The organism is Enterococcus sp. BSD2780061688st2 D3 (assembly GCF_005844145.1).
Lineage (GTDB): Bacteria > Bacillota > Bacilli > Lactobacillales > Enterococcaceae > Enterococcus_B > Enterococcus_B durans.
This window is the reverse complement of record NZ_SPHN01000002.1, coordinates 173,015-230,685: the sequence shown is the minus strand read 5'-3', so window position 1 is coordinate 230,685 and position 57,671 is coordinate 173,015. Positions and strand designations below refer to the sequence as shown.

Sequence of the window (57,671 nt, the reverse complement as noted above, 5' to 3'; positions counted from 1 at the left end):
AGCGCTGTAACAACTGAACCTCAAAAATATTCGTGATGATTTCCGCATCATCGCCTTGATCCATCCGATTCAATGCTAATTGGGTAAAATGGAATAGATGAGGATCATACTGATGATCTTCAATTGCAGCATCGACTAAATTCAGCAAATACGTGCCATAACCGCTTAAAAAGATATCTTCTTGGATATGTCGAAAAGCATGAACATCTTTGACACTTGTAATGAAAGAAAGTCCTTCATTTTTAAAGGTGCCTATATAGGTTGCTTCAGTGAAGGGCAGAAGTGCTGGAGCTAACGGCTGATTTTGCCGATGGATCCCTTTTACGTAAAACATCATTTTCCCAGCAGATTCCGTAAAGATCTTCACTAATTTATCTTTTTCTTTATAGTTTCTACTGGATAAGATGATGCCTTTTGATTCTGCAAGTTGACTCATAGTAGCACTCCTTTCACATCTGAGTTTCTTGTATATTGAACGGACAGCTATTACTAGCGATCATCATTAAGACAGTGATAAATCAAACGTGATGAAAATCGAAGTCTTACACAACAATAGAAGAAGGACTTACAGAAATAATTTCTCGATTCCTGTAAGATTTCTGCTTCTTTTCGAAGAAATCGCCGTTGATCCGTGTTTAGAGGAGAGTGGGACAAAAGTGTTTCTTACTTTTGTCCCACTCTCTTTTCTCTCCAATTTCTCAAACCTAAACGACTTTTGTCTCGACCTTCTCTTTATCCATTGATGAACGAGCCGATTTAATACTCGTCCTTACGGTACCCAAAATCTTGCAAGTAGACTTGTTTGTCACGCCAATCTTTTTGGACTTTTACCCACAATTCAAGGTATACTTTATCGCCTAAAAGATTTTCAATATCTTTTCTGGCTTTCGTGCCGATCTGTTTCAGCATCTTGCCGCCTTTACCAATAATGATCCCTTTTTGACTGTCACGTTCCACAATGATCGTTGCTTGGATCTGTACCTTGTCATTCTCATTTCGTTTCATCGAGTCGATCACAACAGCGACTGAATGTGGGACTTCATCTCTAGTTAAGACTAACACTTTTTCTCGGATCAATTCTGAAACAATAAAGTATTCTGGGTGATCTGTTACTTGGTCATCAGGGAAATACTGAGGACCTTCAGGCATTTCGTCAACCAGGACCTCCATCAAACGTTCTACGTTGTTTCCTTCAGTAGCTGAAATTGGTACCACTTGTGCAAATTCCATCTGTGTCGAATAGTCTTCGATGATGCCTAACAACTCATCTGGATGAACTTTATCGATTTTATTGATGACTAGGTACACTGGTGAATGAACATTTTTTAAACGTTCGATAATGAAGTCATCTCCGCGTCCGCGCTTCTGATCCGCACTGATCATAAATAACACAGCATCTACTTCTCTTAACGCACTGTAAGCTGCTTCTACCATGAAATCGCCTAAGCGGTGTTTTGGCTTGTGGATACCAGGTGTGTCGATAAATATCAACTGTGCCTCTGGTGTCGTATAGACTCCCTGGATTTTATTTCTGGTCGTTTGTGCTTTGTCACTCATGATCGCAATTTTTTGACCAACGATCCGATTTAATAGCGTTGATTTCCCAACATTTGGGCGCCCAACGATTGCTACGAATCCTGATTTATGTTCTGTCATAATTTTCTCCTTTAATTAAAAAACAATTGATAGATTTTAGGGACAAATAAGATAAGTCCAACGATCACGGCAAAGCAAGCTGTTACAAGAACCGCACCAGCTGCCATATCCTTGATCTTTTTCCCAATGGGATGAAAATGAAAGTCAGTGAACATATCGACAACATTTTCGAAAACTGTATTGATGATCTCAACGATCCACACTAAAAACACGGCTAGAAGTAACCATAACCATTCACTGATACTTAGCTGAAAAACGATTCCCATAAGTAACGCGAACAAACCGAATACCACATGTTTTTTCATGTTGCGCTCTTCATCAAATACTGTTTTGACGCCTTGAAGCGCAAACTCTACTGACATCAAAAAGTGTTTATTTTTTTCAACATTTTTTTCGATATTCTTATCTTTTAAGTCCATACGCATCCAATATCTCTTTCTGTAAGCCAAACATCTCTTTCTCATCTTCTGGCGTCATATGGTCATAGCCGTTGATATGCAAGAAACCATGTACCGCCAAAAATCCTAGTTCCCGATCGTACGAATGTCCGTATTCTTCTGCTTGTTCAGCTGCTCGCTCGATTGAGATCATGATATCTCCCAATACTCGTGGCATCGGATTATCCCCATCTTCAAAGATCACAGGAATTTCATCTTCCCCTTCTTCTTCCAACGCAAAACTGATGACATCTGTGGGTGCATCTTTCCCACGATATACGCGATTGATTTCTTGGATTGCGGCATTATCCATAAAAGTAACAGACATTTCTGTTTCCTCTGGCAAATTCAAGTGTGAGGCAGCAAATTGAAGCAGATCCTCGATTTCTTTGATTTTTTCTTCTGAAACTTTTTCTGTTTCATCCATAAATGTAATGTCCATTATTATCGCTTCTTTCCCTTACTAATCTTCTGTTTTTTCGACTTCTTCTTTCATTTTTTCCGCTTCTGATTTCATTTTAGGATACTTGATCCTTGAATGGAAGGTACTACTTAACCCACTGATCAATGATTTTTCAACTTTGCGAATTTCTTTCAGTGTCAATCCACTATCATCAAGCTGTCCATCAGAAATACGTTCTTCGATCAAATTATGAACGAACTGCTCGATTTTTTCTCCTGTAGGATGATCCATCGCACGAACAGCTGCTTCACAGCTATCGGCAATGTTGACGATCCCTGCTTCTCTTGTTTGTGGTTTTGGACCTGGATAACGGAATTGCTCTTCCGTCACTTCTGGATTCCGTTCTTTTGCTTTGATATAAAAATATTTCATTAACGTAGTTCCGTGATGCTGACGACAAATATCGATCACCATCTGTGGCATCTCATACTCTTCTAAAATTTTAGCGCCATCAGTTACATGGCCAAAAATGATTTGTTTACTATCCTCTGGTAATAGAAAATTATGAGGATTTTCTGCACCTGATGGCAAATTTTCCACAAAGAAACTGGCATGTTTGATTTTGCCGATATCATGATAATAGCAGGCTACTCGCGTCAATAAAGAACGACCACCGATATCAGCGACTGCATTTGCACTTAGGTTAGCGACCATCATACTATGATGATATGTGCCTGGTGCTTCTTCTAACAACTGCTTCAGTAACGGATGATTTGGATTACTCAATTCATTTAGTACGATGACGCTATCGTCATTGACCATCAATTCAATATATGGATGTAAGCCCATCGTCAACAGATAGGACAGCAACGTACCCATAAATCCGCATACCAGCATCAACCATGTGGTACCATCGCTAAAACTCATACCTTGATAAATGATCAATACAATATCCATCAGTAGTGGAAAGATAATCACCCACATCATGGCTGAAACCCATTGTTCAGAAACCCGTTGCCGTTTTAAGACAGTTGCTAACAGCCCGCTAAACAAATAGGACATCAATATCGCTGTCAAAAAGTTCGTTCCGATCGAATCATAATAGATGAACAAAGCAGTAACTGTTTGGAACAAAGCCGCAATGATCCCTGAACGCCGATTCAAGAAAACATTCAGCACTAAAGGTGCAAACGCTGCAGGATAAAATAGCGGGATATAAGCTGCTTGCTCGGTTTGGAACAATTGGAAAAATTTCATTAATAGAACACTGAGGGACATCACTGTCACATAAAAAAGAACATATTCTGTTCTTTTGGCTGCTTCATGATACTGCATCGAGTTATAGAATAATACAGCAATTTGTAAAAGAACAGCTAAAATCATCGCAACTAATGGAAAAATCGATGTCGTTTGATTTGTCAGACCTAAAAGTTCAAGTTTTTTCATCGCTGCCGAATCGATTTGGTTTCCTTCACGGACAATGATTTCTCCTTGGTAGATCATGACTGGCTGAACTGCTTCTCTAGCTGCTTGTTTCAACTCTTCAGTTTTCTTTTCATTCAGCACGTCATTGACAACGATTCCTTGATCCACTAGATAATGGATCATTTGTTGCTGATCGGTAGAAACATTTAAGTACTGGATCTGATCCTCTGCCTCTTGTTTGAAGGCTTCTAAGTCACTTTCTCGTACTTGTTTACTCATTTGTTCATCGATCAGTTTTAAACTTTGATCGCGAACTTCATTGATTTGACTTTCTGTCATCCCAAATATTTTTGTGTAGAAATTAGTCGGTAGCTTCTGGAAGAATGCTACATTCTCTGCATTCACACTTTCAAAATTTTTCTTTAGGGCAGCGATCCGTTCATCGATCGTCGGCTTTGGTACGTTTTCGTTATCTTTTGATTTTTCTACGTTGTCTTTATATGTTTTGTCAATGGAATCATTCGTTTTTTCGATCAAATCAAACAGTTGGTTGATCCGGTTATTCTGTTCATCGACTAGATCCTGTTGATACGTATACTCTGGCGTAACAGCTTCTGCTGCTAGTTTTCGCTTTTGTTCCGTTTCTTCCGTATTTTCGATGGTTTTATTCGCCCGGATACTCTCCTCGGCTACTTGACCTTCTTTAAAATCATTTGCCTTTTGCTTTACACTACTGAAAGTGACCCCACAGATGATGATGAAAAACAAAAACAACAAGAAAGGCATTGCAGCCTTCCCCAGTTTTGCTTGTAATTGTTGTAGTATCTTGTTCAACATATGCTTATCCTCCTAAGCCCTACTCTTGATGAAGATCTGCTTTTTCATAAGCTTTGATGATTTCTGCTACAACAGGGTGACGAACAACATCACTTGCTTCAAAATTGACAAATGCAATTTTCTTGATTTGCTTCAATGTTCGTTCAGCATGAACAAGCCCACTTTGTGTACCTCTCGGCAAATCGATTTGGCTTGTGTCACCGTTGACGATCATTTTAGACTGATAGCCTAAACGGGTCAAAAACATCTTCATTTGTGCCACTGTCGTATTCTGCGCTTCATCTAAAATCACAAATGCGTCATCTAATGTTCGCCCACGCATATAGGCTAACGGAGCTATTTCGATAACTCCACGCTCCATCAACCGATTCGTATGATCCAATCCAAAGATCTGATAAAGCGCATCGTATACTGGACGCAGATAGGGATCTACTTTTTCCTTTAAATCTCCAGGTAGAAAGCCTAGATTTTCACCTGCTTCGACTGCTGGACGAGTCAAAATGATTTTTTGGACCTCGCCTTTTTTCAACGCCGCTATCGCTAGCACGACCGCAAGAAATGTTTTCCCTGTTCCGGCTGGTCCTACGCCAAACACGATATCATGTTTAGCGACCGCTTCAACGTATTTCTTTTGTCCGCTATTTTTCACTCTAATCGGTTTTCCATTGCGATCCTTGACGATTTCTTCTTCATACATTTCTACAAAATAGCCTAAGGTCCCTTTTTGACCCATTTTTAAAGCAGTCACTACATCAGGTGTGCTGATATGGATCCCTCGTTTGATCAACTCTTGTAACGTACGGATCACTTCAGCGGCTAATGAAAGACCTGGCTCTTCTCCAATGATTTGGATCATTTCTCCTCTTGTATGGATAGTGGTCTCGGTCATTTCCTCGATCAATTTTATATGTTTATCATGTGCACCTAAAAGCATACTGACATCGTCAGCAGCAGTTAATCTAATCTCTAAAGAACTGGACGCTTCTGTCAAAAATAGACATCTCCTTTACTTCAAATCATTCTTTCCTATTTTACCATATCCGAGAAAAACTATATAGCAAATAAAAAAGGGACTGCACAAAGGACTCTATTTCGTGATTTCTTAGGATATTTTTTAGGAAAAATAACGGTCTTCTACTGGGATATCCACCATAAAATGTTCCATTATTCCCTTCAGCCCCTTCTCATCTTGGTGTCAGATTGACTCAAATTAAAACATCTTACATTTTTTGAAAATTAAAAAAATTTAGTTTATTCGTAAAACTAGTCTTGCTTTTTAAAATAAGTGGTAGTATCATAACTTCAATAAATTAGATAACACATAAAACGTAGAGGAAAACAGTAGCTACTCAAGTATTTATTCCCAGTGAGTCATGTAAGTGAAAAATGACAATAAATCGAGTGAGCGAACATCATTTCCGAGTCGATGTCGAAAACGTAGAGCATCGTGGCTGCCACCATTATCAGGCTAGCGGATAACTTTTACAAAAAAGCGTCCGTGAAAATAGACAGCTTATTCAAGCTAAAAAAGGTGGTACCGTTCTAGTTATTTAGAGCCCTTTTCCCAAGTGGAAAAGGGCTCTTTTTTATTTTCTTTTAAGGTGGTGGTTCCCATGGAAACTGACATTAGTGAGATTCGAAGCACAAAACAAACATTCATTTATCTATTTTTTTATTATCGGAGGAATTATTAATGAACAAAGCAAAAACTTATTCTTGGAAACAACTTCTAGTCGTCAGTTCTCTCATCTTCGGCATGTTTTTTGGATCAGGTAATCTGATTTTTCCAGTCCACCTTGGTCAACTTGCAGGTCAAAACTGGTTGAATGCCAGTGTCGGCTTTGCTATTTCTGGTGCATTATTCCCACTTCTAGCGATTCTAGCAGTCGTAGTGACGAACAGCGATGGCTTATATGATCTAGCCAAACCAGTCGGCAAATGGTACGCTGCTTTATTTCTTGTCCTTGTCCATCTAACGATCGGTCCTTTTTTTGGTACACCTCGTACTGCCGCTACTGCTTTTGAAATGGCCGCAAAACCATTTCTTCCAGAAAAATTCACTACGATCGGCATGCTCGTATTCTCTGCGTTATTCTTCTTATGTGCCTATTTATTGACCGTCCATCCTACACGCCTCGTTAAATATGTAGGAAAATATTTAAACACGATCTTTCTCATCTTATTAGCAGTCATCTTTTTCGTTGCCTTCATCCATCCTATGGGTGGCCTCCATCAAGCTGCCGATACTACTTATCGATCGAACGCTTTAACAAATGGTGTCCTAGAAGGCTACAATACAGTCGATGCTGTTGCTTTACTTGCGCTAAGTGTTACTTTTGTACATGCTGTTCGTGATCTAGGATTAAAAAATAGACAGGTGACCTTGCTGACTGCCAAAGCAGGTACTCTTAGTGTTGCATTTGAAGTAGTCATCTATTTTGGACTTGTCCTTTTAGGGGCGATGAGCTTAAACAAGTTAACATTATCCGAAAACGGAGGTACAGCTCTTTCACAAATCGTTCAATACTATTTAGGAAACTTTGGTGCTGTCTTTTTAGGAGTCATGGTCACTTTAGGCGTATTTACTACCGCGATGGGATTGGTCGTTTCTTTTGCCCAAGATTTCCATAAACTATTTCCTAAGGTCAGCTACCTTACTTGGTTACGTCTCACTACATTTGTTTCCTTTGTTGTAGCCAATGCTGGATTAGATAATATCATCCAATGGTCTTTACCTGTATTGATGCTCCTTTATCCACTTTCTCTTGCATTGATCTTACTCTCATTGACCGCCAGATTTTTTCAAAGAAATCCAGTCATCTATCAAGTGACGATGCTCTTTACCGCTGTACCAGCTGTTCTAGATATGTTCGCCAATTCTCCTGCACTAGTCAGACAGCAATCTGTTGTTGCTGCTCTACTGGCTTTCTATCATCATCATGTACCACTAGCTTCACTTGGATTAGGTTGGGTCGTTCCTACCTTATTGGGTTATCTGATCAGTCTATTAGGTTATTACGGTTACCAAGCGCTAACGATGAAGACTAGAGAGAATGAACAAGTAAATAATTGATTGGACTATCTAAAAAGAGTTGGTTATTCCTTTAAAGGAATAACCAACTCTTTTTAGATTGAAGTAAAAAAAACTGCGAACAAATTGCTCGCAGTTTTAAATTACAAGATTAGGATTGTAATAGTTCTTTCACGATTGCATTGACCTGATTTCCATCTGCTTTTCCTTTGACTTTAGGCATGATCACACCCATGACTTTACCAAATTCTTTTACAGAAGAAGCACCAGTTTGCGTAATCGCTTCTTGAACAAGTTGACGAATATCATCCTCAGATAATTGCTCTGGCATGTATTTCTCAACGATCACAATTTCACTTTTCACTTTTTCAGCCAAATCGTCACGCCCAGCTTCTTCAAACTCATGTAAAGAATCACGGCGTTGCTTCATTTCACGAGACAACACTGTTAGTTCTTCATCTTCCGTCAAGTCGTGACCTTCTTTGATCTGCTCGTTTTGAATAGATGACTTGATCATACGAATCACCTGCAAAGATTCTTTATCTTTCGCTTTCATCGCTGTCTTCATGTCATCGTTCAATCTACTTAGTAGTGACACACTACCAACTCCAATTCATCAAAGAACTAGAATTTTTTGCGTTTTCTAGCTGCTTCAGATTTTTTCTTGCGTTTTACACTTGGTTTTTCGTAGAATTCACGTTTACGAGATTCTTGTAAAGTACCCGCTTTTGACACGGAACGTTTGAAGCGACGAAGAGCATCGTCAAGTGATTCGTTTTTGCGAACGACTGTTTTTGACATGTTAATTCCCTCCCTCCGAGCTTAAAAAGTAACCGTAATTGTTATTGAAATTTAAATCCCAAAAAACAAGAATGTCCTGTAAATATTATATCTAAAGCTCTTTTGACCGTCAAGGGAATCTTGTGTTTTTTTTAAATAATCAAATGTTATTTTATTTAAAACAATTATTGACAATTTTCACACCGCCCGAAGATCTCGAAACGATGGCCTTCGATCGTACAACCATTTAATTGGTCCTGAAAATAATTCATTGGACACATATGGATCTCCTTGGTCGTTCCACAAACCGTGCAGATAAAGTGATGATGGTGCCCGATCTCTCCCTGACAACAATGAAAGCGAAATTTCATTTCTCCATTCAAATCTGTTTCTTCCAATAAATCAAGTTCAGAAAAATCATGAAGGTTTCGATAAACTGTATCATAACTGACCCCTTTGAACTCCTGATTCATGTAATCAAAAACTTCTTTAGCCGATACATATCGATTTCGTTTTACTAAGTAAGTCAACATCGCTTCGCGCTTCTTCGTATACTTGAATCCGTTATTTTTCAATGTTTCTAATGATTGTTCGATCAATGTTTGCTTTTTCAAGGCGTCCCCTCCAAATCAAAATGATTACGAAGTATATGTTCCACAGTATGGTATACTAAAGATAAAAAAATTGCAAGTGAGGTTTTATATCTATGACTTTTGAGACAACAGAGATCGTTACCTTTTTCGTCATTTCTGATTCTGCTGGCGAAACAGCAACCAAGTTAGCGCAAGCAACTATGGCTCAATATCCATCAGTCGAGTTCAATTTATTCCGACGGACATTTGTAACAGACAAAGAAGCACTTCAACAAGCCTTAGAAGATGCCCTTGAAGAAAAAGCACTTGTCCTCCATACTTTGATCAACCAAGAATTGATTGAAATGACACGTGATTTTTGCCAGAAAAATGACCTATTTAGTTTTGACGTCATGACGCCGCCAATCCAAGAAATCGAACGATTGACTGGAGTCAAACCGACACGGCAGCCTGGGGCACTCCATTTATTGAATGAAAATTATTTTAGACGGATCAAAGCGATGGAATTTGCTGTAAAATATGATGATGGAAAAGATCCCCGTGGTTTTTTAGAAGCAGATGTTGTCCTGCTTGGGGTATCACGAACATCAAAAACACCATTAAGTTTGTTTTTAGCAAATAAGAACCTGAAAGTTGCGAACTTGCCACTGATCCCTCAAGCCCATATCCCTAAACAGCTCTGGGAAATCGATCCGAAAAAAATCGTTGGCTTGACCAACAATCCGGATATTCTTAATAACATTCGCAAAGAGCGGATGCGTTCTTATGGACTAAATCCAGACACAGCCTATTCTGATATTGAAAAAATCCGAGCTGAACTAGATTTCGCAAATGATCTTTATAAAAAACTAGGATGCGTGGTCATCAACGTCGCCTCCCTTTCAATCGAAGAGACTGCATCGCTGATTTTAAATGCACTAGACTTAGAAGACCATAGTTACTACGGTACCGAAACCTCTGGTGAGAAATGAACAAAGAGAGAGTGGGACAAAAGTGTTTCTTACTTTTGTCCCACTCTTTAAAAACGAATAAACGGTGGGAGCAGAAGCAACTCCTTCTTAAATAAGCCGAAATTCACAAAAATTTGAAATGCAATTTCCGTTAATTTCTTCTTATTTCTCGGAGTTAAACACTTCTGTCCCAACCTCACCAAACATGGATAAACAGTAAAGACAACTCTTTTCAGAAAAATAAGTCGAAACTCGAATGTGGGACAAACCTAAACGACTTTTGTGTCGACCTCTTTGAATCTATCTTTTGCTCCATTGAATTCATTAGTGATAGGAATAATTATGGTGGCATTGATTGGTCGATCACTCATTTACTAAAACGATTTTTCCCTTAGCATGATGAGTCGCACTTAATTCATGGGCAGCCTTCACACCTTCTGCTGTAAGTGGATACGTATGACCAACGACGCTTTTAACTTTTCCTGCTTCCATTAGATCAGCAATCTCTTGTAATTGTTTGCCGTCTGGTTGAAGCCAAATACTTTTTGCCACCGCAATGTTCTTGGCTAATTCTTCATCAGGTTGGTCAACGACTGAGATCAACCGTCCTTTTGGATTCAATACTTCGAAGCTGGCTTTTTGAATATCCCCACCCATCGTATCGAAAACTAAGTCCACGTCTTCTAATACTTCTGAAAAGTCAGTGGTATGGTAATCAATCACTTGATCCGCACCAAGTTCTTTTAATAACTTATGATTCTTTTCACTAGCAGTCGTAATGACAAAAGCACCCGCATTTTTAGCTAATTGAATGGCATAAATACCGACTCCGCCAGCACCCGCGTGGATCAAGACTCTTTCACCAGCTTTTAATTTGCCATGCGTGAATAGCGCTTGATAAGCAGTTAACCCTGCTAATGGCACAGCCGCTGCATCTTCAAAAGAAACAGAATCAGGTTTTTTAGCTAATAAATGATCATCTACGATCGTATAATCAGCATAGGTGCCGAAACGAGTTGTTTCTGGTCGTGCAAATACTGCTTGGCCGACTTGCCAATCTTGCACTTCTGAACCAACTGCCGTAATCTCACCTGCAACATCCCACCCTAGAATAATCGGAAATTCCCAAGGCATCATTTGTGCTAGATACCCTTCACGAAGTTTCCAGTCAATCGGATTGACTGAGGTAGCTTTGACTTTGACCAACACTTGATGGGCCCCTAGTTCAGGTAAAGTTACTCTGCTTTCTTTCAATTGGTCTGCATGACCATATTCTTCTATAACGATTGCGCGTGTTTCCATTTGTACATCCCTCCATATCGTCTTATTATAAAAGTCCTAGTGAATATCCGGAAATGATTTGCACTCATCAAACAGATGAGATTCTAAAAGATACATGATTTGGTATTTTTCTGCCAACTTTTTTAGATACGGAAGTACCTCGTCCTGACGTTCTGTTAATTGATCCAGCAGAACAAAAAAGTGCTGTTTTTCTTCTGCTGTTGCCGTCTTTTTAAAATATCCCCAAACGTGTTCATATGTATTTCTCTTCGCTTTTAGATCAACCGGCATTCTTTTTACAATATCCAAGTGCTGATAAAATTGCTTGTTTTTCGTCTCTGACCACTGATTACCAGAAAAAAGCTGGCGTAACGCTAAATATTCTTTTTGTGATCGGGCCATGACGTAATATTTCCATCGGGCCCATTCTTCTTGGCTCTCGCGCATCTTTCACACCTCTTTCTTTCATCTTAACACCTGACCAGTTGACTATTGAAGAAAAAGGCTCACTAGTTCATGTAACATTTGATTGAACATATCAGTCGGGATCAACAAATAACGATGGAATTGAAAAATACCAATTAAAGATAGAAATAAATTCCATAATTGAACCTCAACTGAAGCCATGAGAGGTCCAAATGAGGTCGAGAGGTTGGGACAGAAGTGTTTAACTCCGAGAAATAAGAAGAAATTCACGAAAATTGCTTTTCAAATTTTTGTGAATTTCGGCTTATTTCCGAAGGAGTTGCTTCTGCTCCCACCGTTTATTCGGAGTTAGAGTCTGTGGCAAAACTGATTTTTAGTTTTGTCCCACGCTCCCACACTCGTTTTTGAAATTTCCGAAAAACCTGACTTTTGGACGCCGTTTATTCGAGAGAGGCTGGGACAGAAGTGTTTAACTCCGAGAAATAAGAAGAAATGAACGAAAATTGCTTTTCAAATTTTTGTGAATTTCGGCTTATTTCCGAAGGAGTTGCTTCTGCTCCCGCCGTTTACTCAAGAGTCTGTAGCAAATCTGATTTTTAGATTTATCCCACGTTCGTCTTGTTACTTATCTATGGTTTAAGAACAATAATACTATATGGGAATACTATTTCTCTATATGTATTTACACGCTCATTTATTTTCTTAAATCCTAAAAAGACCTTGGAATCCCCATTATTCCAAGGTCCAATTTCTAGAAGGGTTTAATAAATTTTTTAGAGGGTTTCTAGAAATCTCATCGCTACACACTTAATTTAGCATGTTTGAATATATTATTTTAACCAACTATTACCTTAACATAATCCACTAATTGACAAATTCCACTTGATATCAAACTAAAAAAGCAGTTTCATTTAATACAATTCAAAAGAAAACCCGCAAAGTCATCAAAACCATCGTTATCGCACCGGTTATAAGCATCGCTGCTTCATAGGCGACAGGTGTTTTTTCCAACTGCTTAGGTGTTAGCTTCACAATTGCAACATCAGGAGATCCCGTTTGCAAGTATTTTTCATAGGCGTAGGTTTTTGGGATGAGACCGACTGTCACGTTTTTGGTATTTTTTCGCAGACGTTCCTTCAACTCATCGAAGGTCACGACTTCCCAATAGATCTTCGGATAATCCCGCATCACTTGCCGCAAATTTTCATAATTGAAAGTCATGGGATTTTTCGGTTGATTCTTTTGACTCATCTTTTGATTATCCACCAATACATAGCCAGTGGTTCGACCGACGACCGCTCCCTTTGGTGCCATTTGCCGCATGAAATCTTCCGCGCCGATTTTGATTGCTTTAATGGAGGGCTTGGCTTGCTTGATCAACGGAAAATAACGTTGAGACATGGAAGTGACTGCCACAGCCTCATATTCAGCGATCTTTTCAGGTGTCAAATCATAGCCCGGCACGGTTTCCCATTCATAGTCTGAATAGTCTATTTTGAGATAATTTAATAACCGAGGGACATAATTTTGGTCTTGACTGGACCAAAAGATTCCATCGGGAGTTTGAGTTGCTGTAACTGGTATCAAACCTTTCATTTTCTTCTCCTCCTAGAGTATATATTCACTTTGAATCAAAAGAATGATCAGATCCATGACGATAAAAAAAATCCACAAATAAATTCCCAAGTCATACATATTTTCTCCTTGAGCATAAACATTTGCCAACCGTTTTGTCCGACGCAAATATTCTGAGACGATCAACGTACCTCCTAGGGAATAAATCAGCACATATTTCATAGAAAAAGGATGGAGTACTAATTGAACCGCTAACATGATTACTGACCAAATCAAGAAGATGATTAAAAAATCCCGACCAATTTTCCTTTTATCCACTTGCTTATTTTTTTCATTAGGCGCTTGGATCAATTCATCCAAAGAAACGTGAAAGAGTTCACTGAGGAGAATCAAATTCTCTAATTCCGGTTGCCCTTTATCATTCTCCCAATTCGAAATCGTCTGGCGGGTAACGAAAATCCGTTCCGCCAATTGCGCTTGGGTCAAATCTTGTGAGACCCGTAATTTTTTTAGACCTTCACCAAATGTCATTTTCCCACTTCCCTTCTTCTTCATTGTAGCAAAATAGCTTTTTTTGGGAAGAAAATCTTGTCAAAAACCATGTCAAAGTGAGCCGACATCCTATTAAATCAAGTTTTCCAAAAAGGACTCACTGATCTTAGTCTTGCACCGATCAGTGAGTCCACCATTAATTATCCTATTTTTAACTGGTTCTTATTTGTCCTCACTCTTTGAAAGTTTGCTGGTTTTATTTATAAAATCAATATCTCGTCGAATACCTTCGTGAGGGAAGTTCCATACTCCTTTGATTAGTTGAATCTTGATTAAACAAGTATTTTCGTCATTATCGTCGTTGGCTTGCTCATACCATTCGGAAAAAATATTGCGGACGGTTTTCATTATTTGGACATTTTTTTCGTCATTGACCCAACCGAGATTTTCGGCTAGGCCCTCTGCGGTGAAACTTTCAACCACAATACCAATCGACACTGCTGGATTGACCGTCAGCTGTCGCACTTTGTCAGTAGTAGCATAGGATGTAACGTAGAAGGCTCCGTCAAGATAGACTGCATCGACTAATCGCACTACTGGTTTTGGTAACCCATCATCCGTTGTCTCAAGCGCGATGGTTGAAAGAGCAATTAGATTATCTTTATCCCCAAGTTTCTCTGATAGATATTGCATTTCTTCATTATAGGTTGTCATTGAATTCTCTCCATTTCTTAGTTATAAAAATAGTTTCATGGCAATCGTTTTTACGCATTTTTTTGTCAAAACGTCAGTCAAAATAGAAAAGCAACATTCTTTACGTTGATTGTAAACCTGCGCTGATTTGTATTGCTATTGCTTTCACACTAAATTGCTACTCAACAAAAGCTTCCACACATCATTATTTAATCATTTTATCATTATATTGTAATTTTTTCACTTTTTAACTTTTTTGCAATAAGGCGTACTTCATCGCGATCAATTTTATTTTTTACATAGTTTCCTTGTTCGTCACTACTTTCGGTCTTTCCACTAATATCATCTGGACAATACTTCCGAATCTCATTCTTCTTTTTGAATACATACAGATTTATTTTTTAAATTCAAGATTTTTTTCAGTCGTTAGTTGTTACTTAGTCAATTTTTTATTGGCACGTTACACGTTCTCCTCATCGATCACTTCTGTACGAACAGAAAGATAGGATTCCAGATATTTTAAACGTCCTCAATCATTTTTAAGTCCTCCCTTTCCGCCTACATGTCCACCAGCATCTAGTACTGCTAGTTAAATTAAGAAAAGAGGTCGAGACAAAAGTCGTTTAGGTTTGGGAAATTTCAAAAAAAACGAGCAATCCAAATAACGTATTGCTCGTTTTTTTGAAATTTCCGAAGGAGTTGCTTCTGCTCCCGCCGTTTATTCGAGAATCTTTACCAAAACTGAATTCTAGATTTGTCCCACATTTTTTATAATCATTTTGAACTATTTTCAGTGAGTATTTGAGAGATTCCTGTTTCAAAAGAGGTAATTTTAAAATCAGGAAATCTCTTTTTGAATTTGTCGGATACAAAAACATTATCGACCTCATATCTAGGTAGTAACTCATCTAATTCCCGTACCTTTTTACTGAAAAGCTTAGCTACTTTAAATTGCCATAAAGGAATGACTTTATACTTCAATGATTTATTGAGTATTTTTTCAGAAATATCGATCATATCTTGAAAGGTATGAGGCTCATCACAAGGTAAATGCCAAATCTGACCATAGGCTGTTGGTGTATTTCCAATCAGTGCCATTGCTCGGCTAGCATCAGGGGTCCATATCAATGTACGCAACGTATCTTTATTGACAGGGATAATAGCGGTAGCGTTACTTTTAACTTTGTTTAGTACCAGCGTATTTGTGATGCTCTGTGTTTTACCTGGTCCATAAAACTCTGGAGCGCGACAAATAACTGCTTCTAAACGACCCGTTTCCATTTCACTTACTATTAATTCTGCCATCCTAGAACGTATGATAGATTTTCTTCCTACAGGTGAATAGTCAGTATTTTCATCCTGTGGTGTACTATCTTTTGGATACATATACGTGTTATCAAAAAAAACAAGCTTACTGTTAGATTCTTTGCAAGCCTGAATAACATTCGTAGTAATTTTAAGAAAATTGTTTTCCCAAAGATCAGAGTCCATTGGTAAGCCAACGGTGAAATAAACAATATCACTATTTTCGATCGCTTTCTTGGTTTGATTAAAGTCCATTAAATTTGCTGAAACCAGTTGATCCGTAGGGTTGATTTTTTTAGGTTTTCGACTGACTAATCGAATGTCGGTTGTATAATGTTTGGATAATTCTTTTGCTAGTTCATGGCCTATTTGTCCATTGCTTCCTAAAATTGTTTGCATGTCTTTCGCTCCTCAAGATATAATTTTGCGACAGCTCGTACAGAAAATGGATTTTGCCCGGTAATAATCCGCCCATCTTTTAATGCAAATTCCTTATAGAATCGTTTTTTTTGAAATAGAGCATTTCTTTCTTCAGCTACTTTTTGATTAAAGAAAGGAACAACTTTCGCTTTTCCTGCCAAAATTTCTTCTGCTTTTGTAAAGCCAGTAATTCTTTTTCCAGAAATCAAAAAGTTGCCTTCACTATCTTTAATATTGAATAGTCCAGCTACCCCGTGACAAACAGATAGAATATAACCATTATTTTCATAAATGATTCGAGCAATTTCTTGTATTTCTTTATTATCAGGAAAATCCCACATCACACCGTGTCCCCCTGTATAATAAATCGCATGATAATTATTGGGATCTATATCTTTTGGTTTTTTCGTATTTATCAAACCTTCTTGCACAAATTTTTCTTCTGAATATATTTTCATGATATCTTTATCTATATATTTCATGCTCCTAGGGTCTAGAGGAACAAATCCACCTAAAGGGCTTACGAAATCAACTTCCACATTATGTTTATAGAGTTCATCAACAAATTCCGCACTTTCACCTAACCAAAGCCCCGTTGCTTCATTTGTACCAGCATATTTATTACTATTGGTTTCAACAATCAATACTTTTTTCATAAATTCTCCCTCTCAGTCTCATTCATGATGCTAACAACATTATTTAAAAAGTTTTGAAGCTTCTTGATCTCAGTTTGCTCATGGTCAAGATAGTAAAAATTTTTTGTTCCCTCTTGCTTGAAATTCACAATCTTTGCATCTTTTAAAATTTTTAAATGATGTGAAATCGCAGGTCTAGATAAATTAATTTCTTCTTGTAATGAAGTCACTTGTAGTCCCGCACAATCTTTTTCTTCAAGCAAGCGAATAATGATTGCTTGCCTTTTTTTATCACCAAGGGCAATTAAAAAATCGCTCAAATCATATAACTCTTGTTTTAACAGCGAATAATCAGCCAAAATAATCTCTCCTTTTATAGTTCGAAGGTTTAAACTATTAAACCATATAAAAAAGATTATTTCAATAAAATACACTCAAACCCTTGGAAATAAGCTAAATCAACAATCCGAAATGAAAAATAACCTGATCAAGATCATAAAAAGATTCCCATTCAGCTTTAGGACTTTTCGTCACCATGGAAAGAAAATGCTGATCCAGTAAAACCTTGGGGAAATTATTTGATCATACAAAAAAAGAGTGGAGGACAAAACTAAAAATCAGTTTTGTCCCACACTTCCAAGTGATTTGACTACCACACTATTTGGCCTAGAGCCAAACAAATGTGAAAATCACCTATTTTTACTGATGTTCAACGTGTTTCAATGTTTGTTCCAAAATATCTAATACGTGGAAGTCATCTAAACTATACAAGATTGCTTTTCCTTCACGATGTGATTTAACGACATGATTTTCTCTTAACAAACGTAACTGGTGGGAAACAGCTGACTGCTCCATTTCAACTGCTTGGCTGATTGCTGTGACGTTTTGTTCACCATCTTTTAAATAGATCAAGATTTTTAATCTGGTTGGATCACTTAATACTTTAAACAACTGACTGACTTTTTCTACTTCGCTTTTCTGGTTGTCTGACAATCGGTTCACCTCCATCGAAAAAGACTGACTTCTAAAGTTTACCACTTTTTCTGTCAGTCTCAAGTCTTTTTATTCTTCTGTCATTTCTTTGATCGTTGCTTCATACCGGTTGATTTTATTTTCAGCATCCTCGGCAGATTCGCCTTTGACTCCGATATAAAACTTGATTTTCGGCTCTGTTCCTGAAGGTCGAATAGCGATCCAGCCATCTTCCTCCAATACGTATTTCAATACATCAGAAGGTGGTGTCGTCAATTTCTCAACGTTGCCTTCAGTGTCTGTTTTTGTCAATTCTTTGAAATCTTCTGTTTGAAGGACCTTAGCACCGGCGAATTCAGTTGGTGCATTATCACGGAACTGTTTCATTAGCGCAGCGATCTTAGCTGACCCTTCTTGCCCACTCATGGTAACAGATATCGTTTTTTCCGCATAGTACCCATATTTTTCGAAAATCGTTTGTAATCCATCATACAATGTTTTTCCTTGTTTCTTATAGAAAGCAGCAACTTCGGCTAATAATAGCAATGCTTGGATCGCATCTTTATCCCGTACAAATGGTTTCACTAAATAGCCATAGCTTTCCTCAAAACCGAACATAAAAGTTTGGGAATGATCTTCTTCAAATTGGTGGATTTTTTCTGCGATAAATTTGAAGCCTGTTAAAACATTCAACATCTTTGCGCCATAGCTTTCTGCAATGGCTGCAGGTAATTCGCTAGAAACAATCGATTTAAGAACAGCAGCATTTTCAGGAAGTGTACCGCGAGATTGATGTGCTTCTAGAATGTATTGAACCAACAATGCACCGATCTGGTTTCCTGTCAGTACCTTGTAAGTACCGTCTGGCTGACGTACAGCCGCCCCTAAACGGTCGGCATCTGGATCAGTAGCAATCAATAAATCTGCGTCTTCTTTTTCACCAAGACGCATCGCATATTCAAAAGCAGAATGTTCTTCTGGATTTGGTGATTTGACTGTCGTAAAGTCTGGGTCTGGGATTGCTTGCTCTGGTACTAATACAAATTGTTCAAAACCAGCTTGTTTCAATGCTCTTTCTCCAAGCATCTTACCTGTCCCATGTAATGGGGTGTACACTAATTTCAAATCTTTCCCCATTGTTTCGACTAACTCTTGATCGATCGTTACAGCTTTGATTTCTTCAAGATAAGCACGATCCACTTCTTCCCCGATAATCGTGATCAAATCACTTGCCTTTGCTTTTTCGTCTTCCAGTACTTCTACTTTCAATGGATTGCTTACTTCACGAACATATTTTGTCAATGCGTCCGCGTCAGCTGGTGGCATTTGCCCACCATCTTCTCCATATACTTTATAACCATTATAAGCGGCAGGGTTATGTGAAGCTGTCACCATGATACCCGCAAACGTATTCAAATGACGGACCGCAAAAGACAACTCAGGTGTTGGTCGTAAACTTTCAAAAACAAAAGATGGAATATCGTGTTGTGCCAACGTTTTTGCAGCTTCCATTGCAAATTCTGGTGATTGATGACGTGAATCATACGCAATTGCTACCCCGCGTTTTTTTATTTCGGTTCCTTGTGTATCCATGAAACGTGCAAGCCCTTCTGTAGCTTGTCTGACCGTATAGATGTTCATTCGATTGATTCCAGGACCTAAGATTCCTCGCATGCCAGCTGTCCCGAATTCTAATGGTGCATAAAAAGCATCTTCCAATTTTTCAGGATCTTGACGCAGATCATTTAATTGTTGTTTTAAATTTTCTTCTAAATTTTCTTCATTTGCCCATTGCTCGTATACTTGTTCCCAAGACATGAAGCTAACACCTCTTTCTAAAATATGTTCCTTCCTTAGTATAGCATTCTCTTTTTATATAGAAAAGCGCATGACACGAAAACAATACCCTATTCTCAGACAAAACCACCGTTTTTTGTTTTGATACGATTAAAAGAAAAACACTCAAAAAGAGGTGTTCAAGCATTTTTTGTAGTAATTATTTTTGTACCTAGTTCACTTTATCCACCAGCAAATGCCATGGTGGAATCAAACGATTGTTTCTATGAACGTTCATAGCCCATAGGAATCAGTTAAAACACTCCTATTTTTTAACAATCTTGTTCTATTTTTTTGCAAGACCCTGCTTGTTTAGATAGTCTTTCATTCCCATTCTAGACAATCGATGGAAACTGTTTACTGTGCCATCTCCCCACGTTTTATTACTAGAATTACCGATACGGTTAGTATAATATCGTCTTGTTGTTTCTTCATATTCATTGATGATTTCATCTGTATCCTTGTTGTATTTGTCTATATGATAGATACCCGCCATTGGAATCCTAGGTTTCAATTCATTTTTAGCTTTTGGATAACCTACAACTAATCCAAAAACAGGAAAAACATATTCTGGTAATTCTAACAGGTCAGATATTTCTACAATAGCATCGCGAATACCCCCAATATAGCAAACTCCCAAGCCCATCGATTCTGCTGCAACAGTCATATTTTGTGCAGCTAAACTTGCATCGATCGCTCCTGCTAGAATAGCGTCAACTCCTTCGAGCATTGGTTGGATATCGATATTCCTTTCTTGTGATAACCGATGTAATCTTTGCAGATCTGCACAAAAGACAAAGAAGTGACTACCTTCGGAAATAAAAGGCTGATTTCCAGCTAATTTAGCAATCTTCCCTTTTAATTTATCATCCTCTACGCCAATAATCGTGTATGCCTGTAAAAAGCTTGCAGAAGATGCGGACTGAGCAGCCAGTATCAGTTCTTTTACTTGGTCTTCATTAATTTTTTTATCCAAAAATTGTCTAACTGAAACATGTTTTTTTAATAATTCAGTTGTTTCATTCATGTGAGATTTCCCCTTATCCTTTAAATTACGTCCTATATTACCATTTTTGTACTGATCACTCAAAAAAACATTTGGTCGAAAGAGTCCACCTGTTTCTATGGTGTAAATGTAGATATCAAAAGAGGTCGTTTCGGTTTGAGAATTTGGAGGGAAAAACGATGTCGGAACATCACTTCTTAAGATAGTCATTTATCGATAAACTTCCTGTACAGACATATCTGTTTATCCCCACTAAAATGGACCACTCCCCGACAAATAGCCAGAGAGTGGTCCAAAATCTCGATTATATCTATTTTTCATTCTTTTTATCGATTGTTGGAACCAATAATAGAAGTAGGAAATGACGCCTAAGCGCCCACCTTTAACAACTAACGCTATACTTTTTGCCTAGGCTTCAGTTGGTTCGCCTAATGATTCAAGATATTTATACACTTGTTGTCCAGCAATCCCGCCATCTCCAACAGCTGTTGTGATTTGACGTAGGTCTTTTTCACGGACATCGCCGATTGCGAAGACACCTGGCATCGTTGTACGCATGTCTTGATCCGTTGGAATCCAGCCTGCTGCATTCGTCAATCCTGCTTTTTTGAATGGTTCAGTTAATGGATCAAGTCCCACATAGATGAAAACACCATCAGCCGCTAATTCGACTGTTTCATTTGTTTTGACATTGTGAGCTTTGACTCCTGTGACGACCATATCATTCCCGATGATTTCATCAGTGACCGTATCCCAGACAAAAGAAATCTTTTCATTTGCAAAAGCTCGATCTTGAATGATTTTTTGTGCGCGCAACTCATCTCTACGGTGAACGATCACTACTTCGGAAGCAAATTGAGTAAGGTAGATTGCTTCTTCTACTGCTGAATCTCCTCCACCGATGACCACTAAACGTTTGTTGCGGAAAAATGCACCATCACAAACTGCACAATAAGAAACGCCACGTCCAGCATATTCTTCTTCGCCTGGAACGCCTAATTTACGGTGGATACATCCTGTAGCAATGATCACTGTTTTTGCTTCATAGCTTTTGTCTTCACAGATGACTTCTTTATAATCGCCATGGTCTTTGATATCTTGAACGATACCATACACGTTTTCAGTGCCAAATCTTGACACACCTTCATACATTTTATACGCTAAATCCGGTCCCATGATCGAATCGAAACCTGGATAATTTTCTACTTCAGCTGTATTGTTCATTTGTCCCCCAGGAGCACCTTGTTCGATCATAGCCACTGATAGATTTGAACGTGAAGCATACAATGCGGCAGTCATACCAGCAGGTCCCGCACCAATTACGATAACATCATACATATGTACATTCCTCCATTTAGAAATCAAGTAAGCTTACTTTACAGCCTATACCAAAAAAAGTCTATTGTTCTGCTTACAATTTCGAATAGACTTATTATACTCGAAAATTCAGCTTAAAAACAATAGACTTTTTAGACTATCTTTAATTACTTAGATCTTCTCCATTTGTTGCAATCACTTTTTGATACCAGTCAAATGATTTTTTCTTTGAACGTTTCAGTGTTCCATTTCCGTAGTTATCACGATCCACGTAAATGAATCCATAACGTTTTTTCATTTCTCCTGTTCCTGCAGAAACTAGATCGATACATCCCCAAGTCGTATAGCCTAACAAATCAATTCCATCTAATTCCACTGCATCCTTCATCGCTTGGATATGCTGTGCTAAATAATCGATACGATAATCGTCTTCAACGTAGCCATTTTCATCTGGAGTATCGATTGCACCTAAGCCGTTTTCGACAATGAATAAAGGTTTTTGATAGCGATCATAGATATCGTTCATCGTTATACGCAAGCCTAAAGGATCGATTTGCCATCCCCATTCACTTTCTTTTAAATAAGGATTTTTCGCCGACGCAAAGATGTTTCCGGCGGTTTGCTCCAATAATTCTGGATCAGTGGTAGCTACTCGTGAAGAGTAATATGAAAATGAAATAAAATCGACAGTATGTTCTTTTAAAAGTGCCAAATCTTCGGATGTCATATCGATCACGATCCCATCACGTTCCATTTTCTTAAGAGCGTATGCCGGATATTCTCCTCTTGATTGAACGTCGATAAAGAAATAGTTCTCATGATCTGCCTGTCTTGATGCCCAAACATCTTCTGGTTTACACGTGAACGGATAGTTGGTCCCTGCTGCCAGCATACAGCCAACTTTATTTTCTGGATCAACTTCATGAGCAATCTTCGTAGCAATCGCACTGGCTACTAATTCATGGTGGGCAGCTTGATATTTGATTTGTTCAATATTGTCGCCTTCTTCAAAGTAGAGTCCAGCACCCATAAATGGAGCGTGGAGGATCATATTGATTTCATTGAAGGTTAGCCAATAATGGACCAAACCTTTATAACGATTGAAGATCACCTGACAAAGGTTTTCATAAAAACCGATCAGTTCCCGTGATCGCCAAGCACCATATTCTTCGACCAAATGCATTGGGCAATCGAAATGTGTGATGGTCACCAAGGGTTCAATGCCATATTTTTGGCATTCCTTGAATACATCTTCGTAGAATTTCAATCCTTCTTCATTTGGTTCCTTTTCATCCCCTTTTGGAAAAATACGACTCCAAGCGATGGACATCCGATAGGTTTTGAAACCCATTTCTGCAAATAGTGCGATATCTTCTTTGTAGTTGTGGTACATATCGATTGCTTCTTTTGCAGGATAGAAATGTTCCTCATCAAAATCAAACATCTTTTTTTGACCAGTAATCACAGAAAATCGATCCTCACCGATAGGAACGACATCGACATTCGCTAAACCACGACCACCTTCATCATAGCCACCTTCACATTGATTGGCAGCTGTAGCTCCGCCCCATAAAAAATCTTTTCTAAATGCCATTATATCTCCTCCGTCACTTTGATTAAATTTCGTGCAACTTCATCTTTTACTTCAATACCTTCTTCTTTCAAACGGTCGATCGTTTGCTTGAATTGTGGTAAATACGCTTCATGGGCAATAAACAATTCATCCATGATTCGCTTGGCAGTCTCGCCAGAACGGACCAACGGGTTGATCGTAAAGGCTTGGAGTGCTGTGCCATAATCGCCTGTTACAGCTGCTTCGATCGTCAATAACTCCATGTTCTTCATCATTTGGAGCCAGCCTCTTTCTGCAGGTGGTAAAGAACCGAAGGCAACATTTCTGGCCCCATTCGCACCCACGTAAGCTGTCACTTCAACTACACAATCCGCTGGCAGATCAGGGACCGCTCCATCATTTTTCGTAGAAACCACGATTTGTGTCTCTTTATTCCCATAGATAGAAGCAATCGTTTCGCAAGCCGCATCTGAATAATATGCGCCTCCACGTTTTTGTAATTGTTCTGGCTTATGATCTAACTTAGGATCTTTGTATAATTCAAATAATTCTGCTTCTGTTTCTTTCACTTGTTGTGCTCTTGTTCCGATCGTTCGATACTCCTCTAACGCGTGTTGAAGCATTTCTTCTTCCCGATAGTAATAGCGATGGTATCCACAAGGAATCATTTGCATTTGTTTTAATTGTTCTTTAAAGAAAGGAACATCAAAGATATTTTTCGGTAAGCCATTATCATCCGCATACAATCGATCAATCAACTCATTTGTGCGATCATTCCCTTTCGCATCCGCTACTTTATGCCAATGGAAATGATTCAACCCAGCAAATTTATAGATAAGATCTTCTTTCGCCTCTCCTAACATTCCTGGTTCCGTCATCATGGCCATTACTGGAACATTGCACAGACCGATGACTTTTTCCCAGTGTCCGTAACGCACAACTGCTTCTGTGACCATCCCACTTGGATTAGCAAAATTGATCAGCCAAGCATTCGGGCAAAGCTGTTTCATTTCTTCTACGATAGCCAGAACGACTGGGATCGTGCGAAACGCTTTGAACATTCCTCCCGCACCATTCGTTTCTTGCCCCAACATACCGTAGTAAGCAGGGATACGTTCGTCTTTCACTCGTGCATCAAGCTGGCCAACTCGAAACTGCGTGGTAACAAAATCGGCGTCTTTCAATGCTTCTTTTCTGTTCAATGTTGCATAGATCTGAACGTCATATGGGGAAGCATCCCACATACGCTGTGACATTTCACGGACGATCCTTAGTTTTTCACTTCCTTCTTCCACATCGACTAACCATATTTCTCTAATAGGTAATTCTTCATATCGCTTAATAAAACCTTCCATCAATTCAGGGGTATAGCTACTTCCTCCGCCAATCGTTGCAATCTTGACTCCTTGCTTCATAGACTCACTCCTTCATTTCGTTTACAACTATATTATGTTTCTTGTAAAAAAATATCTCAATATTTTGTCGCTTTTTTGAATATCGATTTACAGATATTCGTTTATATACAGATTTATTTGTAAAAATCCTGCGCATAAGGCTAGTAACAATTGACACTACCTTTTATAACGTTTACAATTCATTTACATAAAATTCTAAAAAACTGCAAAGGAGATGCAACATGTTATTACAGGAGAAAATAAAACAAACCTCTTTTTCACCATCTGAAACTGTTGTTATCGAATTTATTCAAACGCATGAACATCAGCTAAATGAATTGACGATCCAGCAAATTGCCAAAACATGTTACGTTCATCCTTCTACATTGATACGGATAGCAAAGAAACTCGGCTTTAGCGGGTGGGTGACTTTTAAAGAAGCTTTGGTTACAGAAACAGAATATCTTGAAGGCAATTTTCAAGAAGTCGATGCCAATCTTCCCTTTTTAGAAAACGAAGGGATCATGACCATTGCAAACAAAATTGCTTCTCTAGAACGGATGACGATTGAAGATACGTTATCTCTCCTCCATCACGATGAACTACAAAAAGCAAAACAGCTTTTATTGAGAGCAAAAAAAATCGTCCTTTTTTCCAGCAACTCCAACACATTGATTTCTCAAGACTTTATGCTAAAAATGAAACGGATCAAACACGATGTCACAATCGTCACAACTTTCGGGGAAACATACTACGAAGCCTACAACTGTACCCCTGACACCTGTGCAATCTTGATCTCTTATACTGGAGAAAATAAAACGATCCTACGTACAGCAGCCATTTTACAGGAAATCCACGTTCCCATTTTGGCTCTAACCAGTATTGGAGATTCGACCCTTTCTTCTCTCAGTACAGCTGTATTACGCATGACTACAAGAGAACGCTTATATTCAAAAATCAGTAACTTTACCATCAATACATCGATCTGTTATTTGCTAGATGTGTTATACGGATGTGTGTTTGCCGAAGATTATCAAAGAAATTTAGATCATCTGATTAAAATCGGTCAAAAAGTGGATAATCGACCAATCAGTTCATCGATCATGGAAGAGCCCTCCACTTATTTACGCAACTCTTAATCGCAAGTGTGCTCCGTTTGTTCTTGTTTGCCAATGAATAAACGGAGCACACTCTTTCTTCCACTTATAGACTCGTCACAGCAGTAAGCAGCTCATCGCCATTATTGACGGTGATTCCTGTTTTTTCAGCTATTGATTCATAATCCGTTGCATTGGTTATGATCACTGGGGTCTCGATGCTATACCCTGCTTTTTCAATACCTTCCTTATCAAATTTGAGAAGTACTTGGCCTTTCGTCACTTTGTCACCTTGTGCAACAAATGATTGGAAATATTTTCCTTCCAATTGAACGGTATCTACACCCACGTGGATCAATAATTCGAGGCCTGTCTCTGACACTAATCCAATCGCATGTTTTGTTGGAAATAAAGTCAAGACTGTTCCATCAAACGGTGCTAAAACTTCCCCTTTATCTGGATAAATCAAACTACCTTTTCCTATTACTCCCTTAGCAAATGCTTGATCAATTGCTTGGTCTAACGGTGTGACGCGCCCTTCAATCGGTGTCAGCACAATTTCTTTTCTTTTATCATCAATAGTACTCGTTGTTTCTGGTGTTTGATCTCTCCATAAAAAGAATGTGAGGAAAAAGCCAATGACAGAAGCGATCGCTATACCGATAAATGCGTGATACATCCCACTTGCATCCGTTCCCGTTAGATAGTTTACTACGCCGAAGATACCTAATCCGCCCATCGTATACCCAGTTGCCCCTGAAACCATCAGATAAATTCCTGAGATACTGCCACCGATCATTGAAAAAATAAATGGCTTTTTATTCGGAAGTGTAATCCCATAGATCGCTGGTTCAGTTACACCAAAAATACCGGATATGACTGCCGGCATACACAATGCCTTCATCTTTTTATCCTTAAACTTGAAATACATCGCAAGCACTACTGCTGTTTGTGCAAAACTAGCACCGAAAACTGCCGTCAATATTTGACTAGATCCATTTTGTGCCACCTGCATGATTGCAAGAGGGATGACACTCCAATGCAATCCGAAAATAACCAGAACTTGCCAAAAGAAACCAAGAACCGCACCATACACAGCAGGAGAAAAAGCCATCAAAGACTGAAAGCTAGTACTTAGTAGTTCCGTCAATAAGCTAACGATCGGTCCAATGACTAAAAATCCGATCGGTAAGGCAATCAGCAGAACCGAAAAAGGAACAACAAAGGTTTGGACAACAACTGGGATCAATTTTTTAGCGATTTTTTGGATCTGTCCAGCAAACGCAATGATAAAAATTACCGGTACCACACTACTCGTGTAACTAGCTCCTACCCATGGAATCCCCAAAAAAGTTTCATAAGCGGGCAATCCTAGTAAATGATACGGTGCTCCTACTCCAGGTGTAGCTGCTTCAAATCCACTTTGCAAAGCGGGACCTTGAACAGTCGGGTAACAAAGCGCTGCGCCAATCACGATCCCTACCATTGGGTTCAAATGAAATTTCTTGGCAGCTGTATACCCTAAGATTACTGGCATAAAGTAAAAAATTGCATCGCCGATTCCATTAAGCATCGTATACGTCCCGGAATTATCTGCATAAAACCCTAAAAATAGGAACAAGGCATTTAACCCTTTCACCATCCCTGCAGCAGCCATCGCTCCAAGAAACGGTTGAAAACAGCCACTTAAAATATCGATCAGGCGATTAAATAGATTTCCCTCTTGCGTCAGCTCACCGCCCTCTTCTCCTATACCTGCCACGGTCACTACTTCGCTATACACATCTGGGACATGGTTCCCTATCACCACTTGGTACTGTCCCCCGCTTTTCATGACTGTCACTACACCAGACATCTTTTTCAGCTTTTCATCTAGTGCCTTATTTTCATCTTTCAATTTAAAACGTAACCGTGTAATACAATGAGTCAAACCATGAATGTTTTCTTTTCCTCCAATTGCTTGAACGATTTCTTCTGCTAATGTTTGATATTTCCCCATTTTTTTCCCTCCATTGATTTGAAGGTTTAGCCAACTAAATGTCACCATCCTTTTTATATTTGTCTTGCTTTCTCCTTTCTTAATTTTTCAAACGATACTCATGCCTCAATCGTGCGACATGAATCGTTAAATACACGATTTCATCTTGAGAAACTTGGTAATCCAGACTCTCATCTAAAAAAAATGCAATTTTTTTCACGCATTGAAGCGCAACTGGGTATTTTCGTTGGATCACTTGCACTAACTCTTCTTCCACATCGCTATCCACTGGTTTAGACGTGTTCATGATACGTGTCAGAAAAAAGCGTAAATGTGTGACAAATCGAAAAAAAGCAACTGATTCTTCATCGAACGTCATTTGATAATAGTAACGAACAATGTTCAAAATATCTTGAAGTGTTTTTGTAAAAAGATACATATTCTCCAATTGATTGCGATCTGTCTGAGCATTGACCAAATGTAAGGCAATAAAACCTGCTTCATTTTCAGATAACTCAATCCCATGATCATCCAACATTTTTTCGAGCATCCGTTTGCCGATTTGAAACTCTTTTGGAAATAATTGCTTGATGTCATAAAGTAAAACATTCGGGAGCTCGATTCCTTTTTGTTTCCGTTTGATCGCTGTATAAAGATGGTCTGTCAAAGAAATATAAATTGATTCATTTAATGGTACGCGCAACATTTTTTTCGTATCTTCGATGATTTCATACGACCATTCGATATACTTCAACGGAATTTCTTGTACTAATTTTTGGAAATATTTCGCTACCCGATCGTCTGCCAGCTGAAATTTCTTATCAATACATTTTTCTGCAATTTTGTCCCCCGTCTTTTTCTTATAAGCTAATCCCTTCCCCATCACGATCATTTCCTGATTCAACTCATTTCTTGTGATCACGACATTGTTATTCAATATTTTCTCGATCCGCATGGCTTCTCCTTTCTATGATACATACTCAATACTGGTTCAGAGCAAAAAGAAAAACCTAAAAAGTCTCCCCTCAAGATACAAGGTGACTCATTAGGTTTAGCTTGCGTGATGCAATCACTATCCAAGTTATTTTGTTTTCTCTATCTTAGCGAAAGCAGAAATAAATGTCAACGCTTTCTTTTGTACGTACTATAAAATTTCACTGAAAATCAAATAGCTGCCTGAAACGATTTTGCATCAACTCTAGGGCGAAAAATATTAGGCAAAGAAGCGATATCTTTTTATGTAATAACGCATGCAACAAGTTAACTCAAATACTTAGTACCATCTAGTAGGATTGTACCAACAAGAAAAAGTATCGTTTTTTCCACCAGTCGCTTTCGCATAAGCCCACTTTTTATTCGTAGCATTTGCTGACTTCACTACACTTCCTACTTTTGCTTTTGCACCATGACGATTGTACATATGGCTGTAGTGATTCGAATTACCTATTTTTTTATTCCCTGATTTTTCCGAATAATAGACCCATCTTCCAGAACTATGATTAATTGTAGCGCGTGAGTGAATCGTTTTTGGTAGAGATGAATCAATGATATTGCCTGCAGCATCAAAATGAATGTAGCCTGGTTGTGTGGAAGAATAATCCAATTCACCTACTTCATTTGCGGCACTATTTTCAGATACAGCCAAACATCCTATAGTTGCTGAAACGACGACAACGATTTGCATTACTATTTTCATTTTAATCTTCCCTTCTCTCTTTAAAATCAAAGCATCATACACTTTGTTCCCAAGGTTGCTAACTCGGTATCATGCGTTACTACTATAACTAAACGTTCCTCAGCAACTAACTCTTGCAGAATACTGAAAATGATTTTCTTGTTCGAATCATCTAACGCACCTGTGGGCTCATCTGCAAGAATGATCCTTCCGTTCTTCAAAAATGTCCTAGCCAAGGCAATTCGCTGCTTTTCTCCTCCAGATAGTAAATATACAGGTGTTTTCAACCTCTTCTCTAACCCAACTTTCTTCAAGATTTCTATCTTTGATGTTTTTCTTTCTTTCATAGACATTTTTTTAAATCTCAATCCAATATCTAGGTTAAAATCAATTGTTTCATACTCGATCAAACCAAAATCTTGAAACAAAAAAGAGATTTCCTTTCTTTTAATCTCCATCTTTTCTTTGTTCCTCAGCTTATTTACGGACTTTCCAAATATATGAAATTCTCCAGAAGTAAATTCCTGGTTTAAACCTAATATATTTAACAACGTACTTTTTCCGGCGCCGCTCTTGCCCAAAATAGTAATCAATTCTCCTGTGTTTGCGGAAAAATCATCCAAATGGAAAAGTCGCTGTTTATTGACTATCTTCGTACAATTTTTTATAGAAAAAATTTCTGTCATCCCATCACCATCCTGAAAGTATAACTAAGTTACTTTTCTTTTCGATATAGAGCAAAAAGACAATAGTCGTACCTAAATCGATTATTAGAAGCATGAACATATTTATAACGATCCTTAAATCACTCTCCCAAAAGACAAACATCGCGATAGTTGTTAAAATCCATTTAAAGAAGGTTAGTATAAGCAATGTTCGATAGGTAGAAAACATAGAGTATCCACTTAATCTTAGTAATGCAATTGTTCTTTTGTTATAAATGAATAAAATACTTAATACGAAGAAATTCAAAGAAAAAAACGAACTAGCGGTTACAAGGAAAATACTCACTACCTGCCCCAAGGACCTGCTTGTCATCTTCACTACGATTTCTTCTGCTCTAGTATATGGATGCAATAGCTGTAAATTGTCACTCAGCTGATTTGCTTCAACTAAGTTTAAAATTTTCTCTCTATTTTTTTGATTCGTTTTTACCTTCAAAGGTGGTGCACTGTCCCCATCAATGATGTTTCTTTCCCAAAAGGTACTATTCATGAGTGTTATAACTTCTATAAAGGGATAATCCTTAAGCCACCGATCATGTAAAGTGAACGTATATATCGACTGATCCCCCTCAATAAAATAAACTTTTATGTCTCGATTATAAAGTTCCTCATAATAACTGAGCACTTCGTCTAAGACATTCCCTGCTTTCTTTTCTTTGTAACGTTTAGGAATCAAGAGAATCGTTCTCTGCTCTTGTTCATCAATATAAATTCGCTCTCTTCTTTCATCGAGAAGCTGAAATTTTTTGAGATAATTAGGATTAATCTTGATTCCCCTACCAAAAACTTCATTTTCCTTTATACGATAATCAGATAAATTTACAAGTATACTTCCTTGTTCATTTAAAGCTTCGTACAAAGAATCGTCTACATGCTTTTGAAGTTGATCTGAATAGATGAATTCTACATGATTTTTTCCAATTGTCATTGGGTAGAATACCTCATAATTTTCAGAAGCAATTTCTTTAGGTACTTCATACTTAGGCAACAAATTTGTTGCAGCTAAAATAATCTCTGGCAAATCCATAGTTGTTGTACTGAGAATAAAAGAAAATACTAGACTGATACCGAATGTTACAAATTGAAGATATTTGAGTCTTTTTTTCATTGTAGGTAACTTGATAATCAGATAAACAAAAACAAGCGAAGCAAAGTATGAACTTACTATTAATACTGTAAGTAAAAAAGTGAACAGTATAAATTGTTCCCGTAATATAATCTACATCATAACTAGCTCACATACTACTACACCTAACAAAAGAAGGAGCAACTTGTTACCAAGCAGCATATGCACAATATGTTTGACAGAAAAACCATAATTAGATAATAGACCAATTTCTCTGATTGCTATCAAGTAATAGGAACCTAATACAGCGATAAAGAAGAGTAGGCCAACTTGAATATAAAAAGAAGACTGATACAGATCAGTATTTCCTATTGGAGAATAGTTCCGTTCATTGTTAAAATCATCAAAACGCTCTATTCCATGAGTGGATTGAAAGATTTCGTTATACTTTTTGCTAAATTCTTTTATGTACCCTTCATACTCTTCTTTATCAGAGGTCAGTATAAAAAATTCTCCTTCGAAGTCCTTTTTCCGGATTGATTGCTGTATATTTTCGATACGAAAATTGGTATTTGAGAATGGCAACTTGAAGTTTGATGGTTCTTTTTGATCTTGATAATAGAAAATAATTTCAAGCTTAGGGCTGATTTTAAAGTTGAAACTTTCATTTATCTCATGCGATTCATTTGTCACTTTCTTCATATATGGGATATTCGTCTTTAAAGAAATATCCTCAAACAAAGAAAGGAGTTGACGGTATTCTGATTCCTGAACAAAAATTTTCGGTATACGTAATGGCGAATAACTACTCGTATGATTGAAAATATCTATTGTTTTATTCAGATTTTGGTTATTGATCGTTGAAAAAGCAATACCGATAGTTAACAAACTAAAAAGAAAACATAAAAATACCTTCACTATTTTTTTTGTCATTTTCCTTCAATCCTTTAAGAAACTCAAGATATAGCTACAGCCTAAGACATTTTCTCCATTCGGATAACTTCTCCTTTCTATTGTTTATGGTCAAAACTGTTTCGAAAACAATGAAAAACTAAAAAGTCCGTCATCAAAATCAGATCTATGATACATGTAGTATGTATGTGAGACCCTACCCCCTGTTCTCTGATCGTATCTACTGCCAACCTGCACGACGATTGTTTTGTTGCTGATTTAACTTGTTGCCCCTACTTTCTCGACTACTCTTTCATTTTTTATGTATTGACTTTGAGCTTCAACCACCTCTACTAAAAACAGAAAATAGAATAAACTGGTGACGAACTTATTATCACATCACTACTTTTATGTATTAAAGCTCTCTATAGACAGTTCTTTTGATATTCATAGAAAAGAACTATATTTTTTTAAACTGTATTTTATTTGATTATAAATCAATAACAAAAGTAATAATTTTTTTGCAAAAATTTTTTTCAAAAGAAAAATATAAACATACTTCTTTCGATTTTTACACATTTGCTAGGTCGATGAAAAAACATGAGACCATGAATATTCGAAGGTATCAAAAAAGAAAGAAAAAATGATTTTTGAAAAATCACTTCTTCTTTCTCTGAGTTAAAATACTTCTGTTGTAGTCTCTCGTGAGTTATTCGCTCTGCAGTTTGTACATATCTGCATACAGACCTTCTTGTGCAAGTAATTCTGCGTGGGTACCTCGTTCAACGATATTCCCCTTATCAAGCACAAGGATTAACTCAGCATCCCGAATCGTTGATAGACGGTGGGCAATAGCAATGGTGGTTCTTCCTTGGCGCATCTTTGCCAAACCCTCTTGGATCAATCCTTCTGTTTCCGTATCAATATTCGCAGTTGCTTCATCTAACACTAAAATTTTAGGATCGGTAACGATGGTTCTAGCAAAAGTGATCAATTGCCGTTGTCCGCTAGAATAACTTGCGCCCCGTTCAATTACTTTTGCGTGGTAGCCTTTAGGTAGTTCATTGATGAATCGATCTGCTTGAACGAATTCAGCTGCTTCGCGTATTTGCTCATCCGTAATAGTTGGGTCCATCATTCGAATATTGCCAGCGATGTCCCCATAGAATAGAAAGGCATCCTGTAATACCAAGCCCATTTTTTTACGCAGTTCTTCGATCGGATATTCACGGATATCATGATCATCGATCAAAATCTGTCCTTCGTAAAATTCATAAAACCGCATCAATACATTGATGATCGAGCTCTTGCCACTTCCTGTATGACCAACTAAAGCAACCGTCTCTCCAGGATTTGCTACAAAGGAAATATTATTTAAGACATTATTTTCTCCATCATAAGAAAAACTAACATTTTTAAATTCGATTTTTCCATCGGTGATCGTTCTTGCTGCATCGGGCGCTTGTTGCGGCGTGTATTCTTCTGTATCCATGATTTTCAATATTCGGCTTCCTGCAACCATCCCATCGGTAAATACACTTAAAAAGTCCATCATTTGCGACATAGGGTTAAAGAATCCTTGGACATACGTTGTGAACGCATAGATCAAGCCGACTTCAACTGGTGATTTCAATGCATCAATCCCGAATAACGTTAATGCTAGTGCAATCGCTAACGCATACAAGAAACTGATGACTGGGCTTAAAAGGATCGAATTTGTTTTGATCATTGCATAACGAGTAGCTAAATAGTCATTATTGACTTCCTCAAACTCTTTTGCTAACCGTTTTTCTTGGCGGAATTGCTGAATGATCCGCATCCCAGAAATCGATTCATTCAATTTGGTATTCAATTGACTCAATTTTTCACGCATATTGCGGTAGATCCGTGAACTAAACTTTTGATAATACCAAATCACTACCCCTAAAATAGGTAAGAAAATCAACATCCATAAAGCAATCTTACTGTTGATCTGGAACATCGCAAGAAAAGAGGAAATGACTGCAAATATACCTGTCAATACCATCAAAAAGACATACCAGAATTCAAAAAGTGTCTCTGTATCATTTGTTACCCTTGAAACAGTTGACCCTGCAGGCGTTTGGTCAAAGTACCTCATGCCCAATGTGTGGAGCTTTTCAAATAATTTCACCCGAATATACTGGTATGTTTTCAGCGAAGCCATTGAGTACAGATACCACTGAAAGAACCAAATGATACTCTTGATGATCACTCCGAATAAATACAACCCAGCAAAAAATAGGATCACTTGAGTTGTTGCAGATTGTTTCGCTAAATGTTCATCCATGAAAGTCTGGATGATACGAGGTAACAAAATATTGACGACAGACAAAGCTAACGCAAATAAGATTGCCACGATAAATGACGACTTAAACGGTTTGGCAAAATGCATCAATCGCTTGATGATCGTCTTTTGTTCCTTCAGAGGAATCGACTTGGTCCACTCTGATTGATACTTATCTTCCATCCTCTTCACCCCCCTCGATTTTTGCTTCTAATTGCTGTTTCTCCCACATTTGCTCGTACCATCCGCCCAAGGCAAGTAATTCCTGATGCGTACCACGCTCAACGATTCTTCCCTTGTCGATGACGACGATCTCATTTGCATGCATGACACTGCTCAAACGATGGGCAGCAATGATCGTTGTTTTGTTTTTTCGTTCTTCTTTTAGATTATGCAAAATTGCTTCTTCTGTTTTCGCATCGACCGCCGATAATGCATCGTCGAGGATCAATAATTCTGGACTTTGGATCAGTGCGCGTGCAATCGAGATACGCTGCTTTTGTCCACCAGATAGTGATACTCCACGTTCGCCGACCAAGGTATCGTACCCTTTAGGCAGTGCTTTGATTTCTTGATTGATAAAAGCAGATGAAGCTGCTTCTTCTACCTTTTCAGCTGACAATTGCGGATCAGAAAAACGAATATTGTCGCGGATCGTCATGGAGAACAAGAAATGATCTTGTGGAACATAACCGATCGATCGTAAAAGTGCATCTAAAGAATATTCTTTAATTGAACGGCCACCAAACTTGATTTGCCCTTTATAGCTATCATATTCACGCATCAATAATTTGATGATCGTCGTCTTGCCAGCACCTGTTTTGCCGACAATCCCCAGAGTATCGCCTTCTTTGATTGCAAATTTGATTTGTTCAAGTGCAGGTACTTCTTCCTTAGGATAATGAAACTCTTTGATCTCTACATTGAGTTCACCCTTTGCTGGCGTTTGAATTGCACCTAATTGTTCGACGATATGTGTTTTTTCACGCAGCAATTCGCTAACGCGATCGTATGAAGCATTTCCTCTTTCAAGAACATTGAATAAACGACCAATCGCAAACATCGGCCAAACCAACATACCGATATAACTGATAAATGAAACCATTTGTCCAATGGTGATCGTACCTTCTAATACATATTTTCCACCCAAAATAATGGTTGCCACATAAGATAAACCAATGATCAACGTGATAAATGGATCAAATAGAGCATCTAAGAAGTTGACACGTTTATTTTTTGCAATGGCATTTTCGATTTTTTCTTCAAAATCCGCAAGATCTTCTTTATCTTGCCCAAATGTTTTGATTACTTTGATCCCAGTAATACTTTCCTGTGTTTTATCATTGATGCTCGAGAAAGCTTCTTGTGATTCACGAAAAGCATCATGTAATTTTGAACCTAAAATCCTTGAAGTCACAGCTAATAATGGCAACGGGATCAGCGCGATCAAAGTCAGACGCCAATCAATAAAAAATACCATTGCAATGATCGTTGTGCCTCCAGTAATCACAGAATCTGCAAACGTTAAAATACCAGCACCGGCAACATTCTGAATCGCATTTAAATCATTTGTCGCATGGGCCATCAGATCACCCGTACGGTATTTTTGATAAAATAAGCTATCCATTGCAGTGAAATGTGCAAATAAGCGTTGGCGTAATTCTTTTTCTAATCTAGCAGCACTTCCCCAAATGTTGGTACGCCAGATAAAACGAAATAGATATTGCAGAAAAGCCGCTACAACCAATACGGCAATCCAATTGAAAATGATTTTCATCGAGATATTCTTATCCGCAATCTCATCAATGATGATCCCGATCACTTTAGGAGGTACTAACTGAACTAGAGCGACGGCAAATAATGAAAAAATACCGATTAAATAGTGCTTCTTTTCTTGTTTAAAAAACCAACCTAATTTCCTAAAAATTGACATCCTTTTCCTCCTTCATACGGAACCGTCTTACCTTTTTCTTCTACTTTTTTGAAGAGCGAGTCTTTCATCAGTTAGTCGTTTGCTTACTGCATAATCATCCCAAATAGAAAAAATTACTAGAAAAATATAAAAAAAAGCAGACTGAAATCAATCAGCCCGCTAAAATGCCAGTTGAAAAAACCTATTTTTTCCCTTGGTTTTTCATTTGTTGCATCATCTGACGAATTTTCTTTTCAGATGGTTTTTGCCCCATTGACATCATCATTGATCGTAACATTTCCTCATTGACGGGAGGATTTTTTTCTAAGTAATCTTTCATATATTTACGCGCAAAAAAGAATCCACCGATTGCGCCGATTAATAAAGCAATAATTGCAATAAGTACGACTATTCCTGTTGATACCATGTAAATCTCTCCTTTCTGTTTCCGAATTGCTCTCAGTGATTTATTTTACTAAAGATTGTCCAAAAAAGAAAGGCGTTTTCTTTAGAAACATTTAAAAAATTTCTTTTTAGCCGAATTTATGGTTTTCTACGCCAAAACGGGGAACTGTAAACTTTTTTTAGGCGCACCGAATTTTTTCCTTTCATTTTTTTGGGGACAGGTGTAGAATAAACTCGATAAGAAAAGAGGAAAGGTGGTTTTTTCTTGGATAAACAATCGCAAAAGCATAAATTAATCGAACATACCAATGGACTTTCTTTATCTGAAATCAATGGTACTGTGAAAGTTCCTAAAAATAAGAGCTTTTTCAAAACTTTACTTGCTTATTCTGGTCCTGGCGCGTTAGTCGCTGTAGGATATATGGACCCAGGAAACTGGTCGACTTCCATCACAGGGGGGCAAAACTTTCAATATTTACTGATGTCAGTTATTTTGATGTCTAGTTTGATCGCCATGTTGCTCCAATACATGGCTGCTAAATTAGGGATCGTCAGTCAAATGGACCTTGCACAAGCGATCAGAGCACGAACAAGCAAATCGCTTGGTATCGTCTTATGGATCCTGACTGAATTAGCGATCATGGCAACAGATATTGCTGAAGTAATCGGTGCAGCAATTGCACTTTATCTCCTATTCAATATTCCCTTAGTGATTGCCGTTTTTATCACCGTCTTGGATGTCTTCATTTTGTTGATGTTGACTAAGATCGGTTTTCGTAAAATCGAAGCAATCGTCGTTTGTTTGATCTTTGTCATTTTATTTGTCTTTGTTTACCAAGTGGCACTATCTAATCCAGACTGGAAAAATTTATTTGCAGGTTTTGTTCCTAATGGAAAGACATTTGCAGATTCGCCAGTTATTGGTGGTGAAACACCATTGACCGGGGCGTTAGGAATCATCGGAGCTACAGTGATGCCTCACAATCTATACTTGCATTCTGCAGTTTCTCAAACACGAGAAATTGACCGAGAAGACTCCTCCGATATTGCTAGAGCAGTTCGTTTTTCGACTTGGGATTCAAACATCCAATTATCGATGGCCTTTTTAGTCAACGCACTATTGTTGATCATGGGGGTTGCCGTTTTTAAAAACGGTTCTGTTCAAGATCCATCATTCTTCGGACTATATGAAGCATTGTCTGATCCTTCAGCAATGAGTAATGGCGTATTGATTACTGTAGCAAAATCAGGAATCTTATCCACGCTCTTTGCAGTTGCTCTTCTTGCTTCTGGACAAAACTCAACGATCACAGGTACCTTGACTGGGCAAGTAATCATGGAAGGCTTCATCCACATGCGTATGCCAATCTGGTTGCGACGTCTAGTCACACGTTTGTTATCGGTCATTCCGGTCTTGATCTGTGTGCTGTATACAAGTACGAAAGGCCCAATCGAAGAACACATTGCTTTAAATAATCTGATGAATGAGTCACAAGTATTCTTAGCCTTTGCCTTACCATTTTCAATGATTCCATTATTGATGATGACGAATAGCGAAGCAGAGATGGGCAAACAATTCAAAAACAACTTGCTTGTCAAGATACTCGGTTGGTTCTCCGTTCTCAGCCTGACGTATTTGAACCTCCGCGGCTTGCCTGGGCAAATTGAAAGTTTCTTTGGAGATCAAGCCTCTGCCAGTGAATTAGCCCTAGCAGATCAGATTGCCTACGTTCTCATTTTCGTTGTCTTAGGGTTATTATGTTGGACGGTCGTTGACTTATATAAAGGAAATAAAAAACATCAACAGCGATTACAGCAGATGACAGAGGAACTCGATTAAGAATCAACCACAAAGGAGTGGCATGAGCTAGTCATTTCAGGCTCACACACCCAAGATATTGTTTCACTTTACTTTCCAAAAAAATACGCCTTCAATCACTAAAAATTTGAAGTTCAAATTTTAGGATTGACGGCGTATTTTTTTACAAATCAGGATGGTAGATTAGGACAACGAGCCAACGAGAGAAGTACTACACTACCTTTCTCACTAGCCATGCCAACCATTTCTTTTATTTGCTTTCTTCAAGCAACAATTCTGGAAATGCTTCTGGATCGAATACTTGCGTCTTGAACATCGTGATTTCTTTTCCATATGGCGCATATGCCGTTTTCTTTTCTTTTCCAACATATGGCGTTTCTAAAATCTTAGGAATAGCAGCAAATCTTGGTTCATGGACAATTTCATTCAATGTTTCAAAACCAATCGTACCAAAACCAATATTGGCATGTCGATCTTTATGGGCTCCTTGCGGATTTTTTGAATCATTGATGTGTAAAACTTTCAATCGATCCAAGCCGATCACTTTATCAAACTCGGTCATCACACCAGAAAAGTCATTACGAACATCATACCCAGCATCATTGGTATGACAAGTGTCAAACGTAACAGACAGCTTTTCATTCAATACGACTCCATCAATGATCTGTGCTAGTTCTTCAAATGTACGACCTACTTCTGTTCCTTTCCCCGCCATCGTTTCTAAAGCAATTTGCGCAGTCTGTTCTTTTGTTAATACTTCATTTAGACCTTCAACGATTTTCTTGATCCCTGCTTCTGCCCCTGCACCAACATGGGCACCAGGATGCAAAGTGATCTGTTTCGCACCTAGGGCTTCCGCTCGTACGATTTCTTCTCTTAAAAACTGCACGGCAAAAGGAAACATCTCAGGCTTGATCGTATTCCCTAAATTAATGATATATGGTGCATGAACGACAATATCAGATAATCCATGTTCCTCCATATATTGCTTTCCAGCCTCAATATTCATTTCTTCGATAGCTTTACGTCTTGTGTTCTGGGGAGCGCCAGTGTAGATCATAAAAGTGGAAGCCCCATAACTAGCAGCCTCTTCTGCTGCGCCTAAAAGCATTTTTTTCCCACTCATACTTACATGTGAACCTAATAACATAAAAAGATTTCCTCCTCGAACAGCTCTACCTCAACTTTCTAGCGGAAAACCGTTCTATCTATTTAAAATCAGCGATTCGCTTTTTTCATCCTCTCTATCTTAACTGAAACACGAAACAAAGAAAAGTTTGAAAACTCAACGTAAAAGGAAAAATCCCTTTTAGTTCATGCATCGCCTATCAGCTAAATCGGTGATGTTTTTTTGATCAGAAATAAATAAATCCTTACAAAAACTCCCCCATCTGTTTTTTTGATTCATTATTTGCTATAATTAGCGAAATAAAACCATTAGTTGAGGTGAACCCTTTTGCCACGTAAAGATACTCGGAAAAAGCGAAATCAAAAGAAAAAGCAAAAATGGTTTGTACCCAAAATTATTTTTGGTGTCTTCCAGTCATTAACAGCTTTTATCATCGTTCTTCTTTTGCTTCTCGCAGCACTAGGAGTCGGCATTGGTGCTGGCTACTTTGCATATCTAGTTGAAGATACAGAAATGCCGACCAAAGAAATACTACAAACAGAACTTGGCAATATTACAGAAACATCGAAACTTGTCTACGCGGATAATTCAGAGATCTCAAAGATCCAAACTGATTTAATGCGTACGACCGTTCCATCTGATCAAATTTCGCCATTGTTGAAAACAGCGATCATCAGCACAGAGGATGAATATTTTGAAGAACACAAAGGATACGTTCCTAAAGCAGTACTACGTGCCCTATTCTCTGAAGCTACAGGAATCGGTTCTTCTGGTGGATCAACCTTGACGCAACAATTAGTCAAACAACAGATACTAACAGATGAAACAACCTTCAAACGTAAAGCAAACGAAATTTTACTTGCGGCACAGGTTGAAAAGTATTTCTCAAAAAATGAGATCATATCGACCTACTTGAATGTCTCACCATTTGGTAGAAACAACAAAGGACAAAATATTGCAGGAGTCCAAGAAGCAGCGAAAGGTATCTTTGGTGTCAATGCCAAAGATGTGACCTTACCACAAGCAGCATTTATTGCTGGATTACCACAAAGCCCGATCACCTATAGTCCTTATACAAATACAGGCGCCTTGAAAGAAGATCTTTCTGCCGGGCTGAATCGTAAAGATATTGTACTATTCAGCATGTACCGTGAAAATAAAATCACCAAAGAACAATATGACGAGGCAAAAGCCTATGATCTTACTAAAGATTTTCTACCGCAACAAGTAGCAGAACAAAATGATCGTGAGTATTTGTATTATACAGTCATGAATGAAGCAACGAAGATCGTGACAAAACAACTGGCAGACAAAGATAAAGCTGATCTGACAGATGGTGACACCTATGACGCCTATTACCAAAAGGCACAACAAACGATCCAGAACAAAGGCTATACGATCCATTCAACGATCGACAAAAATATTTACGCCGCAATGCAAGCAGGTGTTCAAAATTACGGCTATCTGTTAGATGACGGCACTGCAACTCAAGTCGAGACTGGGAACGTATTGATGGATAACAAAACTGGACGAATCTATGGATTTGTTGGTGGTCGTAATTATTTACAAAATCAAAACAATCATGCCTTTGATACAGAAAGACAAGCAGGTTCATCGATCAAGCCAGTCCTTGTGTATGGCCCAGCCATCGATATGGGGTTAGTTGGCTCCGAATCTCGTGTGTCTGACTATGCCACAACTTGGCAAGAAGGCGCAAATGCTGGTGAAAAAATCGTCAACGCAACCAATGAGGGATCAAACACATTCCAAACGATCCGTGAATCTTTGGAATGGTCAAACAACATTCCCGCTTATCATTTATACCAAGATGTCTTGAATAATGGCGGATCGAAACAGTATGCCTATGACAGTTATCTAGCTAAGATGAACTATCCGGCAAATGCCAATTGGGGTGTTGAGTCTGCACCATTAGGAACGATCGATGTGACCACCCTCCAACAAACCAATGGCTTCCAAGCATTGGCGAATGGCGGTGTCTATCAAGAAGGTTATCTGATCGATTCCATTACGGATAATGCTGGCAATGTCATCTACAAGCATGAAGAAAAACCAGTCCGTATCTATTCTGAAGCAGCCGCTTCGATCATGAACGATATGATGCGTAGTGTTCTGACAACCAAAATCACCACTTCTTTCAAAGACGATATCGCTAGTTTGAATAGCGACTTGGGTCAAGCCGATTGGGTGGGGAAAACAGGTACTACCAATGAATATCGTGACTCTTGGTTGATTGTTTCAACTCCAGCAATCACTATCAGTAGTTGGACAGGTCATGATGACAATACAGCAATGAACTCCAGAGCACGAATACGTTCTTCTCAATATTTAGCAAATTTGATCAATCAAGTTTATCAAGCAGATCCAACGATTTTTGGTACACGCGATAAATTTGAACTATCATCCGATGTCATGAAGAAAAAAGTTGCTGCCTTTACCGGTCAAACTGCTGGTAAAGTAACTGTAGATAAGAAAACAATTGAAACACCAAATAAAACAGTTGAATCATTATGGGCAAAAAATGGTCCTGAAAAATCAACCTTTAAGTTCGGTGTTGGCGGTACAGATAAAGACTACGAAGACTATTGGAAAAAAGTGAATGCTTATAACCAAGCAAATCCAGCAAAAAAAGAAGACAATAAAGAAGAGTAAGAAATAAATAGTAGCCCTTTATCAAATAGATCTGATAGAATATTTAAGAACATCTAAGGTAGAAGAAAAATTCTACTTTAGATGTTTTTTTAATAATCAACAAAATTTCTCAAACCTAAACGACTTTTGTCTCGGCCTCGTCCTATAAATTATTTAGAGTTAAAACTATTCTTAGGATTTTCTTGGTTTATTGAGTTATTATTTGTGCTGTCCACTTCTGCTAAAACCTCTGAAAGTCGTGCCCACAAATAGAGCACTATCCCCCATTTCTAATAATTAGTTTGCATTCCAAACCTAATTCCTATTTCTTCTATCTGCTCTTTGAGCGTTACTCGTAACCTTTTTACCAGTTTCATTTTGTTTCTCAGATTGGCCCACCACAATTCCGATTTTCTCTTTCAAGAGATTTTTATTTTGTTCTCTATTCCCACCGTTTTGGTTACTCCGCTTTAGGTCATCCTGTTGTTCATCCTGTTGTTCATTCTTTTGTGTCTTCGTCACCCTATCTATCGGTGAGGTTGTTTTTTCTTGCTTTATTAATTTTTCCATACTTATCTCAAAACTACGATTTATTTTTTTCACATCACTTATAATATCTGATAAAAAAGAATCAACCTTTTCGGGAGACCAATTCTGTTCTTTCATGGTAGAAAGAAAATCAAATGAGTAGCAATCTGTAGCTAGGCCAATCCGTTTAGCCATTATGTATCCATAAATTTCTGATTTCAAATCATCAACATCTTTTTGAGGAGCATCTGGGGTTGTATTTCTTTTCTCATGTATCACTAAACGAGTAAGTATGCTTAAGATTTTTTTTGATCTATGCCTTTTTTGATAATTATTTCGGATTTTCTTTTGAAAGGAGTCCGCGTAGCAAAAATGAAATCTTTATTGATATCCTCAAATTTAATTGTAACCATTCCTAATTCACTTAAACTTTTGAAGATTGCCTTGTAATGAAAATCATCAACAGTATGCTCTTTTAGATAGTAACTAGGTTTGGGTACTTCTTGGTTCCCAGCTAATTCGCTTACGTCAAAGACTTCAAGTAAACAATAATCTGTTTTTTGCTGATTTTCTTCTTTTTTTAGAAGCAACTCCTTTTTATAATAAAGTGCCTCCGGATTTGCTTTGACTTCTCTTCCCATTTTTTCCCAAGCATCAAGTGAATAAATACATTGAGCAGTTGGTTTTTGTGCCAGAATGAAATTGATATTTTTGAAATATAGCATTGAAAAAGAAGCCAAAAAATTTAAATAATTGAAAAAATTTTCTTTTTCTAAAAAACTTATTGTATGCTTATTACAATAATCATCGATTCCCTTCATATTTGCACTATTGATTAAATCCTTTATAGATAAATCGGCTTGTGTCACTTTCTGATTTTCATTTCTGATACTCTCTACTCCTTCAGGAAACAAGTCAATCGACCCTAATCTATCCCAATTTTTTTTTAGATAATCATACGCTCTGATAATATAATAAAATTTTTCAACAATTTTCTCCCAATTTTTTTCCATATAAATAATTTGCTTATTCCAGTCTTCTCTACGAATATCTTTTGGTCGTGCTTCCACTGTCTTGCTCCGAGAAACATAAAGTGCATGATTAAAATCTAATCCTGTAGAAACAAGATGCGTGTTCTTTAAATTGGCTTCAATTGGGTATACAAAATCTCGGCGTAATTCCCTTACATTGGCCCTCATAGGAATGTACCAATTTTTTTCTTGAGTACCTATCTCTACATAAAAACGTGTATTTTTGTCTAATATTCTTTTTTTATGATCAGATTTTATTCTCAATTCTTCTAAAACATTAGGATCAATAGTTACTATGCGAAGCTTTCCCATCACTCATCACTCCTTCTTATTTAAAATTCTGTTCATTATTTAGTTTATGTGATTCATAAAAAAAAAATAGTTCTTTATTTTTTTCTTTTATAAAAAAAGGTTCTATACTACGTTGGTGTTGGTAGAAAATAGTCTACAGTTTTCCACTAACACGTTTTCTTATTTTTTAAATCACAAGAGACTCTCATTTGGTAAAATACAGTCGACTAAAACCTACTCTATCAAAGGAGTCTCCTTATGGATAATCACAGTCTAAAATTGCTAGCTCTATACTTTTTGATGTTGATGGAATTCGTCAACATCTTTTTTATGATTCAAAAGAAAAGACACCCTGAAATCCTTGAGAATTAATTTGACGAACCAATTCATAGGAAAAATTCAAGATGTCTTATACTCAGTTTATCAAAGATACCTAAATATTCTAGAACTAGATATCTATTTAGAGGGAATTTATTTAACTAAAGAAAAATACAAAGAACGAATTTACTTGATTTGTAAGGGAACTCTCCAGTGTACTCGTATGGCTTTTGTAGCTTTTACAATTTCAAACTACGGATCATGATTCGTCATGGCAAAACATTTTTAACCAAATAAACAGAACAGAAAGAGGGTTTCTTCTTTCTGTTCTGTCCAAATTATTCTAAGATTTCTCTTTACCAACATCATTTGACAATGAACTTTAACTTGGACATTCGTCCAAATCAGAGGTACTACATGCAAAGTTTAACTTTTTTGGGTCCCTACAACTAGCACTCTTTTTTCTCACAGATATTGAAGTATCTGCTGTATAGTGTCTTTATTTTGTTGAGCCTTTTTCTTCGATCCCGTATGGTAAAATGATCGTTTTTTCTTCTACTTCTTCTTTGTTCATCATTTTTGTAAGTAAGCGCATTGATACCGCACCAAGATCATACAAAGGTTGAGTGATACTTGTTAGACGTGGGCGAGCAACTTCTGTTAGTAATGAGTTGTTACTTGTGATGATTTCAAATTCTTCTGGTACTTTTACGCCTCTATCTAAAAGTCCATCTAAAATACCGATTGCTAATTCATCATCTGAAACATAGACAGCTGTTGCACCACTGTTGTGGATACGTTCTACTAATGACAATCCATCTTTGAAGTTGTATTCTGCTTCAAAGATCAAGCCTTCACTGTAAGGCAAGTTGTTTTCTTTCAATGCTTCTTTGTAGCCCTTCAAGCGATTTTGTCCATTGATTGGATCAATCAATGCACCACTGACAAACGCGATTTTCTTATTGCCGCTTTTAGCTAATTTGTTTACTGCATCTTTTGTAGCAGTTGTATAGTCAATATTGACACTACCAACTTGTTCATCTGGATCGATCGAACCTGCTAAAACAACAGGTGTTTTTGAGCGAGAGAATTCCCCGCGGATCTCATCAGTAATATGATGCCCCATAAAGATCACACCATCTACTTGTTTCGCTAATAGATTGTTTAGCACATTTACTTCTTTTTGGTCATTTCCATCAGAGTTTGCTAAAATGATATTGTATTTGTACATTGTGGCAACATCATCGATTCCGCGTGCTAATGAAGCAAAGAACATATTGCTGACATCAGGAATGATCACACCGACAGTAGTTGTTTTTTTACTTGCCAATCCACGTGCTACAGCATTTGGACGATAATCTAAACGATCAATGACTTCCAGTACTTTTTTTCTTGTGGCAGGTTTTACATTGGGATTGCCATTGACAACACGTGAAACAGTAGCCATCGAAACATTTGCCTCTCTCGCTACATCGTAAATAGTAATTGTTTGCTTTTCCATTGTTGTTCTCCTATTCATTTTTATATGTTTTCTGAAAATACGCTTTACATTTCTTAGATAGAATATCAAATTATACTCGAAATTGCAACCGTTTTACCACTGTTTTCATGAAAATTTTTACTTTTTTCACTTTTTTAGACATTGGTCTTTTAATCAATAAGTGGTACAATTATCTAATAATTCAATAAATTAGAAAGAAGGATGCCAAAATGAATAACGTAAAAATCAACGAATTACGTAAATGGATGGCTCAAAAACAAGTGGATCTGGCTTATATCAGTGATCCTGGACACATTGCTTATTTTTCAGGATATGAAAGTGAACCACATGAACGTGTCTTGGCGCTCTTTATTCCACTTGAACAAGATCCTTTTTTATTCACCCCTGCTTTAGAAGTTGAAGATGCACAAAATAGTAGCTGGACTTTTGATGTACGTGGATATTTGGACAGCGAAAACCCTTGGGAAATTATCGGGAAAGAATTACGCACCCGTTATGGACAACCCGGAAAAATCGGGATCGAAAAAAATGCTTTAACTGTTGATCGCTTTGATGCTATCTCTGATCAACTAGTTGGTACAGATGATTTCATTGACTTGACTTCTATCATCCAACGATTGCAATTGATCAAAACAGTTGAAGAAAAAGATAAATTGATTGCCGCAGGTAAATGGGCAGATGTTGCGTTTGAAGTTGGCTTCAAGGCAGTCAAAGAAGGCATCACTGAACAAGCAATCATCGCAGAAATCGAATATCAATTGAAAAAACAAGGTGTCTCACAAATGTCATTTGACACAATTGTTCTTGCTGGTATGAATGCTGCTAGTCCTCATGGCACACCTGGTAGTACCAAAGTGACACCAAATGAACTTGTCTTATTCGATCTTGGTGTTGTTTGGGACGGTTATTGCAGTGACGCTACACGTACTGTCGCTTACAAGAAACCAACAGAATTCCAAGAAAAAATCTACAATATCACCCTTGAAGCGCAATTAACTGCACAAGCAGCTGTGCGACCTGGTGTTACAGCCGCTGAACTAGATCAGATTGCCCGTAATGTTATCAATAGCTACGGCTATGGAGAATACTTCAATCACCGCTTAGGTCATGGAATTGGTACAACTGTTCATGAATTTCCTTCTCTAGTTGAAGGAAACGATTTGGTCATTGAAGAAGGCATGTGCTTCTCACTTGAACCAGGGATCTATATTCCTGGAAAAGTCGGCGTACGAATCGAAGACTGTGTCTACGTAACAAAAGATGGTTGTGTACCATTTACTACCACATCAAAAGAGTTACGAATCTTAGATTAATCTCTTGATCCATTTCAATAGTTAAAAGAATCCTCCAAAAGAAGCAGAAACCATTGCTTCTTTTGGAGGATTCGTTCTTGCACAACGTTCAGTTTCAGTAGCCTGAAGGATTACCTAGTTTTTCCTTTTTTTAACTCTCATGAAAATAATCCCTACTCCACTAGCACAGATCAAGAGACCGATGATCAACAGTGCTATTTCAGAACGATCATTTGTGGTGGGAAATACCTTGTTCTCTTTTGACAATAGCTGATCTCCAACTTTATTGGCGAGTTGCAGTTGTTTTTTTGGAGAACCAGAGAGATTTTCTGTTAGTAGATCTGCGGCTTCTAAATTGGAAACACGCTCCTGATTCTTTTGTTTTTGCTCAATTGGGCTTGTCTCTACCTTTAGAGGCTGATTTGCTGCCATGGTTTTAACCGCCTCGAGTTGAGGCTTACTTTCATTTTCTGGCGTATTTTTAGTAGCTGTCTTAACGACTGTTTCCGCTACTTTATTTTCGGTTAAACTAAGCTGTTCTTTTACGACATCACTTGTATTTCCTGCTTGATCTTCCGTACGCACATAGAGTTCTGTGTCTTTAGTTACCTCAAATGGTTGAGTATATTTTTGCCATGTTTTCCCTTTATCCATACTATAGGATAGTTGATGCACTGCAGCTTCTTCCTTAGAAAGCGGTTTTTCATAACCTAGTGTCACTTTGATTGCATTTTGACCTCTTTCTAATTGTATAGAAGGTCCACTAGCAACCTCTTTTCGAATCGCTTTTACTTCGTATTTGGCTACAGCTGATTCATTCCCATATTTATCTTTATACTTATAATAAACAGTTTTATTTTCAGCAATTGCCACGTCATCTTTGACCTTGGACCATGTATTTCCATCAATAGAATAGTATAGTTCTGCATCCGTTCTCTCATCTACATGTAAAGTAACTACTTGATTGGCAACCGTTTGATTACTTTGGATAACAGGAGTTGCTAACATTACATGATGATAATCAACAGTCACGATCGTACTGACATGATTATTTAGGGTATCTACTAAATCAAACTCGACTTGGTTCAACCCATCTTCGATATCAATAGGATAATCGACGGTTGTCGCTTGACGGCCGGCATAGTATTTTTCATTATACACACCACGATTTCCATCACTATAGGCATTATTCAAATTGATATATAACCTGTACCCAGCTAAATTATCGTTGACTTCAGCTCTAACCGCATAAGGATTTTGATTCGTATAGGCAAAATAATTTCCCTGACTGTCCACTGTTAGATTTGGTAAGATCAAACTAGGCAAAGTTGAATCGATCACGATAGGATAACTATAATTCATGACTGGTCGCCCATCGTTCAGACGATTGTCTTGCGCATAGATTTTCAATGCATGTTTCCCATTGTCCATATTTTTCATGACGTAGCTGAATGCAAGTGTATCAGGATCGTAATTGATTTTCTCGTCATTCAAGCGGAAATCTGTAACTGGATATTTTAGTTTCCCGCTGATCTGCAATTCTTTTGTTTGAACATTGTAATAATTACTCGTTTTGTTTGCTATAATCGCCCCGCCATCTAGTTGTTCAAATTCAACTAGATCCCCAGTATAACTGGTTGTATCTACAGTCGTTATAACAACGGTTGACTCCGTCACCTCATCATTTGAGTTATAAGAAGACACAAGCAATTTATTTTCTCCAAACACTAATGGAATATCCCCATCAAATTCACCGTTACTAGTTAAACTACTTGTCAAATCGACACTTTTTTTAGCGGACTGATTTTCGACACTCACTTTTACTCCATTTGTTTTTCCTTTCAAATGATAATTTTCTGAATGGGCGATCGCTTTTCCAGATGCATCCACTCCTTCTATCTCAAGAGTTGGTGCTTGATCAACAAAAGTAAAGTGGTAAGTGCCCAGTATTTTTTTTCCAGTTGCGTCCTCTGAAAAGACAACCGTATTTTGTGCTACTGCTGGGATAGCCACAGAAAAGGCTCCGGTAGTGCCAGTTACTGTCTTTATACCATTCGCAAATAATTCTGTATTTAGTAAATACGTTCCTTTGATGTTATACAACTTATTCACTTTATCATAACTATAAGAATCCGAAGTAATAACAGAGTTATCTGTAAGGTTTAGCAACTTCAACACTCCAACTGCTCCATTGATTACTTGCCCTGTTTGCCCATCATAATACTTTCCTGGATCTATCGTCGTATTCAACGCATTATCCGAAACCTCTATACGTATAAAATTTTTCCCATTTAACAGTAATTGCCCCACCCCTGGCAATACATAAACATTTTGCTGTCCACTTACAGGAGAGAGCGTTCCCCTATACCTTTTTCCATTAATTTCAAAATAGAGCAGATTATTTACACCTGAACCATTATCCTCGAATTCTACTAAGAGGTCCTGCCCGCCAGCAATGCTCACTCCGTGTATTATTGGTGGGAGCGTGTCTACTTTCAGTGGATAATACGTGAGTTGTTCTCCCTGACCACTTGCAGTTTCAGTTGTTATTTTATATCTGTATTGTCCATCTGGCACTGTATTCATCTTTCCTGTTTTAGTGTCATATATTTTCCCATCCCATTCTCCATTTTTTACTTCATGGACACTCCATTTTCCATTATCCGGGTTAAAGAAATCCTTACGCTGATTTCTTTCTTCATAGACTTTTTGAATCACATGGTCATTTACGTCAACGATTTCGTATTTTGCATAGGCATAGTTTCGATAAAAGTACAAGTATGGAAATGCAGAGTCGTAATGTCCATCCCCATTAGGAGAAATAGCTACGCTATCAGGATCGACATCTGAATTTTTAACACCTAATATATTTCGACTATTAACATCCACTAAAAAACCAGCGCGTGTCGGGATATTTTTTCCTCCCGGTTGATTATACGGAGGAGAAGTAATCAGTTCCGCATCATAATCGCCATAATAGCCCATATATGGAAGCACTAAATCAGGCGTGTTATCTCCGCTAAATCCAACATACCCTTCAACGAATTGCTGTCTGTCAAATGTAGCTGGCAACTGTAACGTGACAGTGACTTCGATACTAGCTTTAGCAGGTACTTCGATTTTTTGATTGGCCGTTGTTAGACTTGCTCCATTGATCTTACTATCATAAAGTTCTAAAGATATCTTTTCTATATCTTGTGTGTATACGCCACCGTAATCATTGAATACATAACTTTTTGTGTCATTTCCATAATTTGTTAGAGTCACTTTAAAGTTGGTTTGTTCTGTGATTTCTTTCAAAGCGAATGCTGCATCATGATCACTTGCGTCAGTTGCACTCACTGTGTTTTCCAAAGCAGCGCCGACATTAAGCAACCCTGCCCCCTGTTGACGAGGCGAATAAATCAAATTTACATGGTCGTGGTCAATTAAAGGGATAGCTGTATTCATAAGTGTATTTTTAGCAAATTGCGGCATGTCTTTTCTTGGAATATTCAACTGACTATTTTTAACTGATTGATAGATCAATGCCTCTGCTCCTGCTACAAATGGTGACGCCATCGAAGTCCCATTCATTGATTGGTACGAATTGTCATTTGCCAATGAGTAAATATTCCCACCTGGCGCAGTGATTTCTGGTTTGAATTCTAAGGTTGGTGTGGGTCCCCAAGATGAAAAAGTGGACATTTTTCCCGCCTGATTATTTGGTATGACCTCCTCTCGAAAATCAAAAGTGAATTGTTTCTGTTGTTTCATTGCAGAAAGTAACTGGGTTCCTTCTCTAGTAAAAACACAAATGGTTGGATAAGAAAGATCCGTCAAATTTGGTGCATATTGAGCATCTTCATAGATCACAGCTGCTACTGCTCCAGCTTTCTTCACATTTGCTACTTTTTCGGAATGATTCGTTGTATCTCCATGAATCAACGCAATCTTGTTTTTAGCATCAAGTCGGGAGATCTCTTCCTTACTGGCACTTCCCACATCAATTAACTCATGTTTATTTTTAAGGTCTGAGTAATCAGCAGTTGGTGCTATCATATACGGCTGCAAGTCTCCATTATAAGAAGCATAGCCATTGAACTGAATCCCCTCTACATGAAAAAGAGGAAGTGTAGCCGTTGTATTTTCCGCAGAAGCGACACTCAACGCAGAAGAAACAACTGCGGGAGAAGAGATCATCGACTGATCATCTGTCCCTAGTATATCCGTTGCAGCTCCAGATATAGTGCCACTAGTTGCTGCATTTCCTGCAGCAATCACACATAAGACCCCTGCATCCGAAGCTGCTTGGATCGCTAATTGTTCTGGGTCGGACGCATCACTATTTCCAGCATCACTTCCTAAACTCATATTGATGACATCGGCTCCTAGAACGACAGAGTCTTCGATAGCTGCGATGATATCATCAGACATACAGCTTTGGCTATCATTATTGGAAAAAACTTTCATCGCTAATAATTGTGCTTCTGGTGCGACACCCTTTACTACGCCGTTAGCTGCCGCAATTCCAGCCACATGCTGTCCATGCATTACTGAACTTTGATCAACGACATCTTCCGATTCATCCGCATAATTATGTCCAAAAGGAACTTTAGCTGAAAAGTACTTTCCATAACCTAGATTTTTTATTTTTTGATCCGCTTCTTGTTTTTCAAGTTGCACTCCTGTATCCTTACTCAATTTGAGATCTTGATGACTAGGGTCCATCCCTGAATCGATAATCGAAATAACTGTATTTTCACCTTTTAAATTATAGTCATTCCAAGCTTTTTCAATATCTGCCATCTTGTTTGCCGATGCGTCTTGAGGAGTATATGCTTTGATAACACTGACTGATTCGACGCCTTCGATTCCTTTTAGTTTCTCGATATCTCCATAGTTAACATCCATGGAAAAACCGTTGATCAATAGGCCAAACTCCCTGATTACCTTCGTTTTAGCAATCTCTTCCACTTTTTCTTGGATTGTCTCTTGTTTTGCGATTACTTTTTCAGAAGCTTCTTGCACTTTTTCGATTGATTCAGGTGTATCGATCGATTTCTTCGATTTTTCGACAGCCGCTTTCTCTTTTAAGCGAATCATCACTCGTACTTTATCAGTAGCTTTGACATCTTTCTCGTTCTCGTCATAATATCCCTGCGCTTTTAGCTGAGCTAGTGCAGCTTTTTTGATCAACTCGGAATCAATCGCTTTTTTCTTAGAAATATAGTCCTTAAGATCCTGTTTATCTTCTACTAAATTTGTCGTTTCTGCGGGAATCTCAGTAGCATCCGCTACGCTAGAATACACACTTAAAAACAAAGGCGACAATAAAATAGTTGTACCAATCGTTCCTATCCAGTAAGCTTTCCCCCTCCAATTTCTTTTTTTCATTTTTTTCCTCCCATCTTATGTGTACTTTCATTTATTTACAACCAATGTCTGAAGCAAATCAATTGGTTCGTTGAAATTAAAATAACATACAGATAAAGAACTAGCAATATATTTTTTAAATTTTCTAAAAATTCAGCGAATATTTTAAGAGGTAGACCATTTAATTATTAAAAAAATAAAACAACGTTATATATTTAAAAAAAGCTGTTAAATAAACAATTTCAAATTTTTTTAATTACAAATGATATTCATACATATAAATCCAATTTCACACATTAAATAAAATGTGTAATTTTAAAAAATAAAAAAGATATTTTATAACCATTAAAAAATAACAATAGTAATGAATATCAAAAAGAGCAGTGAATACTGAACGAACTCTCAGTACTCACTGCTCTTTTATTTTCTATAATGAAGTCTTATTTCTGTTCTTTAAATGTATCTTTTAAATCTTCTTTTGCTGAATGAACGTCTTCTTTTGCCATATCTTTCATCGTTTTCGCATCTTCTGCCACAGGCTTTGCTTCTTCAATACCCTCTTGGACTGTTTCTCCAGCAGCAGATGCAGTATCTTTTGCTTCGATCAGGATATCTTCTGTTGTATCTTTTGCAACTTCACCCATTTTGTTTACTGGTTTTTTCAAGTCATCTGCTGATTTTTTGAAACGATCAGATAGGTCTGCCGATTGTTCCTTTAGATTCAACAAAATATCTTCTGATTCATCTTCAACTACGTCAGCTGAATCATTGACTTTATTTTTCACATTTCCAGCAAGATCTCCTGCTTGTTGTGATAAATCTTGTGCTTTTTCTTTTGCGATGTCTGTCAATGTACTTGTTTTTTCTTTCGCCATATCTGTGTAATCTGAAGCCATGTCTAGAAAATCATCTGCTTGTGCTGCTAATTCATCTCTTAGTTCTTTTCCTGATTTAGGTGCTAACAATAATGCTGCTACCGCTGCGGCTGTTCCACCGATTACTGCACCTAATAAAAATCCACCTTTTTTTGCCATGATTATTTTCCTCCTGTCGTTTCAGTATGTTTTTTATTTTTGAAAAATTTTAAAGCAGTCCCGCCAACTTTTCCAGCCACCGTTGCCTTGGCTGTCGTTTTGCCGATACCACCAACTTTCGTCACAATATTTTTGCTTGATACATTCAATTCTGAGACGCTTTCACTTAAATCAGCTACTGCAGTGAACAATGGATCGATAGTTGCTACCTTACCATTGATATCTAAAAGAAGTTCATTGCTTTTCACTAATAAACCTTCCACTTGTCTTGATAAAACATCGACATCTTTCGTTACAACTTCAATCGTTGTATTTGCTTCCGCAACTGTTTGATCAACTTTTTCTAATGTTTTTGATAATTGTAGTAAAACTTTTACGATGAAAACAACTAGCACTGCAAACGCAATCGCTGCAATCAATCCTGCAATTTCTCCGCCTGTCATAATTAAACTCCCTTCTGATACTCTTTCTATTAGAATAGCATTTTCACGTTTTTTAAACAAATAAAAAATAGTGAATGAGTGTGGGACAAATCTAAAAATCAGTTTTGCTACAGACTTTCGAATAAACGGTGGGAGCAGAAGCAACTCCTTCGGAAATAAGCCGAGATTCACAAAAATTTGAAAAAGCAATTTTCGTTCATTTCTTCTTATTTCTCGGAGTTAAACACTTCTGTCCCAGCCTCTCTCAAATAAACGGCGTCCAAAAATCAGGTTCTTCGGAAATTTCAAAAAAACGAGCAATACAAAAAGCGTATTGTTCGTTTTTTTTCTCCAATTTCTCAAACCTAAACGACTTTCGTCTCGTTCTCTTTCTTTAATAAAGATTATTTTTTATCTTCTTTTTTTGATTCAATCGGTTTTTTCATATTTGTAGATACGGAATGATCTTCCGCTTCTAATTCTTTCCCCAATGCTTTGATATATTCTCTCAAAGGTTCACCAACCTCTGGATGTGTCAAACCATATTCAATACTCGTTTTCATAAAACCAAATTTATCTCCGACATCATAACGTTTACCTGTAAATTTACGAGCAAAAACGCGTTGTGTTCGATTTAAAGTATCAATGGCATCAGTTAATTGGATCTCGTTACCTGCACCTGGTTTTTGTTCTGCTAATACATCAAAAATCTCTGGCGTCAATAAGTAACGCCCAATAATTGCTAAATCACTTGGTGCTTTACTTGGTTCAGGTTTTTCAACGAAATTCTTAACATTGTATAAGCCGTCTTCTAACTCTTCTCCAGGATTGATGATCCCATATTTCGATGTATCTTTTTGTGGTACTTGCATAACCGCGATGGTTGAAGCATGTGTACGTTCATAATCATCGATCAACTGTTGTGTCAACGGCACTTCATCTTCCATGATGTCGTCACCTAACATCACGACAAAAGGTTCATTTCCGATAAATGCACGAGCTTGTAAAACAGCATGACCTAACCCTTTTGGATGAGATTGACGGATGAAATGAAGATTGACATCAGTCGTTTCTTCCACTAATTTCAATAATTCAGTTTTTCCTTTTTCACTAAGGTTTGTTTCTAGTTCGATATTTGAATCAAAATGGTCTTCAATCGGTCTTTTAGCTTTTCCTGTGACGATCAAAATATCTTCGATTCCTGATTTCAATGCTTCTTCAACAATAAACTGAATCGTTGGTTTGTCAACAATCGGAAGCATCTCCTTAGCCATTGCTTTTGTGGCAGGTAAAAATCTAGTCCCTAATCCTGCTGCTGGAATTACTGCTTTTTTTACTTTCATGTGTCAACTCTCCTCTAAAATATTTTTAATGAAAACTCATTTTCTTGTTTTCCATCTCGCAACATGATTTCTTTTGCTGCGGTTTTTACGTCTTTATGTTCATAAAGCACTTCGTAAATCGTTTGAGTGATGGGCATCTCTACGCCCATGATTTGAGCAAGCTCTTTTGCGGCTTGTGTGGTATTGACTCCTTCAACGACCATGCCCATATCTTCGAGAACCGATGGCAAGTCTTTCCCTTGACCTAACAAATTCCCAGCACGCCAATTTCTCGAATGAACACTAGTGCAAGTAACAATCAAGTCGCCTACACCACTTAGACCAATAAAAGTCAGTGGATTAGCTCCCATCGCTACACCCAGTCGGCTGATCTCTGCCAAACCTCTTGTCATGATTGCAGCCTTAGCATCATCACCAAACCCTAGCCCATGGATCGCACCAGCACCGATCGCAATGATGTTCTTCAATGCCGCACCCATCTCGACCCCGATGACATCAGGGTTTGTATAGATTCGGAAATAATGATTCATAAAGAGTTCTTGGACGAATTTTGCTGCCTTTTGATCCGTACTAGCAGCGGTGATCGTTGTGATATCATGGTTTGCCACTTCTTCTGCATGACTTGGCCCAGATAAGACTGTCACAGCCTGTCTTTTTTCAACTGGCAATTCTTCCAAAAGGATCTCAGAAATCCGTTTATGGGTGTGTTGTTCTAGTCCCTTACTTGCATGAATGATTATCGGTCTAGTCGTTAATTTATCTGCCAGTTCTTGGGCTACCGAGCGGATTGCTTTGGTTGGAATAACAAATAGGACAGCATCAACATCAGCAACTGCTTTTTCCATGTCTGTGAACGCATGGATCGTCTCCGCCATTTTAAGGTCTGACAAATAACGGTGATTTGTATGTTGCTGGTTGATTTCATTCGCCTGTTCTTCACGATGTCCCCAAAGACGAACATCATGTCCATTTTCTGCAAGTACTTGTGCCAAGGCCGTTCCCCAAGAACCAGAACCTAAGACCGCCACTCTATATTTCATTTTACCACTCCTGCTAATTTTTTCATTTTATTCGCTCACAAATCAGATCAAAAACTGGTCTTTTCCTAATGAACGATCATAATCAGGAAGATTTTCTTTCTTTCTCCGCCAAATAAATAGAATGATCGTACCGATGAATAACACGGCAGATAGTAATTGAGAAATACGGATCACTCCAAGGAAGTACAAGCTATCTGTTCGTAATCCTTCGATAAAAAATCGACCAAAGCTATACCACATCAAATAGACGAGCAACACTTCCCCTTTTTTCAGAAGATGTTTTTTGTTTCTTAAAATCAACAACAAAACAAAACCGATCAAGCTCCACATCGATTCATATAAAAAAGTCGGCTGACGGTAAATTCCTTCAATATACATGTTATCAATAATAAATTGTGGAATATGCAAGCTTTCTAAAAAAGCTCTTGTTGTGTTCGGTCCATAAGCCTCGTGGTTCATGAAGTTTCCCCATCGTCCAATCGCTTGAGCGAGTAAAACACTTGGTGCTGCAATATCTAAAAATGTCCACATAGATATAAAATGATATTTTGTAAAAAAGTATAAAGTGATCGCCCCAGCAATCAAGCCACCATAAATCGCTAATCCGCCTGAACGGATATTGAATATTTGGATCGGATCAGCAAGGTATTGAGGAAGATCAAATAAGATATAGTACAAACGTGCACCAATAATCGATAAGGGTAAGCCCCATAACATAAAATCAGTCACATCATCAGCTTTCAGCCCTACTCGAACTGCTTCACGGCTGCTAAGCCACATGGCAATGATGATCCCTGAAATAATGATCAGTGCATACCAATAGATAGG

The 57,671-nt window shown here is 37.8% G+C and carries 48 protein-coding genes and 1 pseudogene (2 of these 49 running past the window's edge); 7 read left to right on the top strand and 42 right to left on the bottom strand.

Annotated features, from left to right (window positions below):
- From recO to FGQ66_RS03310, 6 genes are all read right to left on the bottom strand, one after another.
- Positions 1-436: the 5' portion of a DNA repair protein RecO gene (gene recO, locus FGQ66_RS03335; RefSeq protein ID WP_005880316.1), read on the bottom strand. The gene continues 377 nt to the left of window position 1, outside the view; the window shows 436 of its 813 coding nt (coding positions 1-436); the start codon lies at positions 434-436; the stop codon falls past the left edge of the window.
- A 320-nt stretch (positions 437-756) separates the two neighbouring features.
- Positions 757-1,656, bottom strand: a complete 900-nt coding sequence (gene era, locus FGQ66_RS03330) for a GTPase Era (RefSeq protein ID WP_005880318.1) — start codon at positions 1,654-1,656, stop codon at positions 757-759.
- Between the two features lie 11 nt (positions 1,657-1,667).
- A complete protein-coding gene (locus tag FGQ66_RS03325) occupies positions 1,668-2,075 on the bottom strand; it encodes a diacylglycerol kinase family protein (protein WP_005880320.1) in 408 nt (135 codons plus the stop codon).
- Positions 2,059-2,535 (bottom strand): rRNA maturation RNase YbeY, encoded by a 477-nt coding sequence (ybeY, locus tag FGQ66_RS03320; RefSeq protein ID WP_005880322.1) that lies wholly within the window; start codon positions 2,533-2,535, stop codon positions 2,059-2,061. Before ybeY ends, FGQ66_RS03325 begins: the two co-directional genes overlap by 17 nt.
- A gap of 21 nt (positions 2,536-2,556) precedes the next feature.
- Positions 2,557-4,758, bottom strand: coding sequence for an HD family phosphohydrolase (locus tag FGQ66_RS03315; protein ID WP_113846050.1), 2,202 nt, complete (start codon positions 4,756-4,758; stop codon positions 2,557-2,559).
- A 19-nt stretch (positions 4,759-4,777) separates the two neighbouring features.
- Complete coding sequence (locus FGQ66_RS03310) at positions 4,778-5,749, bottom strand: PhoH family protein (RefSeq protein ID WP_005880325.1); 972 nt, start codon at positions 5,747-5,749, stop codon at positions 4,778-4,780.
- A gap of 702 nt (positions 5,750-6,451) precedes the next feature.
- Here FGQ66_RS03310 and brnQ point away from each other — a divergent pair.
- Positions 6,452-7,831, top strand: coding sequence for a branched-chain amino acid transport system II carrier protein (brnQ, locus tag FGQ66_RS03305; protein ID WP_095443542.1), 1,380 nt, complete (start codon positions 6,452-6,454; stop codon positions 7,829-7,831).
- 109 nt (positions 7,832-7,940) lie between these two features.
- On the opposite strand, the gene FGQ66_RS03300 is transcribed toward brnQ, so the two are convergent.
- From FGQ66_RS03300 to FGQ66_RS03290, 3 genes are all read right to left on the bottom strand, one after another.
- On the bottom strand, positions 7,941-8,387 hold the full coding sequence (locus tag FGQ66_RS03300; RefSeq protein WP_005880329.1) for a GatB/YqeY domain-containing protein: 447 nt from the start codon (positions 8,385-8,387) through the stop codon (positions 7,941-7,943).
- Positions 8,388-8,413: 26 nt separating this feature from the next.
- Positions 8,414-8,590 carry a 30S ribosomal protein S21 gene (gene rpsU / locus FGQ66_RS03295; protein ID WP_002356740.1) on the bottom strand — a complete coding sequence of 59 codons (177 nt, stop codon included), beginning with the start codon at positions 8,588-8,590 and terminating at the stop codon, positions 8,414-8,416.
- 164 nt (positions 8,591-8,754) lie between these two features.
- Positions 8,755-9,183, bottom strand: coding sequence for a Fur family transcriptional regulator (locus FGQ66_RS03290; protein ID WP_005880331.1), 429 nt, complete (start codon positions 9,181-9,183; stop codon positions 8,755-8,757).
- A gap of 92 nt (positions 9,184-9,275) precedes the next feature.
- Between FGQ66_RS03290 and FGQ66_RS03285 the strand changes: the two genes are divergently transcribed.
- Positions 9,276-10,133 carry a pyruvate, water dikinase regulatory protein gene (locus FGQ66_RS03285; protein WP_005880333.1) on the top strand — a complete coding sequence of 286 codons (858 nt, stop codon included), beginning with the start codon at positions 9,276-9,278 and terminating at the stop codon, positions 10,131-10,133.
- Positions 10,134-10,475: 342 nt separating this feature from the next.
- Here the strand turns inward: FGQ66_RS03285 and FGQ66_RS03280 are convergent, their stop codons facing one another.
- Both FGQ66_RS03280 and FGQ66_RS03275 read right to left on the bottom strand, forming a co-directional pair.
- Complete coding sequence (locus FGQ66_RS03280) at positions 10,476-11,414, bottom strand: NADP-dependent oxidoreductase (protein WP_113846052.1); 939 nt, start codon at positions 11,412-11,414, stop codon at positions 10,476-10,478.
- Positions 11,415-11,450: 36 nt separating this feature from the next.
- Positions 11,451-11,840, bottom strand: a complete 390-nt coding sequence (locus tag FGQ66_RS03275; protein ID WP_053109165.1) for a YbgA family protein — start codon at positions 11,838-11,840, stop codon at positions 11,451-11,453.
- A gap of 421 nt (positions 11,841-12,261) precedes the next feature.
- Here FGQ66_RS03275 and FGQ66_RS15650 point away from each other — a divergent pair.
- Positions 12,262-12,387: pseudogene (locus tag FGQ66_RS15650) on the top strand (DUF3788 family protein); the annotation flags it as partial.
- Positions 12,388-12,740: 353 nt separating this feature from the next.
- Here FGQ66_RS15650 and FGQ66_RS03270 read toward each other — a convergent pair.
- From FGQ66_RS03270 to FGQ66_RS03215, 12 genes are all read right to left on the bottom strand, one after another.
- Positions 12,741-13,415 carry a hypothetical protein gene (locus FGQ66_RS03270; RefSeq protein WP_005880339.1) on the bottom strand — a complete coding sequence of 225 codons (675 nt, stop codon included), beginning with the start codon at positions 13,413-13,415 and terminating at the stop codon, positions 12,741-12,743.
- A gap of 12 nt (positions 13,416-13,427) precedes the next feature.
- Entirely contained in the window at positions 13,428-13,925 is a 498-nt protein-coding gene (locus FGQ66_RS03265) for a helix-turn-helix transcriptional regulator (RefSeq protein WP_005880341.1), read from the bottom strand.
- Positions 13,926-14,108: 183 nt separating this feature from the next.
- Positions 14,109-14,600 carry a pyridoxamine 5'-phosphate oxidase family protein gene (locus tag FGQ66_RS03260; RefSeq protein WP_113846053.1) on the bottom strand — a complete coding sequence of 164 codons (492 nt, stop codon included), beginning with the start codon at positions 14,598-14,600 and terminating at the stop codon, positions 14,109-14,111.
- 753 nt (positions 14,601-15,353) lie between these two features.
- The gene (locus tag FGQ66_RS03255) at positions 15,354-16,283 is read right to left on the bottom strand and encodes an NAD-dependent epimerase/dehydratase family protein (RefSeq protein WP_138301688.1); all 930 of its coding nucleotides are present in this window, start codon (positions 16,281-16,283) and stop codon (positions 15,354-15,356) included.
- The gene (locus tag FGQ66_RS03250) at positions 16,268-16,960 is read right to left on the bottom strand and encodes a type 1 glutamine amidotransferase domain-containing protein (protein WP_095443547.1); all 693 of its coding nucleotides are present in this window, start codon (positions 16,958-16,960) and stop codon (positions 16,268-16,270) included. Before FGQ66_RS03250 ends, FGQ66_RS03255 begins: the two co-directional genes overlap by 16 nt.
- Entirely contained in the window at positions 16,957-17,298 is a 342-nt protein-coding gene (locus FGQ66_RS03245) for an ArsR/SmtB family transcription factor (protein ID WP_138301686.1), read from the bottom strand. Before FGQ66_RS03245 ends, FGQ66_RS03250 begins: the two co-directional genes overlap by 4 nt.
- Positions 17,299-17,638: 340 nt before the next feature.
- Positions 17,639-17,932 (bottom strand): ArsR/SmtB family transcription factor, encoded by a 294-nt coding sequence (locus FGQ66_RS03240; RefSeq protein WP_005880349.1) that lies wholly within the window; start codon positions 17,930-17,932, stop codon positions 17,639-17,641.
- A 69-nt stretch (positions 17,933-18,001) separates the two neighbouring features.
- Positions 18,002-19,729 (bottom strand): phospho-sugar mutase, encoded by a 1,728-nt coding sequence (locus FGQ66_RS03235; RefSeq protein WP_138301684.1) that lies wholly within the window; start codon positions 19,727-19,729, stop codon positions 18,002-18,004.
- Positions 19,730-20,033: 304 nt separating this feature from the next.
- The gene (nfsA, locus tag FGQ66_RS03230) at positions 20,034-20,774 is read right to left on the bottom strand and encodes an oxygen-insensitive NADPH nitroreductase (protein ID WP_230315214.1); all 741 of its coding nucleotides are present in this window, start codon (positions 20,772-20,774) and stop codon (positions 20,034-20,036) included.
- 387 nt (positions 20,775-21,161) lie between these two features.
- Positions 21,162-22,115 (bottom strand): thioredoxin-disulfide reductase, encoded by a 954-nt coding sequence (trxB, locus tag FGQ66_RS03225; RefSeq protein ID WP_258079036.1) that lies wholly within the window; start codon positions 22,113-22,115, stop codon positions 21,162-21,164.
- Positions 22,116-22,233: 118 nt separating this feature from the next.
- Positions 22,234-23,664, bottom strand: a complete 1,431-nt coding sequence (locus FGQ66_RS03220) for a 6-phospho-beta-glucosidase (RefSeq protein ID WP_005880359.1) — start codon at positions 23,662-23,664, stop codon at positions 22,234-22,236.
- A complete protein-coding gene (locus FGQ66_RS03215; protein WP_138301682.1) occupies positions 23,664-25,058 on the bottom strand; it encodes a 6-phospho-beta-glucosidase in 1,395 nt (464 codons plus the stop codon). The genes FGQ66_RS03220 and FGQ66_RS03215 overlap by 1 nt, the downstream gene beginning before the upstream one ends.
- A gap of 221 nt (positions 25,059-25,279) precedes the next feature.
- Between FGQ66_RS03215 and FGQ66_RS03210 the strand changes: the two genes are divergently transcribed.
- Positions 25,280-26,176 (top strand): MurR/RpiR family transcriptional regulator, encoded by an 897-nt coding sequence (locus FGQ66_RS03210; protein ID WP_005880364.1) that lies wholly within the window; start codon positions 25,280-25,282, stop codon positions 26,174-26,176.
- A 64-nt stretch (positions 26,177-26,240) separates the two neighbouring features.
- Here the strand turns inward: FGQ66_RS03210 and FGQ66_RS03205 are convergent, their stop codons facing one another.
- From FGQ66_RS03205 to FGQ66_RS03170, 9 genes are all read right to left on the bottom strand, one after another.
- The gene (locus FGQ66_RS03205; protein WP_138301680.1) at positions 26,241-28,133 is read right to left on the bottom strand and encodes a beta-glucoside-specific PTS transporter subunit IIABC; all 1,893 of its coding nucleotides are present in this window, start codon (positions 28,131-28,133) and stop codon (positions 26,241-26,243) included.
- 79 nt (positions 28,134-28,212) lie between these two features.
- Positions 28,213-29,067: a BglG family transcription antiterminator LicT gene (gene licT / locus FGQ66_RS03200; protein ID WP_113846059.1), complete on the bottom strand. Its 855-nt coding sequence runs from the start codon at positions 29,065-29,067 to the stop codon at positions 28,213-28,215.
- 318 nt (positions 29,068-29,385) lie between these two features.
- Positions 29,386-29,808, bottom strand: coding sequence for a hypothetical protein (locus FGQ66_RS03195; RefSeq protein WP_138301678.1), 423 nt, complete (start codon positions 29,806-29,808; stop codon positions 29,386-29,388).
- A gap of 26 nt (positions 29,809-29,834) precedes the next feature.
- Positions 29,835-30,473, bottom strand: a complete 639-nt coding sequence (locus FGQ66_RS03190; RefSeq protein WP_138301676.1) for an ATP-binding cassette domain-containing protein — start codon at positions 30,471-30,473, stop codon at positions 29,835-29,837.
- 4 nt (positions 30,474-30,477) lie between these two features.
- The gene (locus FGQ66_RS15355; RefSeq protein ID WP_230315213.1) at positions 30,478-31,620 is read right to left on the bottom strand and encodes a DUF1430 domain-containing protein; all 1,143 of its coding nucleotides are present in this window, start codon (positions 31,618-31,620) and stop codon (positions 30,478-30,480) included.
- 111 nt (positions 31,621-31,731) lie between these two features.
- A complete protein-coding gene (locus FGQ66_RS15350; RefSeq protein ID WP_230315212.1) occupies positions 31,732-32,511 on the bottom strand; it encodes a hypothetical protein in 780 nt (259 codons plus the stop codon).
- A gap of 667 nt (positions 32,512-33,178) precedes the next feature.
- Positions 33,179-34,957, bottom strand: a complete 1,779-nt coding sequence (locus tag FGQ66_RS03180) for an ABC transporter ATP-binding protein (protein WP_005880372.1) — start codon at positions 34,955-34,957, stop codon at positions 33,179-33,181.
- The gene (locus FGQ66_RS03175; RefSeq protein ID WP_138301674.1) at positions 34,947-36,707 is read right to left on the bottom strand and encodes an ABC transporter ATP-binding protein; all 1,761 of its coding nucleotides are present in this window, start codon (positions 36,705-36,707) and stop codon (positions 34,947-34,949) included. Before FGQ66_RS03175 ends, FGQ66_RS03180 begins: the two co-directional genes overlap by 11 nt.
- Positions 36,708-36,888: 181 nt before the next feature.
- On the bottom strand, positions 36,889-37,113 hold the full coding sequence (locus FGQ66_RS03170) for a YneF family protein (RefSeq protein WP_005880376.1): 225 nt from the start codon (positions 37,111-37,113) through the stop codon (positions 36,889-36,891).
- 243 nt (positions 37,114-37,356) lie between these two features.
- On the opposite strand from FGQ66_RS03170, the gene FGQ66_RS03165 reads away from it, so the two are divergent.
- A complete protein-coding gene (locus FGQ66_RS03165; protein ID WP_138301672.1) occupies positions 37,357-38,931 on the top strand; it encodes an Nramp family divalent metal transporter in 1,575 nt (524 codons plus the stop codon).
- Between the two features lie 229 nt (positions 38,932-39,160).
- Here FGQ66_RS03165 and FGQ66_RS03160 read toward each other — a convergent pair whose 3' ends face one another.
- Complete coding sequence (locus FGQ66_RS03160; protein WP_138301670.1) at positions 39,161-40,060, bottom strand: deoxyribonuclease IV; 900 nt, start codon at positions 40,058-40,060, stop codon at positions 39,161-39,163.
- Between the two features lie 306 nt (positions 40,061-40,366).
- On the opposite strand from FGQ66_RS03160, the gene FGQ66_RS03155 reads away from it, so the two are divergent.
- Positions 40,367-42,709 carry a transglycosylase domain-containing protein gene (locus tag FGQ66_RS03155; protein WP_138301668.1) on the top strand — a complete coding sequence of 781 codons (2,343 nt, stop codon included), beginning with the start codon at positions 40,367-40,369 and terminating at the stop codon, positions 42,707-42,709.
- A gap of 294 nt (positions 42,710-43,003) precedes the next feature.
- On the opposite strand, the gene FGQ66_RS03150 is transcribed toward FGQ66_RS03155, so the two are convergent.
- The 3 genes from FGQ66_RS03150 to ccpA all read right to left on the bottom strand — a co-directional run bounded on the left by FGQ66_RS03150 (position 43,004) and on the right by ccpA (position 46,357).
- Positions 43,004-43,495 carry a hypothetical protein gene (locus FGQ66_RS03150; protein WP_171024553.1) on the bottom strand — a complete coding sequence of 164 codons (492 nt, stop codon included), beginning with the start codon at positions 43,493-43,495 and terminating at the stop codon, positions 43,004-43,006.
- Positions 43,496-43,512: 17 nt separating this feature from the next.
- Positions 43,513-44,559 (bottom strand): hypothetical protein, encoded by a 1,047-nt coding sequence (locus FGQ66_RS03145; protein WP_138301664.1) that lies wholly within the window; start codon positions 44,557-44,559, stop codon positions 43,513-43,515.
- Positions 44,560-45,355: 796 nt separating this feature from the next.
- On the bottom strand, positions 45,356-46,357 hold the full coding sequence (gene ccpA, locus FGQ66_RS03140) for a catabolite control protein A (protein WP_005880387.1): 1,002 nt from the start codon (positions 46,355-46,357) through the stop codon (positions 45,356-45,358).
- Between the two features lie 209 nt (positions 46,358-46,566).
- On the opposite strand from ccpA, the gene FGQ66_RS03135 reads away from it, so the two are divergent.
- On the top strand, positions 46,567-47,670 hold the full coding sequence (locus FGQ66_RS03135) for an aminopeptidase P family protein (protein WP_005880389.1): 1,104 nt from the start codon (positions 46,567-46,569) through the stop codon (positions 47,668-47,670).
- Positions 47,671-47,784: 114 nt separating this feature from the next.
- On the opposite strand, the gene FGQ66_RS03130 is transcribed toward FGQ66_RS03135, so the two are convergent.
- The 6 genes from FGQ66_RS03130 to lgt all read right to left on the bottom strand — a co-directional run.
- Positions 47,785-53,025, bottom strand: a complete 5,241-nt coding sequence (locus tag FGQ66_RS03130) for a S8 family serine peptidase (RefSeq protein ID WP_230315211.1) — start codon at positions 53,023-53,025, stop codon at positions 47,785-47,787.
- Between the two features lie 419 nt (positions 53,026-53,444).
- Entirely contained in the window at positions 53,445-54,038 is a 594-nt protein-coding gene (locus FGQ66_RS03125) for a YtxH domain-containing protein (RefSeq protein ID WP_138301662.1), read from the bottom strand.
- A gap of 2 nt (positions 54,039-54,040) precedes the next feature.
- Positions 54,041-54,481 carry a DUF948 domain-containing protein gene (locus FGQ66_RS03120; protein ID WP_005880392.1) on the bottom strand — a complete coding sequence of 147 codons (441 nt, stop codon included), beginning with the start codon at positions 54,479-54,481 and terminating at the stop codon, positions 54,041-54,043.
- Positions 54,482-54,864: 383 nt separating this feature from the next.
- Positions 54,865-55,803, bottom strand: coding sequence for a UTP--glucose-1-phosphate uridylyltransferase GalU (gene galU, locus FGQ66_RS03110; RefSeq protein WP_138301661.1), 939 nt, complete (start codon positions 55,801-55,803; stop codon positions 54,865-54,867).
- Positions 55,804-55,817: 14 nt separating this feature from the next.
- On the bottom strand, positions 55,818-56,843 hold the full coding sequence (locus tag FGQ66_RS03105) for an NAD(P)H-dependent glycerol-3-phosphate dehydrogenase (RefSeq protein WP_138301659.1): 1,026 nt from the start codon (positions 56,841-56,843) through the stop codon (positions 55,818-55,820).
- 42 nt (positions 56,844-56,885) lie between these two features.
- Positions 56,886-57,671, bottom strand: the 3' portion of a protein-coding gene (gene lgt, locus FGQ66_RS03100) for a prolipoprotein diacylglyceryl transferase (protein WP_005880398.1). The gene runs 45 nt beyond the window's last position; the window shows 786 of its 831 coding nt (coding positions 46-831); its start codon lies beyond the right edge, outside the window; its stop codon occupies positions 56,886-56,888.

What these genes read in the sequence shown, in the direction of transcription:
- FGQ66_RS03135 (WP_005880389.1), top strand. Translation starts at nt 46,567, where the DNA reads ATGAATAACGTAAAAATCAACGAATTACGTAAATGGATGGCTCAAAAA.
- FGQ66_RS03160 (WP_138301670.1), bottom strand. Translation starts at nt 40,060, where the DNA reads ATGTTATTAGGTTCACATGTAAGTATGAGTGGGAAAAAAATGCTTTTA.
- galU (WP_138301661.1), bottom strand. Translation starts at nt 55,803, where the DNA reads ATGAAAGTAAAAAAAGCAGTAATTCCAGCAGCAGGATTAGGGACTAGA.
- FGQ66_RS03175 (WP_138301674.1), bottom strand. Translation starts at nt 36,707, where the DNA reads ATGTCAATTTTTAGGAAATTAGGTTGGTTTTTTAAACAAGAAAAGAAG.
- FGQ66_RS03120 (WP_005880392.1), bottom strand. Translation starts at nt 54,481, where the DNA reads ATGACAGGCGGAGAAATTGCAGGATTGATTGCAGCGATTGCGTTTGCA.
- FGQ66_RS03190 (WP_138301676.1), bottom strand. Translation starts at nt 30,473, where the DNA reads ATGACAGAAATTTTTTCTATAAAAAATTGTACGAAGATAGTCAATAAA.
- FGQ66_RS03145 (WP_138301664.1), bottom strand. Translation starts at nt 44,559, where the DNA reads ATGGGAAAGCTTCGCATAGTAACTATTGATCCTAATGTTTTAGAAGAA.
- FGQ66_RS03270 (WP_005880339.1), bottom strand. Translation starts at nt 13,415, where the DNA reads ATGAAAGGTTTGATACCAGTTACAGCAACTCAAACTCCCGATGGAATC.
- FGQ66_RS03125 (WP_138301662.1), bottom strand. Translation starts at nt 54,038, where the DNA reads ATGGCAAAAAAAGGTGGATTTTTATTAGGTGCAGTAATCGGTGGAACA.
- FGQ66_RS03280 (WP_113846052.1), bottom strand. Translation starts at nt 11,414, where the DNA reads ATGGAAACACGCGCAATCGTTATAGAAGAATATGGTCATGCAGACCAA.
- FGQ66_RS03130 (WP_230315211.1), bottom strand. Translation starts at nt 53,025, where the DNA reads ATGAAAAAAAGAAATTGGAGGGGGAAAGCTTACTGGATAGGAACGATT.
- FGQ66_RS03180 (WP_005880372.1), bottom strand. Translation starts at nt 34,957, where the DNA reads ATGGAAGATAAGTATCAATCAGAGTGGACCAAGTCGATTCCTCTGAAG.
- FGQ66_RS03275 (WP_053109165.1), bottom strand. Translation starts at nt 11,840, where the DNA reads ATGCGCGAGAGCCAAGAAGAATGGGCCCGATGGAAATATTACGTCATG.
- FGQ66_RS03220 (WP_005880359.1), bottom strand. Translation starts at nt 23,664, where the DNA reads ATGGCATTTAGAAAAGATTTTTTATGGGGCGGAGCTACAGCTGCCAAT.
- FGQ66_RS03255 (WP_138301688.1), bottom strand. Translation starts at nt 16,283, where the DNA reads ATGCAAACAATTTTAGGAAGCAATGGACAAATAGGCCATGAACTAGCA.
- FGQ66_RS03205 (WP_138301680.1), bottom strand. Translation starts at nt 28,133, where the DNA reads ATGGGGAAATATCAAACATTAGCAGAAGAAATCGTTCAAGCAATTGGA.
- FGQ66_RS03235 (WP_138301684.1), bottom strand. Translation starts at nt 19,729, where the DNA reads ATGTCTTGGGAACAAGTATACGAGCAATGGGCAAATGAAGAAAATTTA.
- FGQ66_RS03285 (WP_005880333.1), top strand. Translation starts at nt 9,276, where the DNA reads ATGACTTTTGAGACAACAGAGATCGTTACCTTTTTCGTCATTTCTGAT.
- FGQ66_RS15355 (WP_230315213.1), bottom strand. Translation starts at nt 31,620, where the DNA reads ATGAAAAAAAGACTCAAATATCTTCAATTTGTAACATTCGGTATCAGT.
- FGQ66_RS03105 (WP_138301659.1), bottom strand. Translation starts at nt 56,843, where the DNA reads ATGAAATATAGAGTGGCGGTCTTAGGTTCTGGTTCTTGGGGAACGGCC.
- FGQ66_RS03215 (WP_138301682.1), bottom strand. Translation starts at nt 25,058, where the DNA reads ATGAAGCAAGGAGTCAAGATTGCAACGATTGGCGGAGGAAGTAGCTAT.
- FGQ66_RS03210 (WP_005880364.1), top strand. Translation starts at nt 25,280, where the DNA reads ATGTTATTACAGGAGAAAATAAAACAAACCTCTTTTTCACCATCTGAA.
- ccpA (WP_005880387.1), bottom strand. Translation starts at nt 46,357, where the DNA reads ATGGAAAAGCAAACAATTACTATTTACGATGTAGCGAGAGAGGCAAAT.
- nfsA (WP_230315214.1), bottom strand. Translation starts at nt 20,774, where the DNA reads ATGAATGAAACAACTGAATTATTAAAAAAACATGTTTCAGTTAGACAA.
- era (WP_005880318.1), bottom strand. Translation starts at nt 1,656, where the DNA reads ATGACAGAACATAAATCAGGATTCGTAGCAATCGTTGGGCGCCCAAAT.
- ybeY (WP_005880322.1), bottom strand. Translation starts at nt 2,535, where the DNA reads ATGGACATTACATTTATGGATGAAACAGAAAAAGTTTCAGAAGAAAAA.
- FGQ66_RS03195 (WP_138301678.1), bottom strand. Translation starts at nt 29,808, where the DNA reads ATGAAAATAGTAATGCAAATCGTTGTCGTCGTTTCAGCAACTATAGGA.
- FGQ66_RS03315 (WP_113846050.1), bottom strand. Translation starts at nt 4,758, where the DNA reads ATGTTGAACAAGATACTACAACAATTACAAGCAAAACTGGGGAAGGCT.
- FGQ66_RS15350 (WP_230315212.1), bottom strand. Translation starts at nt 32,511, where the DNA reads ATGACAAAAAAAATAGTGAAGGTATTTTTATGTTTTCTTTTTAGTTTG.
- FGQ66_RS03265 (WP_005880341.1), bottom strand. Translation starts at nt 13,925, where the DNA reads ATGACATTTGGTGAAGGTCTAAAAAAATTACGGGTCTCACAAGATTTG.
- FGQ66_RS03325 (WP_005880320.1), bottom strand. Translation starts at nt 2,075, where the DNA reads ATGGACTTAAAAGATAAGAATATCGAAAAAAATGTTGAAAAAAATAAA.
- FGQ66_RS03260 (WP_113846053.1), bottom strand. Translation starts at nt 14,600, where the DNA reads ATGACAACCTATAATGAAGAAATGCAATATCTATCAGAGAAACTTGGG.
- brnQ (WP_095443542.1), top strand. Translation starts at nt 6,452, where the DNA reads ATGAACAAAGCAAAAACTTATTCTTGGAAACAACTTCTAGTCGTCAGT.
- rpsU (WP_002356740.1), bottom strand. Translation starts at nt 8,590, where the DNA reads ATGTCAAAAACAGTCGTTCGCAAAAACGAATCACTTGACGATGCTCTT.
- licT (WP_113846059.1), bottom strand. Translation starts at nt 29,067, where the DNA reads ATGCGGATCGAGAAAATATTGAATAACAATGTCGTGATCACAAGAAAT.
- FGQ66_RS03250 (WP_095443547.1), bottom strand. Translation starts at nt 16,960, where the DNA reads ATGAAAAAAGTATTGATTGTTGAAACCAATAGTAATAAATATGCTGGT.
- FGQ66_RS03170 (WP_005880376.1), bottom strand. Translation starts at nt 37,113, where the DNA reads ATGGTATCAACAGGAATAGTCGTACTTATTGCAATTATTGCTTTATTA.